General features: G+C 43.0%; 41 protein-coding genes and 1 other annotated feature (1 of these 42 running past the window's edge). Of the genes, 6 read left to right on the top strand and 35 right to left on the bottom strand.

The features are described from left to right. Positions 1 to 218 precede the first annotated feature (218 nt). Genes cas2 through cas6 form a run of 8 tightly spaced genes read right to left on the bottom strand, consistent with a single transcriptional unit; the run spans position 219 to position 8,728 of the window. Positions 219 to 482, bottom strand: coding sequence for a CRISPR-associated endonuclease Cas2 (gene cas2 / locus BUB92_RS01810; protein WP_073089307.1), 264 nt, complete (start codon positions 480 to 482; stop codon positions 219 to 221). A gap of 14 nt (positions 483 to 496) precedes the next feature. Next, the gene (gene cas1b, locus BUB92_RS01805; RefSeq protein ID WP_073089306.1) at positions 497 to 1,489 is read right to left on the bottom strand and encodes a type I-B CRISPR-associated endonuclease Cas1b; all 993 of its coding nucleotides are present in this window, start codon (positions 1,487 to 1,489) and stop codon (positions 497 to 499) included. A gap of 18 nt (positions 1,490 to 1,507) precedes the next feature. Continuing rightward, complete coding sequence (gene cas4, locus BUB92_RS01800) at positions 1,508 to 2,005, bottom strand: CRISPR-associated protein Cas4 (RefSeq protein WP_143156832.1); 498 nt, start codon at positions 2,003 to 2,005, stop codon at positions 1,508 to 1,510. 20 nt (positions 2,006 to 2,025) lie between these two features. Further along, the gene (locus BUB92_RS01795) at positions 2,026 to 4,377 is read right to left on the bottom strand and encodes a CRISPR-associated helicase/endonuclease Cas3 (RefSeq protein WP_073089304.1); all 2,352 of its coding nucleotides are present in this window, start codon (positions 4,375 to 4,377) and stop codon (positions 2,026 to 2,028) included. 18 nt (positions 4,378 to 4,395) lie between these two features. Further along, positions 4,396 to 5,148, bottom strand: coding sequence for a CRISPR-associated protein Cas5 (gene cas5, locus BUB92_RS01790; RefSeq protein ID WP_073089302.1), 753 nt, complete (start codon positions 5,146 to 5,148; stop codon positions 4,396 to 4,398). 19 nt (positions 5,149 to 5,167) lie between these two features. Further along, on the bottom strand, positions 5,168 to 6,043 hold the full coding sequence (gene cas7b / locus BUB92_RS01785; RefSeq protein ID WP_242938974.1) for a type I-B CRISPR-associated protein Cas7/Csh2: 876 nt from the start codon (positions 6,041 to 6,043) through the stop codon (positions 5,168 to 5,170). Continuing rightward, complete coding sequence (locus BUB92_RS01780) at positions 6,030 to 7,979, bottom strand: TIGR02556 family CRISPR-associated protein (protein WP_159432291.1); 1,950 nt, start codon at positions 7,977 to 7,979, stop codon at positions 6,030 to 6,032. Before BUB92_RS01780 ends, cas7b begins: the two co-directional genes overlap by 14 nt. 2 nt (positions 7,980 to 7,981) lie before the next feature. Continuing rightward, on the bottom strand, positions 7,982 to 8,728 hold the full coding sequence (gene cas6, locus BUB92_RS01775) for a CRISPR-associated endoribonuclease Cas6 (protein WP_073089299.1): 747 nt from the start codon (positions 8,726 to 8,728) through the stop codon (positions 7,982 to 7,984). 256 nt (positions 8,729 to 8,984) lie between these two features. On the opposite strand from cas6, the gene BUB92_RS01770 reads away from it, so the two are divergent. Continuing rightward, positions 8,985 to 10,352 carry an MATE family efflux transporter gene (locus BUB92_RS01770; protein ID WP_073089297.1) on the top strand — a complete coding sequence of 456 codons (1,368 nt, stop codon included), beginning with the start codon at positions 8,985 to 8,987 and terminating at the stop codon, positions 10,350 to 10,352. Positions 10,353 to 10,382: 30 nt separating this feature from the next. Here the strand turns inward: BUB92_RS01770 and BUB92_RS01765 are convergent, their stop codons facing one another. From BUB92_RS01765 to BUB92_RS01710, 12 genes are all read right to left on the bottom strand, one after another. Beyond that, positions 10,383 to 11,117 carry a type 1 glutamine amidotransferase gene (locus tag BUB92_RS01765; protein WP_073089295.1) on the bottom strand — a complete coding sequence of 245 codons (735 nt, stop codon included), beginning with the start codon at positions 11,115 to 11,117 and terminating at the stop codon, positions 10,383 to 10,385. A gap of 14 nt (positions 11,118 to 11,131) precedes the next feature. After that, positions 11,132 to 12,511: a Mur ligase family protein gene (locus BUB92_RS01760; protein WP_073089293.1), complete on the bottom strand. Its 1,380-nt coding sequence runs from the start codon at positions 12,509 to 12,511 to the stop codon at positions 11,132 to 11,134. Positions 12,512 to 12,620: 109 nt separating this feature from the next. Further along, positions 12,621 to 13,829, bottom strand: a complete 1,209-nt coding sequence (locus tag BUB92_RS01755; protein ID WP_073089291.1) for a glycosyltransferase family 4 protein — start codon at positions 13,827 to 13,829, stop codon at positions 12,621 to 12,623. Between the two features lie 81 nt (positions 13,830 to 13,910). Next, positions 13,911 to 14,354, bottom strand: coding sequence for a TraR/DksA C4-type zinc finger protein (locus BUB92_RS01750; protein WP_073089289.1), 444 nt, complete (start codon positions 14,352 to 14,354; stop codon positions 13,911 to 13,913). 18 nt (positions 14,355 to 14,372) lie between these two features. After that, positions 14,373 to 14,654 (bottom strand): DUF5665 domain-containing protein, encoded by a 282-nt coding sequence (locus BUB92_RS01745; protein ID WP_073089322.1) that lies wholly within the window; start codon positions 14,652 to 14,654, stop codon positions 14,373 to 14,375. Positions 14,655 to 14,772: 118 nt separating this feature from the next. After that, positions 14,773 to 16,140, bottom strand: a complete 1,368-nt coding sequence (locus BUB92_RS01740; RefSeq protein ID WP_073089287.1) for a PFL family protein — start codon at positions 16,138 to 16,140, stop codon at positions 14,773 to 14,775. 65 nt (positions 16,141 to 16,205) lie between these two features. Then, on the bottom strand, positions 16,206 to 16,487 hold the full coding sequence (locus BUB92_RS01735; RefSeq protein WP_143156831.1) for an ACT domain-containing protein: 282 nt from the start codon (positions 16,485 to 16,487) through the stop codon (positions 16,206 to 16,208). Between the two features lie 18 nt (positions 16,488 to 16,505). Next, the gene (gene ileS / locus BUB92_RS01730; protein ID WP_073089284.1) at positions 16,506 to 19,283 is read right to left on the bottom strand and encodes an isoleucine--tRNA ligase; all 2,778 of its coding nucleotides are present in this window, start codon (positions 19,281 to 19,283) and stop codon (positions 16,506 to 16,508) included. A gap of 57 nt (positions 19,284 to 19,340) precedes the next feature. Further along, positions 19,341 to 19,564 (bottom strand) — a binding site (T-box leader). Between the two features lie 77 nt (positions 19,565 to 19,641). Next, entirely contained in the window at positions 19,642 to 20,268 is a 627-nt protein-coding gene (gene nth, locus BUB92_RS01725; protein WP_200774176.1) for an endonuclease III, read from the bottom strand. A 50-nt stretch (positions 20,269 to 20,318) separates the two neighbouring features. Continuing rightward, on the bottom strand, positions 20,319 to 21,041 hold the full coding sequence (locus tag BUB92_RS01720) for an amino acid ABC transporter ATP-binding protein (RefSeq protein ID WP_073089281.1): 723 nt from the start codon (positions 21,039 to 21,041) through the stop codon (positions 20,319 to 20,321). Beyond that, on the bottom strand, positions 21,041 to 21,730 hold the full coding sequence (locus BUB92_RS01715; RefSeq protein WP_242938973.1) for an amino acid ABC transporter permease: 690 nt from the start codon (positions 21,728 to 21,730) through the stop codon (positions 21,041 to 21,043). The genes BUB92_RS01720 and BUB92_RS01715 overlap by 1 nt, the downstream gene beginning before the upstream one ends. A gap of 84 nt (positions 21,731 to 21,814) precedes the next feature. Continuing rightward, entirely contained in the window at positions 21,815 to 22,600 is a 786-nt protein-coding gene (locus tag BUB92_RS01710) for a basic amino acid ABC transporter substrate-binding protein (protein WP_073089279.1), read from the bottom strand. 248 nt (positions 22,601 to 22,848) lie between these two features. On the opposite strand from BUB92_RS01710, the gene BUB92_RS01705 reads away from it, so the two are divergent. Further along, a complete protein-coding gene (locus tag BUB92_RS01705) occupies positions 22,849 to 23,724 on the top strand; it encodes a DMT family transporter (protein WP_073089277.1) in 876 nt (291 codons plus the stop codon). Between the two features lie 20 nt (positions 23,725 to 23,744). Here BUB92_RS01705 and BUB92_RS01700 read toward each other — a convergent pair whose 3' ends face one another. The 12 genes from BUB92_RS01700 to BUB92_RS01645 form a co-directional block, all read right to left on the bottom strand. Next, positions 23,745 to 24,044: a DUF167 domain-containing protein gene (locus BUB92_RS01700; protein ID WP_073089276.1), complete on the bottom strand. Its 300-nt coding sequence runs from the start codon at positions 24,042 to 24,044 to the stop codon at positions 23,745 to 23,747. Further along, positions 24,022 to 24,543, bottom strand: coding sequence for a DivIVA domain-containing protein (locus BUB92_RS01695; RefSeq protein WP_073089274.1), 522 nt, complete (start codon positions 24,541 to 24,543; stop codon positions 24,022 to 24,024). Before BUB92_RS01695 ends, BUB92_RS01700 begins: the two co-directional genes overlap by 23 nt. Before the next feature lie 21 nt (positions 24,544 to 24,564). Then, entirely contained in the window at positions 24,565 to 26,460 is a 1,896-nt protein-coding gene (locus BUB92_RS01690; protein ID WP_073089272.1) for a peptidase U32 family protein, read from the bottom strand. Positions 26,461 to 26,472: 12 nt separating this feature from the next. Beyond that, positions 26,473 to 26,736, bottom strand: a complete 264-nt coding sequence (locus BUB92_RS01685; protein ID WP_073089270.1) for a YggT family protein — start codon at positions 26,734 to 26,736, stop codon at positions 26,473 to 26,475. Positions 26,737 to 26,756: 20 nt separating this feature from the next. Next, a complete protein-coding gene (proC, locus tag BUB92_RS01680; protein WP_073089269.1) occupies positions 26,757 to 27,563 on the bottom strand; it encodes a pyrroline-5-carboxylate reductase in 807 nt (268 codons plus the stop codon). Then, the gene (locus BUB92_RS01675) at positions 27,564 to 27,986 is read right to left on the bottom strand and encodes a cell division protein SepF (RefSeq protein ID WP_073089267.1); all 423 of its coding nucleotides are present in this window, start codon (positions 27,984 to 27,986) and stop codon (positions 27,564 to 27,566) included. It abuts the gene before it with no gap. A 23-nt stretch (positions 27,987 to 28,009) separates the two neighbouring features. Further along, complete coding sequence (locus tag BUB92_RS01670) at positions 28,010 to 28,693, bottom strand: YggS family pyridoxal phosphate-dependent enzyme (RefSeq protein ID WP_073089265.1); 684 nt, start codon at positions 28,691 to 28,693, stop codon at positions 28,010 to 28,012. Between the two features lie 22 nt (positions 28,694 to 28,715). After that, the gene (gene pnpS / locus BUB92_RS01665) at positions 28,716 to 29,759 is read right to left on the bottom strand and encodes a two-component system histidine kinase PnpS (protein WP_073089263.1); all 1,044 of its coding nucleotides are present in this window, start codon (positions 29,757 to 29,759) and stop codon (positions 28,716 to 28,718) included. A gap of 26 nt (positions 29,760 to 29,785) precedes the next feature. Beyond that, positions 29,786 to 30,499: a response regulator transcription factor gene (locus tag BUB92_RS01660; protein WP_073089318.1), complete on the bottom strand. Its 714-nt coding sequence runs from the start codon at positions 30,497 to 30,499 to the stop codon at positions 29,786 to 29,788. 10 nt (positions 30,500 to 30,509) lie between these two features. Beyond that, complete coding sequence (pgeF, locus tag BUB92_RS01655; RefSeq protein WP_073089262.1) at positions 30,510 to 31,325, bottom strand: peptidoglycan editing factor PgeF; 816 nt, start codon at positions 31,323 to 31,325, stop codon at positions 30,510 to 30,512. A gap of 18 nt (positions 31,326 to 31,343) precedes the next feature. Further along, on the bottom strand, positions 31,344 to 31,796 hold the full coding sequence (nrdR, locus tag BUB92_RS01650) for a transcriptional regulator NrdR (protein ID WP_073089317.1): 453 nt from the start codon (positions 31,794 to 31,796) through the stop codon (positions 31,344 to 31,346). A 71-nt stretch (positions 31,797 to 31,867) separates the two neighbouring features. Beyond that, complete coding sequence (locus tag BUB92_RS01645) at positions 31,868 to 32,158, bottom strand: YlmC/YmxH family sporulation protein (RefSeq protein WP_073089260.1); 291 nt, start codon at positions 32,156 to 32,158, stop codon at positions 31,868 to 31,870. A 248-nt stretch (positions 32,159 to 32,406) separates the two neighbouring features. Between BUB92_RS01645 and flgG the strand changes: the two genes are divergently transcribed. The 3 genes from flgG to BUB92_RS01630 all read left to right on the top strand — a co-directional run bounded on the left by flgG (position 32,407) and on the right by BUB92_RS01630 (position 33,933). Further along, a complete protein-coding gene (gene flgG / locus BUB92_RS01640; protein ID WP_073089258.1) occupies positions 32,407 to 33,192 on the top strand; it encodes a flagellar basal-body rod protein FlgG in 786 nt (261 codons plus the stop codon). Positions 33,193 to 33,213: 21 nt separating this feature from the next. Continuing rightward, positions 33,214 to 33,552: a rod-binding protein gene (locus BUB92_RS01635; RefSeq protein ID WP_073089257.1), complete on the top strand. Its 339-nt coding sequence runs from the start codon at positions 33,214 to 33,216 to the stop codon at positions 33,550 to 33,552. 129 nt (positions 33,553 to 33,681) lie between these two features. Continuing rightward, positions 33,682 to 33,933: a hypothetical protein gene (locus tag BUB92_RS01630; RefSeq protein ID WP_073089255.1), complete on the top strand. Its 252-nt coding sequence runs from the start codon at positions 33,682 to 33,684 to the stop codon at positions 33,931 to 33,933. A gap of 41 nt (positions 33,934 to 33,974) precedes the next feature. Here the strand turns inward: BUB92_RS01630 and tyrS are convergent, their stop codons facing one another. Next, positions 33,975 to 35,189: a tyrosine--tRNA ligase gene (gene tyrS / locus BUB92_RS01625; protein ID WP_073089253.1), complete on the bottom strand. Its 1,215-nt coding sequence runs from the start codon at positions 35,187 to 35,189 to the stop codon at positions 33,975 to 33,977. Between the two features lie 168 nt (positions 35,190 to 35,357). Between tyrS and BUB92_RS01620 the strand changes: the two genes are divergently transcribed. Beyond that, entirely contained in the window at positions 35,358 to 37,748 is a 2,391-nt protein-coding gene (locus BUB92_RS01620; RefSeq protein ID WP_073089251.1) for a transglycosylase domain-containing protein, read from the top strand. Positions 37,749 to 37,775: 27 nt separating this feature from the next. Here BUB92_RS01620 and BUB92_RS01615 read toward each other — a convergent pair whose 3' ends face one another. Together BUB92_RS01615 and BUB92_RS01610 are read right to left on the bottom strand one after the other, a co-directional pair. Continuing rightward, positions 37,776 to 40,118 (bottom strand): endonuclease MutS2, encoded by a 2,343-nt coding sequence (locus BUB92_RS01615; protein WP_073089249.1) that lies wholly within the window; start codon positions 40,116 to 40,118, stop codon positions 37,776 to 37,778. A 2-nt stretch (positions 40,119 to 40,120) separates the two neighbouring features. Then, on the bottom strand, positions 40,121 to 41,044 hold the end of the coding sequence (locus BUB92_RS01610; protein WP_073089248.1) for a U32 family peptidase. Its footprint extends 1,554 nt past the window's final position; the window shows 924 of its 2,478 coding nt (coding positions 1,555-2,478); the start codon falls outside the window, past its right edge; its stop codon occupies positions 40,121 to 40,123.

Here is a 41,044-nt window from a genome sequence, read left to right as displayed (position 1 = left end):
CATGTTTCAATTCCTCATAGGTAGGCTAAAAACAAATTAAAATCACCATAAAATAAGGCTTCTTAAGTAAATCGCATTAACTCATTTTTTCCTAATTTTACTTGCAAAACTTCTTAGTGTCAAGATTTTTCGGCAAATAATAATGTCGTCGACCCCCGGGGGTTTTTACATTACTGGAGGTCGACGACATTTTTGCCTTTGGTTATTTTTGTTTTTTACTAGAGGAAATTATCCTCGCCGCCTTTTTTTATTCCCATTATTTCGCGCTGATAATACCTGGTGGTGCGGAAGGTATAAAATATTATGGAATCATGTTCTTCATCTATTACTCTTTCTAATTCGTATTTCAGTTTGCGCAAGTTGCTCTCGCTTATTTCTCCTTCCAGAACAGAATTTTGCACCCAGTACAGGTATTTGCGGGAGATTTTTAAAACTTTGCCCACTCTTTTTTCCCCTACATCATAAACCATTATGACAAACATCTCTAATCCACTTCCTACCAGCGCGAAACGAAGGGTTCATATTCTTTTTCCCCTATCAGGTGTTTTTCCAGCTTGTAAAGCTCCATTCGGATAAGCCTTCGATAAGAAACTTCTCTGCCCAGTTCTCTATGTTTTATAGTAGTTTTTATTTTTTCTTCCCATTCCTGCAAAAATAGTTTGCGGCCTGTTTCATTAAGCAGAATGCCGTCCAGTTTGCTTTCGAAGTGGGAAGATTTGAGCATATTGCGCCCAAGCAGGCTGAAAATCAGACGATCAACCAGGATAGGCTTAAATATTTCTGCCACATCCAGGTTTAAGGTAAATCTGCGAAAGTTAGTGGTATGCAGATAACCTATGCGCGGGTCCAGATGGGTTTTGTAGATTTCACTTAAAACTGCAGTATAAAGTATGGTATTGCCAAAACTTATAAGGGCATTTATCCGGTCCCTGGGGGGCCTGCGGCTGCGGCCGCTGAAGGTGAAATCAGGCTTGTCGATTATTAAGTTAAAGGCTTCGTAATAAGTTTCTCTTATGTTCCCTTCTATTGCCATCAAGGCTTCGGTTGTGCAGCAGTTATCAATGCTTAAAGTCAGTTCTTTTATGTGTTCGATTACCTTTTCCAGATCTTTGCCCCGGTTATGGTAATACCGCAAAACAGCCAGCATGTTTTGTGCTGCTCCTCTTACAAACTCCCGCGCCAGCTTTATCCTCTTTTCGGCATCCAGATAAAACTCAGCCTGTTTTAAGATCATAAAACCAGAATTCAGGTGTTCGCGGGGATAGTAACTTCCGGTATAGTAGCCGTGATGGTTAAAAAAATGAAGGATTATTTCTTTCTGGGAGATAAACTCCAAAAACCTTTTATTTAAGCTTACTTCGCCGAAAACATAGATCTCTTTCAAGTCTTCTACGGGAAGGTATTTTTTCCCTTCCTCAGTCTCGAAATAGACCGTATTATCTTTACGCTTAAATTCCCCGTCATTGAATACATAAACTGTTTTTTTCATCTTACCACCTGCTTTTGACTAGGCCCAGCAAAACTCGGCATAGGCACACCTGCCGCAATATTTATTCTTAACCGCCGGAGGAGGGAGAGGAGAGAAAACTATCTTTTCTATTTCTTTAATCGCTTTTTTTATTTCTTTTTCACTCTCCTCATCTAAGGTAAACAGGAATTTTTTTCGCTCTTCCGGAATTAAAAGCTCTCCTTTAGCTTCTATGCCCATGGTTTTCAGCTGGTAAAGGTAAAAAAGAAGCTGTTTGCCGGCACTTTCTACAAAACGGGAAGATTTTTTTATCTCCCCCACCACCAGGTTTTCTCCTTCCCTGCGCATTACATCAAATTTACCAGTAGCTATATCTATTTCTTTCTTTTCCCTTTCATAACTGGTTTCTCCAATAAGCCTTCCTATCCTTATATTCTCATCTTCCTGGTCAGCCTCCATACCATGAGCCAGCAGCCAAACCTGCCTTTTACATATATAATAATACCATATAAGGGTTCCTGTTACATAAAAATCCATATACATCCCTTCTTTTTCCATCAGCAGAAGATAGCTTCATCTTCTTTATCCCGCAAGAATCCCACATTTTCATCATAATAATCCCGGCATCCTTCCGGAGGCAGAGAAAAGAAAAAGCCATCTCCTAGAGGTTTTTTCTCAAAATACCCGGCATATTTAACCGGCATAGATATGGTATACCTGCTCAAAATAGAAGATATTCGCAGATATTTTTCCGCTTTTACTCCCCTATCCTTTATTTTTATAACTTCAAAAAATTCCTGATAGGCATTTTCCGCTTCTTCATTTAAGCGGAAAAGAACATCTATATAGCCGGGATTATTTTTTATCAGGGAAAACCTGGCAATGCCGTCTTTTATGGCAAAATCCCTCATATTTTGAATCAAATCATTAGAAGTTTGACTGCTCTTATTCTCTTTCAGTAGAGAATAATATTTCTCAATTATAGTTAGATAATCCCTCTCTTCAATTTTGGCATACCCTTCCAGAATCTCTTTAGTAAGGTTGAGGTTAGTTTTACCGTAAATGCGGTAAGAATAGGAATGGCCATTATCATCTACCAGATCGCATATTAGATAAACTTCTCCCTTTTTCTCCATATACTGCATGCCAGAGCGGTTGCATCTTCCCGCACACTGGATTATAGAATCTAAGGGAGCAAAATCGCGTATGACTATATCAAAATCCAGATCTACTCCGGCTTCTACTACCTGGGTAGATACTAGTATAACTTTTTCCCCTCTCTGCATTCTTTCTTTAATCTCCTCTATCCTTTGCCTTCTGTGTACAGGAACTAGATTAGTCGATAAATAAAACAGAGGCTTATTGATATTTCTTTCTTCCAGCATGGTTTTTATTTCTTTATAAGCCTCCAGAGAAGAATTTATGGTGTTGAGCACTACCAGACAGGATAAATCTTCACTCAATAAGGTGCTGAATTTTTCCACCATTTGCTTTACCGGCATTTTATCCTGAACTATATTTAAAACTGTACGGTTAAAGTATCTATAATAATCCGGATATTCGGGCAGAAGCTCAATTGCCGGCAAGGTTTCATCCCCGGCAAATAGAAAAGGCCTGGTAGCTGTCATGAGTATAACCCGGGCATCATAATACTGGCAGAGCATACTGAGTACATACTCTACCAGTTTATAGTAGGCAAAATCTAAAGCCTGAATTTCATCGATGAGTATAATTGCCTTCTTCAGCCGGTGCAGTTTTTTAAGCATCCGGTTGCGGTGGCTTATAATGCTTTCAAAAAACTGAACAAAGGTAGTAACCACCACTCCCGAAGGCCAGTTTTCCATAATAAGTTTCCAATCGGCCGCACTGTAATCTTCATCTTCGCCTATTATTTCGTCACTGCTCAGGTGGTGATGTTTTAAGAGATAAGAAATATCATCTTTTCTAGAAGTTGCATGCAGCAATTTCTCAATGACATTATAATTCTGGTCAATAATAGAAGTAAAAGGGAGTATGTATATAATCTGCCGTCCTCCACCCAGGAACTGATTTAGCATATTGGCGGCACAAAAACCGGTCAGGGTTTTGCCTGAACCGGTAGGGCTGGTTAAGGTAAAAATTTTTCCCTTACTCCAGTTCTTTTCCATATTCTGCTGCACTTTAGCAAATATTTCATTACGGATATTACTTATATCATTTGCGGAACTGGCAGGCAAAATTTTTGCTCTGGCTTTAAGACATTCCTCATACTCCACAAAAGCCGGTTCTATGCCATAAATACTGGCTGCACTTAATTTATCCGCAGCGATCAGGGAAGAATAAACGAATTGGTGTAAAAAATAGCTTTCCTCTGTTTTCCACTTATTGCGCACCCGGAACTGATGATTTATTTTCAGCAAGGATTTCAGGTAATTATCCGGTGAAAAGCGGAGAACAAAATCATCCAGGATATCTTCTGGTATAATTTCTGCCACATCTTGCTTAACATCATCGAAATGGTTTTTTATATCCTCTATCTGCTGGTAAGCCTGTTTCAGTTTTCGTTTAATATTTTCTCCAAAATCAGATACGGTGTTGGGTAAAATTTCGCCATACGAAGTCAAGTTGCCGTGATGATGGTGAATAGCACTATAAACAACAAGGGGGAAAAAGGAATCATCCCCCCATTTTCTTAAAGCCCAAAAAGCACCGAAAAGTGCAGATATAAAACCATGGTGATGAAGCTGGTCATTCTTCTTCTTTAAAAAAAGATATTCCTGAAAATAGCTGGTAAATTTGCCAAAATCATGACTTAGAGAAGTAACCTCTACTATTTCCTTATATTTTTCCGGACAATACGCAATCGCCCAATCCCTTACTTCACAGAGATGCTGCACCAGTTTCTTATCAGGATGGGAATAAAATTCCATATTTTCACCTTCCCGGTACTAGTAAAACAAAATATGTTCGCATGTTTCCTGCTCTTTATCTTTATAACTAACCTTAAAGCATAAGGCTTCTTCCTTGAGTTTTAACTTTATGCTTCCTCCTTTATCATCATAGAGATAGCTTTTCGTATTTAGCGGATACCTTTCTTGGGTAAAATCAACCGGCATCCTGTCTTTAACCAGCATGGAATCTTTTTGCATCTCCTGCCATACGATTTTGGCAATCAAGTTCACATCTATCGGGGTAAATATATCCTTAACTTCCTGGCTCACATCTTTTTCCAGTTCTCCTTCCCCTATCCATTCCCAGACCCCGCTGAAAGGAGCAGCTCCCAGATAGATAGGGAAAACTGAACGTCCACTTTTTAAGGCGTTTTTTGTTTTTTCATACACTTCCTCATCTTCAGTACGAAAATAAACACGGTACCTTACTTCCGGCTCCCCGCATATTATCTCAAAAGGTATCTGGCTATGTCCTTCGGAAAAATTGGCCAAATGCGAAGGGCTGGTAGCTTTTATATAATTCAATGTCTGCATTATTTTGCGGGTAGGGTTTATCTTGCGCACTGCCAGGCCTACCATTTCCGAATGCATTTTTTCATAATAAGAGTCCCTTTCCCATCCTAAAACAGCAGCAATTATCCCGGCCAGAGTGGTGCGGGGAGGAATAGAATAACTGAGCGAGGAAGAATTGGTATATATCTTGCGAAAGTGAGCCATAGGTCCTTTCAGATCAAAAATAATCACCCTCATAGTTAATCATCCCTTAAATCTATAATTCTTTAACCTGCAGCCCGGCCAGAACATCAAGGATACTGCAGGCTTTTCCATCTACAAGCAGTCTAAGCTCATCATCTTTAAAATAGTAAACTTTAGCAATCAAGTCTTTATTCTGATCAAGGTAAGCTTTAAGCCTTCCGCATTCCAGAGCGCATTCTTCAATAGAGCGCAGGCTCTCTTCTTCTCCTGCCAGCTTTATGTAGCCCCGCAGATCATTGAGCATAGTCTGGTTATCCTTAAATTCTACCCTTAAATAAAGCCGGGGAGTCTGTCCTATCTTGCTGCGGGTAGCCTGCAAAGGAATAGCCTTTTTCATAGCCTCATCCAGCAAGGCAATATCCTCATCGGTCAGCTTGACATACTCCGCCCTTTTGCCGCTTATTACCCCCGAAAAAGCGATAAAAGAATATTTTACCCGATAATCCTTGCCCATAGCCCCTTGTTGATTCTTTTCCTTGCTGGCAAAGGTAGAAGTAATGCTGGCTTCTAAAAGCTCTACTTTGTTCAGAGAATATCCCCAGTTGAACTGTACCGGTCCAATAAAAGATTTATTGTCATTCTTAACCGGAACAGTAGCTCCGAAAAGCCGGATATCGATAAATTTTTTAAATATTTCCTCATCATTAGCATCCTTTAAATCTTTAACCCTTTCTTCGGCGGTAACTGATCTATCTCCTATCTTCTGCACATAAAGCTCATAACCTTTATCCAGCAAATAATCCCTTATATATCTTTTAAGGCGCAAATCGGAAACCAGGTTTATGCTCCTTTCATAATCCATGCGCGGGCGGTTTTCTTCATCAGGGTCTCCATTAGGATTGGTAAGTTTAGCATCATAAAGGTAAAGCATCAAGCTATTGTTTATCACTATTTTCCTCTCCTTTCTTTTTCATCGGTGCCGTGGTAGCATAAGCATAGCCGGATAAGAGATAGAAAAGGTTCTCATCCTTATTGAGCTTCCAGTTGTTTATATTTCGATCCATCAGCTGCACACAGGCAGCATAGATTTTTTCGTTATACTGCAGGATCTTTTCCTGCCTCAGTTTGTTAAGGATTTCGGAACGCAGCCTGATAAGCTTATTTTTATCTATGCCGTTAAAGTTGATCTTATTAAGAACCGGCTTATAAGTACCATCACCTCCGCTTTCGGAATAACGCCGATATTGAGCATTGCCTACTTCCCCTACCAGGTAGCCTAAAAGAAACATAGCCCCCTGCATCTGGTCATATCCCATTTCTTCCATAAAACTGCATAAATTATCAGGCAGGCCTAAACTGCTGTAACTCACCTTCTCACCACCTTTCATACATCCCATTTTTTCTAGAAATTTGGTAAAAAAAATACCATCGAGAATAAAGTAATGCAGATTATCCCGGCTAGTTTTGATATTGTATCCTTCCTGCGCATGAAAGATTATCCGACAGCCTTTAACCAGGTTGGATATTATGTGTTTCTCATCCACCTGTCTCCCTAAAAACAGGGCATCATAAAGGGCCAGTAGATCACGGAAACTGGAATTATCTCCGCTTTTGAATCTTACCGGCGTCAGATAGTAGACACTGTTAAGCCCTCCCCGATAGTTGTAAATACTGATATGTCTGGCTGCCATTTCCTTTAATTCATCTACTGCTTTTTCCAGAAGTTCAAAGAAAGAAGGTTTTACATCTTTTATTAGCCTTAATATTTTGGTAGCTGCATTTGACCTCCGGATAAAAACAAAATCTAAAAGGTAAATAATGTCGTCAAATTCCTTCAACAAATCTAGCTGCTGACGAAAATCCGTTAAGGCATCTATGCTCTTTGACATATTAACAGTATTAATAATCTCCCGCGTTAAATTTTTCATCTCTTCATATTCTACTCCTGAACCATATATCAGATTGGGTATTACCAGTACATCAAATCCGGCAATATTTACTCCCAGATTCTGCTGGACAAATATTTCGCCTGCTTGCAGCTTTTCTATGCAACTACTGCAAAGATTCAGGCTTTTTTCATAACTTTTGAGGCTTCCTTTAAAAATTTCCTGATTGGTAGTAAAATATTTAATTTTCATTTTGTTCAAATCCGAGCTTATATTCTGAAAACTGCCGCATACATTGCACTGTAGATTCTGCTCACTTTTGGAGCTTTTACTTCCTTTTTTCTTCCCCCCAGCAGCCCCCTTGGGCTTTTTAGATTCCAAAACCTTTGCCTGATAATCTTTATCCTCAACAAGTACCAAATCATTTACTATAACAGTGTATAAGCCTATATCATCCTTTTTGCATCCTTTTTTGTCAGCTATCCACTTTTCAAACTCTTTTCCTACCAGATCCAAAAGCTTTTTCCCCGGCTTATTTTCTTTTAAGGCTTCCTGTTTTAAAGCTTCCATAGTTTTTTCACTTATACCTAATTTTTTAATATCAAGCATATAATTGTACTTTCTGTGCCCCAGACTCTCCTCTGATTTCCAGTAAAAGTTAGTTAAGATATCATCTACTATATCCGCAAAAAGACCCTGTTCCTTTAAATTAGGAAAGAGTTCACTTAAAATATAGCTGCTGCCTTTAGAAGTGATATACCATTGAGGAGAATTGGAACCATCAGCTGAACCCACATGCAAATACTTTTTTACCGTGTTCTCATCTATTTCCTCATTGACATCAACATCAAAGATTTTATTTCTGGTATCAAAAATAATCTTACATACATGTTTCTTTTCTCCTTTTCTGCTTTCCAGCGGAACTTCCTGAATAAGGGCATCTAAACCCTCTTTTTGGCTTAAAACTTTTCCTCCCAGTTCAATTATGCTTTCCAGCACCTTTATCTTACCCCCTCTACCTCAAAACACCCAAACCCCTGGGAGTTTTTGGCCCCAAGTCCGGTGTAATAAGCTATTTCCATCAGCTCAGGATCACCTACCAGATAGTAATTTCCCAGGTAGCCTTTGATGATAAAGTTTTTGTACCGTATTATCTTTAAAAATTTATCCTTATGACTATCGCAGGGTACCACCTTTAAATCTCCTTCCGGGTATTTTCCCTTTAAAATCCAGTATTTTTTATTAAGATTGCTTAAAATCAGGCTGTCAAAAGGCACATCCCAGGGCGAAAAGTAAGTAGTCCTTCTTTTGCCATTTATCTCTTCCGTCGTATGGGCAACTACAGGTGACATCATCTTTATGCGCATTTTTTCTTTAAAAACTACCGGTTTATGTACATTTATCGATTTTAATTGCAGGCGGTTGCTGCCCAGATAAAGCTCATCCGATTTCATCAAGGTCTCGGCCAGGTCGGTTATAAAAGGTTCCAGGGGAGAAGCAACGGTTATATCTACAGGTGATTTGAAAGTTATGTAGTTTTTATCCTGGTCCAATTTGAATGTTCCTTGCAGTCGCGAAAAAGTAAAAAGCTTGAATTTTCTTTTTCCACAGCCGAACCCTTCCTGGTGCAAAAACTCCCGGTAATCCCGGTCGGATATGTGGGTATATAAAAATCCCTGCAAAATATGGTGATAATGAACCGGCAGAATTATGTCCCGATCAGAATGCATGGTTATTGTTATCCGCACTTTCCATCATCCTCTCATTTTTTTATCTTCCCATTTTGCCATCATATTTTACCTCAAATGGATTTATTCTGCTAAATTCTGCTTAAATATTCCATTTTCCTGCCTGGTTCTTATAAAAAATATAACTGCAGCTGGTGACATCTCTCTGTCAGTTTGGGCAAAATTTTTTCTCTACTAGCTTTTCCTTCTTTTAAAGGCTATACTTATTAACTGGTAGGCTCAAACTATCAGAAATTGCCTGATTGGGGTAAGGGACATGCTTCTAATCTTGAAGGACAAAACATTAAGCCACAAAATATGGCAGGTTTCCTGGCCGGCGATGGTGGAAATGATTATGTACATGATAATCGGGGTAATAGATGTAGCCATTGTAGGCCGTCTGGGAGCTGCTCCTCTGGCGGCAGTAGGGCTGGGGGCCGAGATATTCTTTTCCCTGGTACTCCTTTTTGAAGCCCTGTCTGTAGGCTCTTCAGTACTGGTAGCCCAGGCTAAAGGGGCCGGTAATTACCGCCGCATTGCCAGCCTTACCCTGCATACCCTGGTTATAGGGCTGGTGATAGGAATAATTGTCGGTGCTGCTGGATTAATAAATGCAGAAAAAATCGTCAGTTTCTTTAACGTAGAAGAAGATGTACATAAGGCTGCCCTTTCCTACCTCTTGATAACCTTTAAAATTACCCCTTTTGCCATTACCCTTTACATGATGCACGCGGTTTTCAGAGGAATGGGAAGAACAGATATCCCTATGCGGATTGCGCTTATAGTAAATGCTTTTAATGCCGCTGCTGATTATGTTCTGGTATATGGAAAGCTGGGCTTTCCTGCCCTGGGGGTAGCCGGTGCTGCCTGGGCAACTTCCCTTGCGCATATTCTAGGCCTGGTTCTGGCTTTTTATTTTCTTTATCAAAATAGAAAAGAGCTTTTCCGCTCCGAAGAGCTTAAAAAAATTCCCCTTAGGCCGCAGGTTTTTCGCGATATATTAAGTCTGGGAAGCCCAAGCCTTCTGGAGCAGTTTTTCTGGGCCGCCAGCAATCTTCTCTCTATTTTCTTGCTCGTATATGCAGGGACTTTAGCTTATGCCTCCCATCAGCTGGCCATAACGGTAGAGTCCATATCATTCATGCCCGGATTCGGCATAGCTATTGCCGCCAGTGTCCTGGTCGGGCAGAGCATAGGGGCTAAAGATTTTAAAATGGCCAAAAGTTATGCCCGGGGCACCCTGGAATTTGCCCTGATAATAATGGGATTTTTCGCCCTTCTTTTTGCCCTTTTTCCTTTTAAGATCGCGGGACTTTTTACCCATGACCCGGATATAATAAATCTGGCCGGAACTTTAATAAGGATAGCTTCTTTAGAACAGCTTACTATTGCTTCCAGCATGGTTTTCGGCGGAATTCTAAGAGGATCTGGCAATACCCGCACCCCTATGCTTATAAGCACGTTTTTTACCTGGGGATTTCGCCTGCCCTTAATCTACCTTTTTATAAGGGTTTTGAAGCTTCCCATAACCTATGTGTGGATGGCTTTCGTTGCCGACTGGGCTCTGCGCACGATCGTCTATTTAAGCATTATCCTGCGCCGGGACTGGCTGAATAAAGCTTTAGACAAAGAAAAAAACTCGTAAAAAAAGCCCGGGCTTTATCTCCCGGGCTTTTTAAGTGCCAAGAAGCATTCTTTTTACCTGTTCATGGGCAAAGTTTTCTATCCTGTCATCTAACTCTCCTTTAAGCTCCAGCCCTTTTCTTTTAAGGATAGCCTGGATGAAGAAATCGGCAATAGCAGGGTTTTTAGGAAGCAGAGGTCCATGCAGATAAGTCCCGATAAGGTTTTTGTAGCTTATCCCTTCCGTTTTATCCTGGCCGTTGTTTCCATATCCCCGCAAAACTTTTCCGAAAGGTTTAAGGGTATCATCATTAAAATAAGTCCTGCCGCCATGATTTTCAAAGCCTACCACCGTCTTTTTTTCTCCTGTTACCTCGGTTTCCAGTATAATATTGCCGATAAGCCTTTTTTCTTCCCCTTCAGTATAAAAATCAAAAAAGCTAAGACCATACATCATCTTGCCATCTATGGATTCGTAATATCTGCCAAGGAGCTGGTAAGAGCCGCATATAGCCAGAAGGGGCATTCCCTCCTCAATCTCTACCCACAGGGCATCAGCCTGGCGGAAAAGGTCGCGGTAAACCAGGTTCTGCTCCCGGTCAGAACCTCCTCCCATAAAAACCATATCCAGGGTAGAGAAATCTATATCCTCTCCCAGCTCTACCGGGATTATATGGCAGGCAAAGCCGTACCAGTTAAGCCTTTTTTGCAAACAGATGAGGTTGCCCCGATCACCGTATAAATTGAGCAGATCGGGATACAGATGAGCAATCTTTATCGTTTCCATATTTTCTTTCCCCTCTAAACTGCTGATAGTGATTTACTTCCTTTTTCCCCGGCTGAGGCGGAAGTTTGTAATTCCTGCAAAATATCACGACACGCAAATAAAGCCGTATAGGTAGATAAAATATAAGCTGTTTCGCCTTCGCTCCTTAGAGCTTCCTCAATCCCTTCCTTAAGCAGAGTGCGGATAATTATACGCTCACTATCCACCCCTGCATATTTCATGCGCACTGCTATATCCCCGCTTCTTTTTCCCGAACAGATGACCATTTTGTAGTTTATGTCATTTATCATCTCTACATCCGCATCCCATATCCAGGAAACATCCCTGCCGTCAGCCGCATTGTCATTTAAGGCGAAAAATACATCCTTGCTCCTTTTATCATATTGCAAGGTATGCAAAGTTTGATTGAGGCCGGTTGGGTTTTTAACCAGAACCAGCACTGCCGGTTTGCCGTTTATAATAAAGGTTTCCATGCGTCCGGAGGGGGGCAGGTATTTTTTTATCGCCTGCTCAATAACCTCATTTTCTATCCCTAACAGCTTGGCTGCAGCTACTGCAGCCAGGATATTATAGGCATTATAAAAACCCTGGTAGGAGCTGGTGATTTTTAGGTCATTTATGCGCAAGCTTATTCCCCCCTGCAAAGAAAGGTCATACCCGGTAAAATGCGGCTCTGGATTATGATAGCCGCACTTAGGGCAGAAAAAGCTTCCCAGCTGAGCATAATGATAACGCCGGTAGCTTATTTCATGTCCGCAAAAAATGCAGTACCTTCCCTCCCGGCTTTCCCTGCTTTCCAGGGAATCATAATCGGTATCCGAAAATCCGTAGTACCAGGCCGTAGCCCCGGTATCCGAGGCTAAATGGGCTACCATAGGATCATCAGCATTTAAAACCAGCTCCAGGCTTTTTCCCTTTATGCTTTCCTTGATAAGCCTTACTGTATGATCAAGCTCTCCATAGCGGTCCAGCTGATCTCGGAAAAAATTGGTGATCAGTATCATTCTTGGCTTTACCTCGTTTAAAAGCAGAGGGACATTAGCCTCATCTGTTTCCAGGATTGCATAATGATGCTTTTTCCTTCCTTTTATATCTGTTTCCTTGATAAAGGCAGTGGTAATGCCGGTAAGCATGTTGGCACCAGCCTGGTTGTGCACAATCCGGTAACCTTTTTCTTTGAGTATCCCGGCCAGCATGTTGGAGGTGGTAGTTTTGCCATTGGTGCCGGTTATAACAATTATTTCTTCACTTATATTGCGGGAAAGCTTTTTTAAAATATCACGATCAATTAAGCGAGCCACCCGGCCTGGAAGTACGGTAGCCTGCCGGCCTAAAATCTTCAATATGAACCAGACTATTTTTCCCAGCATGATCGCTATTATCTTGCGCAGCATACTCGTATTTCCTTTCTTAATTTGGGCTTAAAGAAGCAAAAAGAATTAAAAGGTATGCCAAGCCGTTTTCCGCATACCTTCTTTCATCTCCACCTTGCTTTAAAGCCGTTTAGGAACCTAAACGGTAAAGCAAATCCATAACATAGCTTTTTCTTCGCCTTTTAGGCCTTGTTCGTTCACAGAGGTCCTGATAAACCTTTTCCAGCTTGCGTGCCATACTGGCTGAAGAAAGCATCGCGGCTTTTTTATAGGCCTGGGATTTGAAGGAATTATAAAGCTTTTCGTCAGCCAGCAGTTTTTTTATCGCTCCGGCAAAAGCCTCTTTATCACAAGGGGTCAAAAAGCCGTTTACCCCATCATCTACCATATCGATTACCCCATTAGCCTTTACAGCTACCACCGGCAGTCCAGCCGCCATGGCTTCGATTAACACCAATCCCTGGGTTTCGGTCAGGGAGGCAAATACAAAAATATCAGCTGAATGGTATACGTTTATCAAGGTATCAAAGGGCAAAGCCCCGGTAAACACCACATCCCTCTCTAAAGAGAGATTAAGTTCCTTAACCAGCTTTTTAAGCTCATGTTCGAGAGGCCCCTGGGCAGTTAACACCAGGGTGGTAGCCGGTTCTTCTTTTTTGAGCCGACTGAAAGCCTCGATTAAAAACTCCAGGTTTTTTTCCCTGGTCAAACGGCCTACGAAAAGCAGTATTTTATTCTTCTCCGAAATAGAGGGGTAATGTCTTCTAAGCCAGGTATTATCACCATGCTTGAATTTATGCACGGGAACTCCCGTAGGTATTACCGAAATAGGGGTCTTAACCTTTAAGTCTTTTAATTTTGCCTCTACTTCGGTAGAAGGTACAATCACATGATCACATTGATTGCAAAAATTCGTACTGTACCTTATAGTTATATCCCGGGCTAATTCCTGGGCTACCGGCACATAATGCACATACTGGTCATAAAGGGTATGATAAGTAAAAACAATAGGCAGGTCATATTTTCTTGCATAGTGCAGCCCTACTCTGCCCATTGTAAAAGGAGAGTGGACATGGATTATATCCAGGTCAATCTTTTTAAGAAGCATATTAAGCCCCGGATAAACAGGAATAGCCAGGGTATAGTCAGGGTTGGTGGGAGCAGGAAGGGAATAAAAACGGTAAACCTTATCTTCTTCCTCCTCATAATGAGGATAACTGGGAGCAAATATATATATATCATGACCCATACTGGTAAGTTCCTGTTTAAAGGTAGTGATCGAAGTAACTACTCCACTCGTATACGGCTTATAGCTGTCAGTAAAAACCCCTATTTTCACATATGCTCCCCCTTTTCCGTATCTCACAATAAATATATATTGCTCCTTAAATTCTTGCAAGTACCCGGCATAAATTTTTCTCTATTCTTCATACATTTCATAACCAGCTACCTGGATAGTTTCTCCCTTATCTGCCATACTGCCGGCAGACAAAATATCTTCCTCATAAGGCCGGGTAAATTTATCCCCTCTTTTTACAGCACACTGCGCACAAAGGGTAGTATTGACCATTCTTTTCAGCCTACCTTCTTCGATCGGGCGTCCGCAGTTTTCACATATCCCATAGCAGCCGCTGTTATAGCGATTAATGGCATCATTCAGCTTTTCTAATTCGAATTCCAGCATCTCCAGGAGTCCGGCATCTTTTTCCCTTTCATATAAATCAGAAGCAGTATCAGCTGGATGCTGGTCATAAAGGGAGAGTTCATCTGTAGATTCCTGCTGGGGGATCATTAGCTGCTCTCTTTTCCTCTCTATTATGCTTTCTATCTCTTTTTTTCTCTGCTGTAAAGTCTGGATATCCACTGTTAACACCCCGTTTCATCAATAATATATAAACCCTCCCACTTTAAGCTGGGCCTGCACAATAGCTACGATATCAGCAATAAAACTGCCGATAACCGGAATATTTAATACTATCATCTGCTGTAAAAAATACAGGACTAAAGCTGCCAGCATCGTAAAGCCTATGGCCGTACCAAAACCGCGGGCTAAGCCAATAAGGAAATTCAGCCACAAGAGGCGGCGTGGATTTTCCAGCAATTCCATATATTCTGCCAGTCGCATCTTTTCCATATTTACTGCCAGTTCATCCACTTTATCCATAAGCTTTTTTATGATCTGGCTGCTGTTATCTTCCGGCTTATCAGGATTAAAGCGCAAATAGATCCCCCCTCCAGTCTAATTATTAGTATGCCCGCACAGGATTAAATCATGCCTTACATTAATTGTTAAGAGCCTGGATGGGAGCAGGAATCCTTCCTTTGCGGTTTATAAAATTTTCAGCACTATGAGGATTAACTGGCATGACCGGGGCTCTGCCTAAAAGCCCGCCAAACTCTACCCATTCTCCCGCCTTTTTGCCGGGAGCAGGAATAATTCTAACTGCAGTCGTTTTGCGGTTAATCATGCCGATAGCTGCTTCATCAGCAATAATAGCCGCAATCGTATAAAAAGGAGTATCTCCAGGTACAGCTATCATATCCAGCCCTACTGAACATACCGAAGTCATGGCTTCCAGTTTATCGATAGTCAGGGCTCCCTCTCTGGCCGCTTCTATCATGCCGGCATCTTCACTTACGGGAATAAAAGCTCCGGAAAGCCCTCCGACATAGGAAGAAGCCATAGCCCCACCTTTCTTTACCGCATCATTGAGCATAGCCAGGGCTGCCGTGCTGCCATGACTTCCCACCTTTTCCAGGCCCATGGCTTCCAGAATATTGGCCACACTATCCCCCAGAGCCGGGGTGGGAGCCAGGGAAAGATCAACAATGCCAAAAGGAACATTAAGCTTACGGGAAGCTACCCTGCCCACCAATTCCCCCATACGGGTAATCTTGAAAGCAGTATTTTTAATTATATTGGCCAGGGTTCCCAGGTCGGCATCAGGATGTTTCCGTACCACATTCAAAACTACTCCCGGACCGCTTATCCCTATATTTATCGTGCATTCCGGCTCTCCTGTCCCATGAAAAGCGCCGGCCATAAAAGGATTATCCTCCACAGCATTGCAAAAAACTACCAGTTTGGCACATCCTATGCCGTCTCTATCCCGGGTCAGGTGAGCCGTTTCTTTTATCGTTTTTCCCATCTGGTAAACGGCATCCATATTTATGCCTGATCTGGTCGTCCCTACATTTACGGAAGCGCAAACCCTTTCGGTAAGGGCCAGGGTTTCGGGAATAGCATCAATAAGAGCCAGATCGCCTCTGGTAAAACCTTTGTGTACCAGAGCCGAAAATCCGCCTAAAAAGTTTACCCCTATCTCTTCGGCGGCTTTATCCAGATACTGTCCAATCCTTAGAAAATCTTCCCGGCCTAGACCTTCCCCTACCAGAGCTACCGGACTTACTGCCACTCGCTTATTTACGATGCGGATACCGTACTCTTTTTCAATCTCCTCTCCTACCTTAACCAGGTTTTTCGCATAATGTGTAATCTTGTCATATATCTTTCTTCCCGTCTTATCCCCGTCACTATCCCGGCATTCCATTATATTTATGCCCATAGTTATAGTTCTTATATCCAGATTTTCCACATTAAGCATCGACACCGTTTCCAGTATTTCTTCTATGCTGAACCTGGTAGACATCCTTTAAACCCCCTCAAGCAAAGATAAGATTTAAGGGAAAGGATGACCCTTTCCCTTCGTTTACCTCATATGCGGTGCATAAACTTGAATATATCCTCATGCTGTACCGTTATTTCCAGGCCTAATTCCCGCCCTTTTTCATGCAGCCTTCTTCGAAGTTCCCCTATATCCAGCCTGCTCTGGGAACTGTCCACTACCATGACCATAGCAAAAAATCCCTGTAAAATAGTCTGGTTGATATCCAGGATATTGATATTAGCTTCGGCCAGGATTGAAGATATGCCGGCAATTATCCCCACCCGGTCATGGCCTAAAACCGTTATGATAAGCCTCTTTCCCTCTTCCAAATTCACCCCCGCCTTTCCCTACTTCATCCGGTTTACTACTTCGGCACAGCGCGCGCAGAGTGTAGGATAATCTTTATTTTCTCCCACTGAAGGTGAAATTACCCAGCAGCGTTCACATTTTTCCCCTTCGGCCTTTCTGACTTCTACCCATATTCCTTCTATATCAGGCAGGGAAACGGCAGTTTCGTTCTTTTCCGCCGCCTCTCTTACATCAACCCGGGAAGCTATAAAAATCTTATCAAGATCAGCCATTTCCTTTAATACCGGCTGCCACTCTTCACCAGCATAAATCGTCACCCAGGCCGCCAGGGAATGGCCTATAACCTTCTTATTGCGGGCTTCTTCCATAGCCTTGGTCACTACTTCCCGCACTTTAAGGATTTTTTCCATCCTGGCCTCGATTTCTTCATTTACATATCCTTTCACCTGAGGCCAATCCAGAAGCTGTACGCTAAGCGGCTGATCCTCACGGCGCAGATAGCTCCAGATCTCCTCCGTAGTAAAGGCCAGAATCGGAGTCAAAAGGACTACCAGGGTATTTATCAGCTCATAAAGAACTGTCTGCACACCCCTGCGGGCTATATCATCAGGGTGAGAGCAGTACAGTATGTCCTTGCAGATGTCAAAATAGATATTGCTCAAATCTACCGTACAGAAATTATGGATAGAATGGAATACAACATGGAATTCATAATTTTCATAAGCCCGGGTAACCCGCGCAACCAGCTTATCCAGCTTGCTCAATACCCACTGGTCAAGCGGGGACAGCCGGTTATATTCTACCCGGTGTTTTACAGGATCATAATCATAAATATTACCCAGAATAAAGCGGCAGGTATTCCGTATCTTCCGATAAGCCTCAGCACTCTGCCTTATGATATTTTCCGATACTGCTACATCTGAACGATAATCGGCCGAAGCTACCCAGAGCCTTAAAATATCAGCTCCCATCTCCTCAATCATCTTCAAGGGATCAACTACATTCCCCAGCGATTTGGACATCTTGCGTCCCTGCTCGTCTACGACAAAACCGTGGGTTAAAACACTGCGATAAGGTGCCTTCCCTCTTACCGCCACCGCTGTCGAAAGCGAAGAATTGAACCACCCGCGATGCTGGTCACTGCCTTCCAGATAAAGATCAGCCGGCCAGCTTAACTCGGGATAAGTTTCCAGCACCGCCATATGGCTGGAGCCGGAATCAAACCATACATCCATGATATCCGTTTCTTTGCGGAAGTTTTTCCCTCCGCACTTTTCACACTCATAACCAGGCGGCAGCAGATAAGAAGCCTCTTTTTCAAACCAGATATCAGAGCCATATTCCGCAAAAAGCTCGCTCACATGATTTATAACTTCATCTTTGATTACCGTTTCGCCACAGCTTTCACAGTAGAATATGGGAATCGGTACCCCCCAGGTGCGCTGTCTTGATATACACCAGTCACCGCGGTCTCTTACCATATTGTAGATGCGGTCCCGTCCCCAGGCTGGAATCCAGGTTACCTCATCGATAGCCTTTAAAGCCTGGGCGCGGAAACCTTCGATCGAGGCAAACCATTGTTCCGTAGCCCGATAGATGATAGGCTGCTTGCATCGCCAGCAGTAAGGATACTGGTGTTCTATTTTGCCCGCCTTAAGCAGCATGCCTAAACGGTCAAGTTCGGCAATAATCTCCTTATTGGCATCATGTACGAGCATACCCTTGAACTTTCCGGCTTCTTCCGTAAAACGACCGCTGTTGTCTACCGGAGATATTACCGGAAGGCCGTATTCCCTGCCTACATAGAAGTCATCTTCCCCGTGGCCCGGAGCAGTATGGACACAGCCCGTACCTGCCTCCAGGGTTACATGAGTACCCAGAACTACCAGAGAATCACGGTCAAACAGGGGATGTTTACATACCATCTTTTCTAACTCTTTACCCTTGTATTCATTTAATACAATATAAGCATCCCAGCCTATTTCTTCAGCTACTTTTTCCAGAAGCCCCTTGGCTATCAGGTATTTTTCCCGGTTCACCTCTACCAGAGCATAGTCAAAATCAGGATGCAGCGCTATGCCGGTATTAGCCGGGATAGTCCAGGGAGTAGTAGTCCATATGACTATATAAGCATCTTCCGGCAGAACCCCCCGTCCATCTTTTACCGGGAATTTAACATAGATCGAAGGAGAAACCTTGCTGCTGTATTCAATTTCGGCCTCGGCCAGGGCAGTTTCACAATCAGCACACCAGTAAACCGGCTTTAAACCTTTATAGATATAGCCTTTTTTGGCCATTTCGCCAAAAACCTTTATCTGCACCGCTTCAAAATAAGGTTCCAGGGTGAGATAAGGACGCTTCCAGTCTCCCCTTACTCCCAGCCTTTTAAACTGCTCGCGCTGGATGTTTACATAATTGAGGGCATACTCCTTGCACTGCCGGCGGAATTCCACCACATTAGTCTTATGCCGGTCAATGCCCAGTTTTTTTATCGCCTGCTGTTCGATAGGCAGACCATGGGTATCCCAGCCCGGTACATAAGGAGCATCAAATCCACTCATAGAACGATATTTTACGATAATGTCTTTCAAGACTTTATTCAGGGTATGTCCCAGATGAATATTGCCATTGGCATAAGGAGGCCCATCATGGAGTATAAATTTAGGTTTGCCGGCATTTTTCTCCTGTACTTTGTGGTATATGTCATTTTCTTCCCAGAATTTTAAAAACTCAGGTTCACGGGTAGGCAGATTTGCCTTCATAGGAAATTCGGTCTGGGGCAAATTCAAAGTGCTGTCATACTTCCCTTTAGCCATGCTTCTCTTACCACCTCACCAGATTATTTGTATATATGGACAAAAAACCTTTCATCCCCAAGGGACGAAAGGTTTGCTTCCGCGGTACCACCCTCATAGTGTTTTGCTAAAACACCACTCTAAGCCTTATAACGTAAGGCACCCGTTCAAACCTACTTGCCTGGGCTTTCGGTTTGAAAGCTCCCGGGTGATCTTCACCTGGCAACAAGCTGCCCGGCTTTCACCCTCCCGGACTCGCTTTAAGCTTGTTATCCGGCTACTGTCCCGATCATCACTGCCCATATGATATTATTTACCGGAAAATCGTATTTATTGTAGCACATACCATCTTACAAAACAACTATCCCTGAAATAGCAATTAAAAAATTTTCAAGCATAAATCCTCAATCAGGCAGTTTGTACAATAAGGCCTGCGCGCCTTACATACCCGGCGGCCGTGAAAAATAAAAAGATGATGCGCTTTTCCCCACCAGGAAACAGCAATAAGTTCTTTAAGCTGTTTTTCCGTATCCTTAGGATTTTTAGCCTTAACCAGCCCCAAACGGTTAGCAACCCGGTGTACATGTGTATCTACGCCTAATCCCGGCTTATTAAAGCCTACAGATAATACTACATTGGCAGTTTTCCTCCCTACCCCGGGAAGCGCAAGCAGTTCTTCCATATTATCCGGAACTTCTCCATTATACCTGGCAATTAGCATTTCCGCCATCTTTTTAAGATTTCTGGCTTTGCTCTTATAAAGTCCTACCTTCTTTATTATCTCCTCTAATTCTTCTAAGGAGGCTTCAGCCAGCGCATAAGGGGTAGGATATCTCGCAAAAAGCCTATCCGTTACCCGGTTAACCTGCTCATCTGTGCTCTGAGCTGATAGAATAACTGCTACCAGGAGTTCAAAAAGGTTGCGGTACTTAAGCAGAGTAGAGGCATCAGGATATTCGCCTTCCAGCCTGTCCAGTATGATACGGCATCTTTCCCGGTTATCCACAGCCAATCCTCCTAAATTTAAGGCTTTCCTTTTAAGCCAGGCCGGGAAAATTACAAAACCTTGCTTAAAAAAGACTGGGTGCGGCTATTTTTCGGATTGTTAAAAATCTCTTCCGGAGTCCCTTCTTCCACTATCTGGCCTTCATCCATGAATATCACCCGATCTCCCACTTCCCGGGCAAAACCCATTTCATGGGTTACTACCACCATCGTCATGCCTTCCAGAGCTAGATCTTTCATTACCGCCAGCACCTCTCCTACCATCTCCGGATCCAGTGCAGAAGTAGGCTCATCAAAAAGCATTACCTTAGGCTGCATGGCTAATGCCCTGGCAATAGCCACCCTCTGTTTCTGCCCCCCGGAAAGATTGGCCGGGTATACATGGGCTTTATCTTCCAATCCTACCTTGCGCAAAAGGCTCATGGCCATCTCAATAGCTTCTTCCTTAGGTACCCCTTTGATCTTTATCGGGGCCAGGGTTATATTTTCCAGGGTGGTTTTATGGGGAAAAAGATTAAAATGCTGGAAAACCATCCCCATCTTCTGCCGTACCCGGTTGATATCCGTTTTCGGGTCGGTAACCTCTTCACCATCTACATAAATATGTCCTTTTTCCACCTTTTCCAGCTGATTTATGCATCTTAAAAGCGTACTCTTGCCTGAACCCGAAGGGCCTATGACACATACTACCTCCTGCTGGTCAATATGCAGATTTATCCCCTTCAAAACTTCCAGTTTGCCAAAGCTTTTATAAACATCGACTATGTCTATCATTATTCGGTTTTAAGCCTCCTTTCCACATAATCGCCAAAGAGACCCAGACTCTTGGTTATGATGAAGTAGATTACCGCCACAGCTCCCCATACCCAGGCTGCCTGATAAGTATTGGCATAAACCAGATTTCCGCGGTAGGTAAGCTCGGCTACGGCAATCGTAGATACCAGAGAAGTATCTTTAAGCAGAGCTATAAACTCGTTTATGAGAGGAGGGATAACGATTTTATAAGCCTGGGGAAGTATTACATAGGTCATAGCCTGTCTTTCATTCATGCCCAGCGACCTGGCTGCTTCCATTTGTCCTTTATCTACAGCCTGAATACCTGCTCTTACAATCTCCCCTATATAAGCTCCGCTGTTTAAACCACAGGCAATAATAGCCGAAGTAAACGCTTCATTAATCCCAAAATAAGGTAAAATCCCAAAATGTAAAAGCAGTATTTGCACAAATAGCGGAGTCCCGCGAAAAAAATCGATATAGGCAATGGCTACTGAGCGCAGTAATACACGGTGGGAAAGCCTGAACAGGCCGGCAAATAATCCCAAAACCATCCCCATAGCTACGGACAGAGCAGTAACTTCAATAGTTATAAGGGCTCCTTCCAAAAAATAAGGAAGGTTTTCCCATACCACCTGAAATCCCCTTATCTCTGATAAACCGCCTATTATTCCCCAAAGTTCTGCCAAAAGTATTCCTCCTATCCAAACAAATTTAAAGCGCGAGCCTATTCTCGCGCTTTAGTATTATGCCTTATGCCTCGCGGTTAATCATTATTGCTGAAAATATTTCTGATAAATTTTATCATAAGTTCCATTTTCTTTAATCTTCTTCAGGCCTTCGTTTATCATGTTCAGGAGCTCAGTATTACCTTTCTTTACGGCTATACCGTATTTATCATCAGCGGAAAAGACTTCGCCCACCATTTTTATATTCGCATCTTCGGTAGTAAGTATATAGTTCAAGGTAACCGGATAATCATTAATTACCGCATCTACTCCGCCTTTTTTAAGTTCCATAAATGCTTCCCCAATATCTTTGAAATGTTTTACTACTGTGGATGGATCCTGTTCTTTTACTCTATCACAGTAGGCTGCTCCTATGGTACCTGTCTGAGCTGCCAGTTTTTTGCCGCGCAAATCATCGGTGCTGTTTATGGTAGTATTATCATTTCGTACCGCAATAATAAGTCCGGCATTAAAATAAGGATCACTAAAATCTACCACCTTCTGCCTTTCCTCGGTTATCGACATGCCAGAAATAGCGGCATCGATTTTACCCTGCTGCACGGCAGGAATTAAAGCTTCAAATCCCATGTGTTTTATCTCTACTTCATATCCCTGCACTTCACAGATAGCTCTGATCAAGTCAATATCAAATCCCACCAGTTCACCTTTCTCCTGAGATTCAAAAGGCGGGAAGGTAGCATTAGTACCCACAATAATTTTTTTCGGTTTTTCCGCTGCCTTGTCAGCTCCTTTACCACCACAACCAGCCAGCATAAAAAGCAAACCTACCATCAATAAACTGCTTACCAGTAAACGCCATTTGCCTTTCATCTTAACCACTCCTGCCTTGCATTATTAACAATTATAATTATACATTCGTCTGTATTAATCGACAATACTCTTGCACAAAAATTAACTACTAATTTAAAAAATTCCTTTATTAGCCAATGTATATTTTTGCACCACCTGCAGCTTATTTATTTCCTAAATAAAAATTTTTATCTACCTTTTTTGTCAATTCATGCTATTATATTTATTTAGTTAACTGCATAACTACAAGGGAAATGAGGTAGAAAACCATGCACCTTTTTCTTAACAGCAAACAGCTTAAGGCCGAAGCAAGCATGTTGCTGGTAGCTTTTATCTGGGGTACCACTTTTGTCATAGTTAAGAACGCACTGGCCGATATAGGTCCCTTCTGGTTCCTGGCCCTGCGCTTTATACTGGCTTTTCTGGTTCTAGCCCTGCTGGCCTTTAAAAACATGCAAAAAATCGATTTTCCTACGGTTATATACGGCTCGGTCATAGGTTTATTCCTTTTCATAGGCTATACTTTCCAGACTATAGGCCTTAAATATACTACGGCTTCCAATGCCGGATTTATTACCGGCCTCAGTGTAGTGCTGGTGCCAGTCATATACTCCCTTATGTATCGGAAAAAACCAGAAACTAAAACGTTTCTGGCATCCCTGACAGCTTTAGCCGGGCTTTTCCTGCTCTCTTTCCCTACCAGCAGCTGCCGGTTAAATTATGGCGACTTGCTGGTTTTTATATGTGCAATCGGTTTTGCCCTGCACATAATCCTGGTAGATAGGTACTCATATAAACATGACCCGGTAGCTATAACCGGAGTACAGATTTTATTTGTCGGTATTCTTTCTCTCCTTATTGCTGTGCCGGCCGAGCCTTTTCCACCCTCACTAACCTGTAATGCGGTATATGCTATATTAATAACCTCTATCCTGGCTACGGCTCTGGCTTTTTTGCTGCAAAACGGCATGCAAAAATACAGCACTCCCACCCGCTTTGCTATCATACTTACCATGGAACCGGTATTTGCTGCTTTGGCCGGCTACCTGTGGGCAGGGGAAATGTTCTCCTCCAGGGGCCTTATCGGAGCTGGACTTATACTGCTGTCTATGTTGATTGCCGTACTGACCCCCAGAATAAACTAAACAAGCTGAAAAAGATAGTATCAGCCTGTTATCTTTTGACCTATTATCTGCCGGCAGGTTAAGGCATCGATCCCTCTTATTTCTACCACTTTATGCCGTGCCGTTTCTCCTTTTACAATGACCACATCTTTTTTGGGCACACCCAGCATATCGGCCAGAAAAGCTGTTAAGGCTTTATTAGCTTCTCCGTCTACCGGAGGCGCGTTAAGCTTTACCTTCAAGGTTTCCCCTTCCTCACCCGCTATTCCGTTGCGGGACGAACGAGGTAAAACCTTGACATTTAAGCGAATTCTCCCATCAACTTCCGTTATCCTGACCATGCTCATCTTCCTTTAAGGTTATTTTTTCCAGTTTCTCCATAATCTCTTTTACATCCTTGCTGTAGAAAAAATCAGCCATCTCATCAATCTTGCTCTGGTTTTTTTCCAAAAGCTCCAGTTCGCTTCTGAGCTGGGCTTTCATTTCTGCATTAAAAATATTAAGCCTTTTTATAATTTCCTGATATACAAAAAGCATTTCCGCAATTCTGCGCTTGGCATTTTCCAGTATAAACTCCGCTTCCTTCCTGGCATTAGCCTTATATTCTTCAGCTGCCTGCTGAGCCAGAATAAGGCTGTTGTTCATAGTATCCTCTAGTTTACGGTATCTGGCCAGTTCATATTCTAAACGCTGAATCTGTTCTTTTAGCCGGGCATTTTCGCTGTAAAGAGCTTCATAATTCTGGGCAACATAATACAAAAAATTTTTCACCTCTTCTTCTTTCAATCCCCGCATACCCCGGCTGAACTGCTGGTTTCTTATCTCCATCGGTGTTAGCATATTCTCTGCCTCCTCTCCGGTCTAAAACTTGTTAAAAAGGGGATGGGAAGTCAAAGTGCCTGGAAACATCGCGTATATCTCTTCTCCTTCCTCCTTTACATCATAATTGCCGCCTTTAATCTTGCTTACCGCCTGCCGGTAAATTTTAAGGATTCCTGTAAGCTTTGCTTCTTCATAAAACTGACCATCTATCCTTATATATTTAAGTCCTGCCCCGGCCAAAAAAGGAAGGTAAGGAAGCAAACAAAGCTCATGGGGATAAAAAATATAATTGCGGCAGTTGTAGTCAGTAGCCAGGACATAACGGTTCCCCAGCTCATCCTGCAAGGCATAGCTCTGACCACTACACCGCCCGCAGTCTAAACTTTTTCCCTCCTCGCTCCCCGGAAGGCAAAAATCAGTAATAATTCCGGTAAGGGGACCCTGTACCATGATTTCAATCTCTTCATACCCTGCCAGCAGCTGGCTTAAAGAAGCATAACTTAATTCCTGAGACGGATACACCCTTTTAATTCCTTCCCGGTTAAGTAATTTAATAGCTTCCAGATTGCTCAGGTTAAGCCCCCAGCCTCCTCTTATCTCTTTGCCTGTGTCTTTGAGCACATAAAGGCTTCCCAGGTCGTGAACGATAAATCCAGCCAGATAAGATATATGCTTAAGGTTCTTAACCTGGTCATATAAGTCTTTATCCCTATCCAGCATAATACGCGGAAATTCCAGCCAAACCCGGCTGGAGCCAGAGGAAGCTAGTTTTAAAGCTTCATCAATATCTTTCTCTTTCCATACCACATGAGGTGAACGCCATTTTTCCAGCCCAATTATTATATTTTCTATTCCCTGCTCTAAGGCTATCCTGAAACCTGATAAACTGCCTACTTTAACCGTTATCTCCTGAATACACCCTCGGGCATCTGTTATATCATCTTCAATCCTATCCAGCCCAGGTAAAATACGGGGAGAAGTAGGGAAAAAAGGTTCTCTCTCCCCGGTTATACCTATGTCATCCCGATCGATTTTTTTAAAAAGGCTGCCGCTGGTAAAATCCCTTATCCTTGCCGTATAGAGCTTTTCATAATCCTTTCTTTCCTCATCATAGTCAGCTCTATCTGCCTGCAGACGATCCAGCGCCCGGCGGTAGATACTGACCAGATGGGCCAAATAGTTATGATCCCTCATCCTTCCTTCAATTTTGAATGAAACTATTCCCGCTTCGAGCAGCTCTTTTAAATAGGGATAAAGGCACAAATCATTATGTGCCAGATAATAATATTTCTCTCCCTTGATTTTACCATTTTCCTCTAAATAATAAGGCCAGCGGCAAGGCTTTATACATTTTCCCCGGTTCCCGCTTGCGCCGGCAATAAAGCTGCTCATATAACACTGTCCAGTATGGGATATGCACATATCGCCATGGACAAAAAACTCCATGCCCAGAGATGTAGTGCTGCTTATATCCCTTATCTCTTCTAAAGCAAGGTTTTTGGAAAGTATAACCCGGCTAAAGCCTAAATTCTCAAGCATTTTAACCGCTGCTCTATTATTTATCCCCATCTGCACACTGGCATGTAAAGGAAGGTCAATCCCCGTCTCCCGCAACAGAGAAACCAGGCCCAGATCCTGAATGATCAGGGCATCGGCTCCTATTTCCTGCAAATAAAAAAGATAATCTTTCACCGCTTCTATTTCATCCTGATAATACAGGTTATTAACGGTAACATAAAGTTTCTTTCCCTGATCATGCAGATAATCGGCTACCTTTTTAAGCTCTTCATCTGTGAAGTTAAAATCTTCGCGCAAAAGCCGCATATTAAAGCGCTTGCCGCCTGCATATACGGCATCAGCCCCTGCTTCAGCTACCGCTTTTACAGCCTCCCACCTGCCGGCAGGGGCTAAAAGTTCTAGCTTTTCCTGTTTCATGTCCCTACTCTCCTATAAAAACATGTAGTATATTTTCCACAGCAGTCCCTGTACCAGATAAATAGCCAGAATAACCAGAATAGGGGAAAAGTCAATTCCTCCTACCACCGGAACCAGGTTGCGAAAAGGCCTCATTACCGGTTCGGTTACATCATAAACAAATTTAATAACCGGCTGATAAGGATCATGCCTTACAAAAGAGAGAATACAGCGGATAATGACCAGCCAGGATAGAATATAAAGAGCGGTATCTAGAAGTTCAAAAATCAATCGCACCTCTTTAATCCTCCCTGTTTTTAATCCTTCCCCAATTCACGCGCCCGCTTATACGCACTTTCCACCGCTTCAAAAAATGCCCGGCGCATGCCGTTTTCCTCCAGTTTGCGCACAGCAGCTATCGTAGTCCCTCCCGGTGAACAAACAGCTTCCCGCAAAAGGGCAGGGTGTTCGCCCGTCTCTTCCAGCATGGCAGCACTTCCTTTTAAAGTATTTACCACCAGAAAACGTGCTGTCTCCCAGTCCAGGCCTATCTCTACCCCGGCATTTATCATCGCTTCCGCCGCCAGGTAAAAATAAGCCGGTCCACTTCCCGATACGGCCGTAACCGCATCCATCATCTTTTCCTCTACCACACGGGTTACTCCCAAAACCGCAAAAATCTTACCGGCTATATCCAGATGTTCAGGTAAAGCAAAACTTCCCCGGCATAAAACCGCAACTCCTTTGCCTACCAGAGCAGGAGTATTAGGCATAACCCTTATTACCGGCACCGGAATCCCGCATACCTTTTCTATAAATGAGGTTTTTATGCTGGCCGCTACCGATATTATAAGCTTATCTTCCTGCCAGAAACCTCGTCCCTTTTCCAGGACTTCTCCTATTTGCCCCGGCTTTACAGCTAAAATAATTACCTCACTTTCGGCAATAAGGGAAGCTAAATCGGCTATCTTAGCTCCTAATTCGCGGTGAAATTTTTCCTCCTTCTCCTTATCTATATCATGGACGATTAATTCCCCCTGATAAAAAGAAGAAGCGGAAAAAAGACCTTTAGCTATGGCATAAGCCATTTTCCCGCAACCTATTATCCCTATCTTTTTATCCACCTACTTGCTTCCTCCCCAGGAACTGCCCAGTCCATGACGGCGAATTACCGCTCGGTGGTCAGTGGCAATCTCTACATTGCTGGGTGTAAATATAAAGATATGGGGACCTATTCTCTGGCTGTGTCCATCCAGGGAATAAGTAGTTCCACTTAAGAAATCAATTATCCTCTGGGCAATATCAGGATCAGTATGTTCGAAATTAAGTATAACCTGTTTCCTGTTTTTCAGGTGATCAGCCAGGGTTTGAGCTTCATCAAAGCTTTCCGGCTCACATACCACCACTTTCATCGTCTTGCTGCCCGGCAGGCTTACTATGTTTCTGCCGCTCTTTGCCGTTTCTTCCTTCGGTTCGGGAAGTGCCAGCCTCTCTTCCGTTTCGTCCTGTACCCCCAGCCATCTCCAGAATCTGTCTGCAAGCCCCATATTTCAACCTCCCAAAATATTATTTACTCGCCATGAAAAATTGCACTGCCAATACGGACAATATCAGCTCCCTCTTCAATCGCTATCTCAAAATCCTGCGACATACCCATGGAAAGGTATTTAAGCTCAACATTAGGATAACTCTTTTGCCTGAACTTTTGCCTGAGCTGAGCAAGTTCCCGGAAAACAGGCCGCGCCTCTTCCGGATTATCGAGCAGGGGAGCCATAGTCATAAAGCCGGTAATGCGAATATGGTCAAGTTGACTTACCGATTCTAGAAAATATTCTACATCATCCGGCGCAATTCCTGCCTTTTGTTCTTCTCCCGCAATATTAATTTGCAGAAGTGTCGAAACATTCATATGCAAAGCTCTAGCCCTTTTATTTATCTCTTCCGCCAGATTCCAGCGATCCAGGGAATGAATAAGCACCACTTTGCCGACTATATCTTTCACCTTGTTGGTCTGCAAACGCCCTATCATATGCCAGTTGGCCTGCGGCAAAAGAGGGATCTTTTGTTTAAGCTCCTGCACCCGGTTTTCTCCAAAATGAGTTATGCCCAGTTCATAAGCCTTCTTTATCGTATCTATATCGACTGTTTTGCTGACTGCCACCAGCATAATATCAGCTGGATTTCGTCCTGCCTTAAGACAGGCTTTTTCTATCCTTTCTCTTACCTGTTTTAAATTGTTTTCCAGACCAGACAATTTTACCACCTGCCTGCTTCATTTATACAGCTAAAAAACTTACCCCAAAAGTAGAACCTTTACCTATTTCACTGTCGACAAAGACCTCTCCCCCGTGGGATTCAACTATATGTTTTACGATCGCCAGCCCCAGACCGGTCCCACCCCGGTTACGGCTGCGCGCTTTATCTACCCGGTAGAATCTTTCAAATACCCGGGGAATGCTCTCCTGGGGAATTCCCATACCGGTATCAGTAACCGTAATAACTACCCGGCTGTCCCGCTGCCGGCATCTTATAGTTATAGTTCCCCCTTTCGGGGTATATTTTATCGCATTATCCAGGAGATTTATCATAACCTGTCCGAAAAGATCCTCATCCGCATAGATGCGGGGAAGATTGTGGGCACATATGAGTTCCACACATAATTTTTTTTCCGTAATCTGCGGTCCTAATATATTCATAACCCCCCGTATAGCATGCTGCACACATACCGGTTTGGGCCTTATTATCCTCTCCTTGGATTCAATTGCCGACAGGTTAAGCAGATCATCGATAAGCCTTGTCAACCTCTGGGTTTCGGCCTCGATTATGGTAAGAAAGCGGCGACAGGTATCGCTGTTCTCCATGGCTCCATCCAGCAAAGTTTCTACAAATCCTTTTATGGAAGTTAAAGGCGTCCGCAGTTCATGGGAAACATTGCCCACAAACTCCGACCGCATCTGGTCAAAGTTCCTCGCATCCGTAACATCATGAAAAACAGCCACCGCCGCTTCAATCTTTTCTTCATCATCTTTTATAGGCACCACATGCACACGATATATATAAGTCCCGGGAACAATCTCGGTTTCGGTAAACACCTCTTTGCCGGTCCTTATTACCTGTCCTATCATACAGGATATTTTCTCATTTTCCGTTATGTCTTTTAATTTTTTCCCTAAAAGTCCCCCCTCTTTTACTAAAAACAGGCTTTCCGCGGCTTTATTGGCCATGATTATGCTCTCATCCAGATCAAAGATTATAACCGCATCAATCATACTATCAATAATCGTCTGTATTTTGCGGCTGCTGCTCATAAGATTAAGCATAAACCCTTCCCCCACATTTAATAATATTAGCCTTCATTGTCCACAAATTTATAGCCTACACCTCTTACGGTTTCAATATACTGCGGATAGCTGGAATCATCCTTCAGTTTTTGCCGCAAATGCCTTATATGGACATCAACCGTGCGCGTATCGCCGGAAAATTCATATCCCCACACCTTTTCCAGCAGAGCTTCACGGGTAAAAACCTTGCCCCGGTTCGAAGCCATTAAGCTTAAAAGCTCGAATTCCTTCGGAGTCAAATCCAGCTTTTCTTCCCCCAGAAACGCTTCATACCGGTCAGGGACTACGGTTAAATCCTTAAAAACATAAGCTTTTTTCCCCATAGCCTTTTCGGCCTGCAATATCTTCAGGGCCCTGAGCCTGGCCTTTACACGGGCTACCATCTCCCGGGGACTAAAAGGTTTCTTTATATAGTCATCAGCCCCCATTTCTAAACCTAAAACGGTGTCAATTTCCTCTCCCTTCGCCGTAAGCATTATGATAGGTATGGCACAATATTCCGGCATCTGTTTCAGGGTGCGGCAAACCTCCAGCCCATCCATGCCGGGAAGCATGATATCAAGTATAATAAGATCAGGCACATGTTTTTGCACCATTTCTACAGCTGTCAAACCATCATAAGCTTCCAAAACCTTAAATCCTTCTTTTTCCAGATTGAATTTAACCAGCTCCACAATATGGGTTTCATCATCAACTACCAGGATCTTATTATTAAACAACCTTATCACCTCACTTGCGCATCCCGATAACCGCTGCCATTCTTCCTGTTAACCCCTTATCCCGCCGGTAAGAAAAGAAATATTCACTGCAGCAGGCTGTACACAAATCACAGACAATTATGTTTTCCGGTTTTATGCCGCTTTCTATGAGCAGCCTGCGGTTAGTTTCCTTTAAATCCCAGTAAAAAGCATTATCTCTTTCCTCCAGCAAATCACCTAAATGTCCAAGTTCCCTTTCCACCCTAACTGCCAGGTCAGGACTTATCTCAAAACAGCATTTGCCAATACCTGGTCCTATAAAAACTTCCAGATGAGAAGGTGAGCTTTTAAAAGCTTCCTGCATTTTGCGGATGGTCTCTGCGGCAATCCCGCTTATAGTTCCTTTCCAGCCACTGTGGGCAAGGCCGATGGCCTTTCTTACCGGATCATAAAAATAGAGGCTGATACAGTCAGCATAAAAAGTTATAAGATAAAGATCAGGTTCAGCCGTAACCATAGCGTCGCAGCCGGCAATGGCAGTGGCATAATCAAAGACTCCCCTTCCCCTGTGTTCTCTACCTACCAGGGCCACCTCATTTCCATGTACCTGCTCACAGCAAACCGCCTGGTCAGGGCTTGTCCCCAGCAAAGCCAAAACCCGCCTTCGGTTTTCCTCTACCCTGTCTTTCTCATCACCTACATGCAGCCCTAGATTAAGGGAAGAAAAAGGTCCCAGGCTTACTCCCCCCTTACGGGAGGAAAAAAGCATATTAACTCCCCTCTCCTGCCAGGAAGGCACCGTAATATAAGCTATATCCTGTTTATTATGCCATATCCATTTTTGCATAAAGGCATCCTTTCCTTCTTATTTTTCTTTCATCTGTTCTATCGTCTTGATAAAACTGTCTAAATCAGCAAATTTGCGATAAACAGAAGCAAAGCGCACATAAGCTACTTCATCCACCTTCTTTAGCCTGTCCATCACCATTTCACCAATAACCTTGCTGCTTACCTCACGGTCATAGTTGTCCCTTAACTCCCTTTCAATATCAGCCACCATATTTTCAATTTCTTCCATACTGACTGATCTTTTTTCACAGGCCCGGGTAATACCGTTTAATATCTTTTCCCGGTTAAACTGCTCCCGGTTGCCATCATTTTTTATCACCAGAAGCGGCCTTTCCTCAATTCTCTCATAAGTAGTAAACCGTTTCCGGCAGGAGTTGCACTCCCGCCTTCTTCTTATACAGGTTCCGTCATCACTGGATCGGGAATCAACCACCCGGCTCTCATATTCACCGCAGTAAGGGCAGCGCATGTCTCCCACCCCTAAAATATTGTTCTTTAGCTTATTATGCCGGAATAAAATGCTTAGTTCAACTGCTCCCATCAAAAATCATCTTCATCTAAAAGATAACTCCTCCTGCGCCCTTCTATTTCGGTTACGGTCGGAACTTCAACCAGCACAACATCTCGTCCTATGCGAATAATCTTTTCCCAGGGAATTACCAGCTCTTCCCTCCGGGTAAAAATTCCCAGGCCCCGGCTTCTTCCCGGCAATATTAAAGCCGTTACCCTGCCGTTTTCTAAATCTAAATCTATATCAATTATATTGCCTAATTTTCTACCATCTAAAATATTTACCACATCACGGGTTTTCAAATCAGAAATTTTTATCACCGCCATCTTCTCCTTTCCTTGCCTGATAAAGGTTTATTTTTAATATATGAAAAATAAAAACAAAAGTTTCCCTTTTATAAAAGAGATAAAAACAGCCTAAAATTTTGCTAAACCAAATTCCTTTTTTTACGATAATATACTATGATATATACTGGTAACCCGGGCTGGACTCGAAAAGAGGGGCCCGTGCAGTGCCGACCGACTGAGGCACTGATCTTAACAATTCCTTAAAGGAGGAAAAATTTCTTATGATGAGGGCTCTCTATACAGCAAGTACAGGCATGTACGCTCAGCAGCTCAATGTAGATACTATTGCGCACAATATGTCTAATGTCAACACTATTGGTTTTAAAAAACAGCGGGTAGAATTTCAGGACCTCCTTTATCAAACGATAAAAAGGCCGGCTGCTAATGAAGACATTAACCAGCCGGTGGGCATGCAGGTTGGTCTGGGGGTAAAACCAGCCGCTATAACCACCCTGTTTTCCCAGGGCAATCTGCAGGCTACTGATAACCCGCTGGATGTAGCTATTGTAGGTTCCGGCTTTTTCAAGGTAGAAGTTCCGGGCCGCGATGAACCTCTTTATACCCGCAATGGAGCATTTAAACTTGATGCCGAAGGCAACCTGGTAACTTCAGACGGTTATAAAGTAGTAGGAGTAGAAGCAATAGAACAGGGTGCTTATGATATAGTAATCGAAAAAAACGGCCGGGTAACCTATATGCTGCCCGACAGTGATGAGCCGATTGAAGCAGGCCAGATTGAGCTGGCCAAATTCACCAATCCCGCCGGCCTGCAAAAAATTGGTTCCAGCCTTTTTGCCCCTACAGCTAATTCCGGGGAACCAGAAGACTGGGATCCCGAAGAAGACAATACCATTTATTTAGAAGCCGGTTATCTGGAAATGTCCAATGTCCAGATTGTAGAAGAAATGGTTAATCTGATTACTGCCCAGAGAGCATATGAAATAAATTCCAAGGTAATTCAATCCTCAGATGAAATGCTGCAAACCGCCAGCAATCTGAGAAGATAATTTTAAGGCAGGGAGAAAAAAATGAAAATAAATACCTCATCTATAGCTAATTCCCCTTCTTATCTTAAAACTATTTCTTCTTCTCCTCAGGATAAAAGCTTTGAACAGAAACTAAAGGCAGCTCTAGGGGAAAAAGATGATGCCAGATTATATGCAGCGTGCCAGGAAATGGAGAGCGTTTTTTTAAGCAAGGTTTTGCAGGCTATGCGTAGCACTATCCCGCGCAGCGGGCTTATTGATTACAGTTTGGCTCTTGATACCTTTGAAGGCATGCTATTTGATGAATATGCTAAAAAAATAAGCCAGAGCAAATCTACCGGCCTGGCCGACCTCCTGTATGAACAGCTTAAAAAACGCTAAAAAATAGATTAAAACGTAAAACGCCTTTTCCCGTTTTACGTTTTAATTTTTGGCTTTTTACATATAATGTTTAAACACAGCCCCTTAATAAAGGGGCACTATCCTTTTAAATGACAGTGAGGTGAAAATATGCGCACTTTAGTAGCCACTGCTCTATACAATTCCAAAGGAAGGGAAATCTACTGCATAACCCCCAAAGTTACCGCCGATCAGCTTAAAACCCTGCGCAGCCTGAGTCGGGAACAACTGGAAGATGCAGGATTCACCTTCATAAATATCATATCTCCGGAATTTCACAACATAAAAGGGCATGCTATCTTTTTTGAAGGACATCTGGACGAAATGGGCAAAGTGTTAAAATCATTAAAAAGAGGAGTTTAAAAGTAAGCGTCGGGACTTAAATCTTGCCCGACGCTCTTATTCTATTTTATAATGCGTATAAATTTTCTCCTACCTACCTGGACTACCATAGAGCGGTCTAGCAGCAGGGTTTCGCTTTGGTGTTTATTTCCATCTACTTTTACCGCTCCTTGGCTTATCATGCGCTTACCTTCACTGGTAGAAGGCACCATACCGTTTTCATATAGAAATTTGGGAAGCCATATCTCATCCTCTTCTACCTTTATTTCCGGTATATCATCTGGTATATCCCGCTTAGAAAATACCAGTTTAAATCTTTCTTCTGCCTTTCTGGCTTCTTCAGCATTGTGATACATGGTGATAATCTCACAGGCCAGCTTCATCTTAACATCACGCGGGTTAAGCTCTCCTTTTTCCATCCCTATCCGGTAATCATTGATAACTTCCATAGGTACGCGGGTTAAGAGCTCAAAATACCGGATAATAAGCTCATCGGGGATAGACATAAGCTTGCCGAACATCTCATACGGTTCTTCATATATGCCTACATAATTCCCCAGGCTCTTACTCATTTTCTGGACCCCATCTGTACCTTCCAGGATAGGCATCATAAGAGCTACCTGAGGTTCAAAACCATATTCTTTTTGTAAGTGTCTTCCTACCAGCAGGTTGAACTTCTGGTCCGTACCCCCTAACTCCACATCTGCCTTCAGGACTACCGAATCATATCCCTGCATCAGAGGGTACATAAACTCGTGAATAGATATGGGAAGATTGGAAGTATATCTTTTATGGAAATCATCCCGCTCCAGCATACGGGCTACGGTATATTTACTGGCTAAAGCCAAAACATCAGCCAATTTTAAAGGCATAAGCCATTCACTGTTATAATGCACAATCGTTTTCGCCGGATCCAAAACTTTAAAAATCTGTTCCTGATAGGTAGCTGCATTAGCCCTTACCTGTTCTTCCGTAAGCTGCTTTCTGGTCTCTGATTTTCCGGAAGGGTCGCCAATGCGGGCCGTAAAATCCCCGATAATCAGATGAACTTCATGTCCTAGATCCTGAAACTGGCGTAATTTATTCAAAACCACGGTATGGCCTAAATGTATATCAGGTGCCGTCGGATCAAGCCCTAATTTTACCTTAAGAGGACGGTTTTCTTTTATCGACTTATAAAGCTTGGCTCGCAATTCTTCTTCCGGTACAATTTCTGCCACTCCGCGTGATATGAGCTGCATTTGTTCTTCTACCTGTTTTTTTATACTCTCTTCCATAAACTTACCTCCTTACTAAAAAAAAATGATAGCACAATAAATGTGAAATATGCAATAATTAGAAAGATGAGGTTTTTCTCTACTCTTAATTATTTAATATTTACCAGCCATAAAAACTTGCGCAACCATTTTTAAATAAAATTCTGGTGCAGGAGGCTTAAGTATAGAATGGCCAAAAAAAATGCAAAACCAAGGAAAATTTTACGCAGCTTAATATTTATAGGTCTTATAGGACTTGGTATACTGGCTGGCGCTTTTATCTACACTGCGCAAAATCTGCCGGTATTTGATCCCCATCAGCTTGCAGGCGCAGAATCTACCCTTATATATGACGACAAAGGAAACCTGGTAGCTACACTGCACGCAGCGGAAAACCGAACCGAAGTAACGCTGGATAAGATTCCCCCCCATTTGATAAATGCGTTCATAGCTACAGAAGATAGGGATTTTTACGAACACCATGGAGTAAATTTCAAAGGCATCATGCGCGCGGTAATAGTAAACATTACTTCCGGCAACCCTACCGGCCAGGGAGCAAGTACCATCACTCAGCAGCTAGCGCGCAATGCTTTTCTCTCTTTTGAAAAAAGCTGGGAGAGGAAGCTCAAGGAAATCCTTCTGGCTTTCAAAATCGAGTCCAAATACAGCAAAGATGAAATACTGTGCATGTATTTAAATAAAATATATTTCGGCTCCGGAGCCTATGGGGTACAGGCAGCATCTAATACTTATTTTGGCAAGGACGTAAGCGAACTTAATCTGGCTGAAGCCGCACTTTTAGCCGGTCTTCCTCAGAGTCCCAACTACTATAATCCATTTCAAAACCTGGAAGCCGCCAAGGCTCGTCAGAAGATTGTCCTTAATAACATGGTAAAATGCGGCTATATTGATGAAGAGACAGCCGAAGAAGCTTATGCAGAACCTCTGGTCTTCAAATCATCTTTTAATAATGAAGCTTTTAAATACGGCTACTTTATTGATGCGGTGACTGATGAAGCTATCAAAATACTGAGCAGTCTTAAAATATATGACAATCCCCATGATGCCATTTATAAAGCAGGGCTTAAAATATATACCACCATGGACAGTGAATTACAAAGCTATGCAGAACAGGTTTATGCCAACCCGGCTAACTTCCCCAATCAGAGTGCCAAGGGGGAACAGATACAATCAGCTATGGCCGTTATCGACCACCATAATGGAGAAGTAAAAGCGATAATAGGGGGCAGAAAATATGAACAGAGACGGGGATTCAACCGGGCAACTTCTGCCTACCGGCAACCTGGTTCTTCTATTAAGCCGCTTACGGTATATTCTCCTGCTCTGGAAGCTGGCTATATGCCTTTTTATGTGCTGGATGATTCGCCTATTTCCTTTAAAACCGCCAGCGGCATATGGTCACCCAGAAACTATGATGGCAAATACCGCGGTCTTATAACTATGCGTACCGCTGTGCAGTGGTCGATAAACACCTATGCCGTACAACTATTAGATAAAATCGGAGTAAGAACCGGCTTTGATTTTGGCAGGGCCCTGGGCCTTCCTCTTATAGACAGTCCGGGAGCTAACGACCTGGGATTGGCCCAGCTTGCTTTAGGCGGGCTTACCAAAGGGGTAACTCCTCTGCAAATGGCAGCAGCCTATGGGGCTATTGCCAACGGGGGGATCTATTATCCTCCGCATTTCATAACTAAAATAGTCGATGAACACGGAGTAGAAATATACACTTATAAACCATCAGCTAAAAGGGTTATGTCTCCTCAGACCTCCTGGCTGATGACTAATATGCTGGAAACAGTTGTAAACTCCGGTACCGGCACCCGAGCCAAGGTACCGGGGATTATGACGGCAGGCAAAACCGGAACTTCGGAAGAATACAAAGATTCCTGGTTCTGCGGGTTTACTCCCGGCTATGCCTGTGCAGTCTGGATGGGATATGACAAAGATCACACTATGAACCGGGTATATGGCGGAAGCTATCCTGCCGGCATATTCCGGCAGGTGCTTACCAAAGCCCATGAAGGATACCATCCCAAGCCTAAAGCTATACCGCCTGATATAGTAAAAGTATCCATATGCCTTAAGTCAGGAAAACTGGCCTCGGAAATATGCCCGGAAGGTCAGGTAGTAAGCGAATATGCGCGCAAAGATGCGGTTCCAGCTGAAGTATGCGATATCCATGAAGCTGTCTATATATGCCCTGAATCCGGCAAACTAGCTGGCAAATACTGTCCTAATCCTCAGGTCAAAGTGATGGTAAGAGCAGCGGAAGGCAGCAGTGATCCGGATAAAATGCCTGCTGAAAAATGCGATATCCATACGGAACCAAATCTATCAGGAATATTCAAAAGTGAAGTGGCGATCTGTACCGATCCCCGGCATGAGGGTAAGCTTTACCGGGCCAATATCCCAGGCCCCCTGCAGGAAGGAGGCTGTCCTCAGGAATATATACAAAAAATCGTACTTTCTCCCGGCCAGGATCTACCTTACTGTCCCTTTCCTGACCATCAGGTTAAAAAGCGCAAAGTAAAAGAGGTAATTGAAGACTTAACCAGATAAAAAAAGAGGGGCTCCATCCCTCTTTTTTTATCTCAGTTCAACTACGGTAACCCCAAAACCGCCTTCATTGAGCATGCCGTCCCGAAAACTCTTTACATAGCGGTGATTTTTCAGATATTCCCTTACTGCCTTGCGTAAAGCTCCTGTTCCTTTGCCGTGGATTATCCTCACCGGACTTAATCCTACCAGATTAGCATCTTCCAGATATTTTTCAATTTCCATTAAAGCTTCCTCGGCCAGCTTGCCTCTTACATCGATTTCATTTGATATGTGCTGGGCTTTCTTTAAGAAAGTTTCCGCCTTCCATTTTATCTCTTTTTCTTCCGGAGCTTCGGCAACAATTATATCTTTTTCCTTAACCGTAAGTTTCATAATACCTGCCTGTACCACCACTTCCCCCAGCTTGTTCGGAGGTTCCAGCACATATCCCTTCTGGGACAGGCTTTTAATAAAAACATAATCTCCTGCCTTTATCTCCCGATCTGGCTTTAACTCCAGCTCCTCCTCTGCTTCCATCCGGTTCAGGCTAATTCTTTTCAGTTTTTGCCGTCCTTTTTCAATTTCATGCCATTTAGGCGGTTCTTCCTTCTTTTTAAGCAGTTCTTTCCATTCCTGCAAGGCCTCATCCGCTTCCCGCCTTATTTGCCGCACATAAGCTTCGGCTTCCCGCCTCGCCCGGGACAAGATCTCATCTTTTTCCTGATTAAACTTTGCTTTTTCCTTTAAAAGGATTTCTCTTTCCTCTTTTAACTTCTTTTTTTCCTCTTCCAGTTCTCGGAGTAAATTATCATAGTAATTCTTGGCTTCCTTCATTCTTTTTATCATATTGCTTATTTCCGCTTCACTTTCCGGGACCATCATGCGGGCCCTTTCCACTAAATAATGAGGAAGCCCCAACCGGGATGCAATTTCAAAAGCATTGCTTTGCCCCGGCATGCCAATAGTCAGCTCATAAGTAGGTTTTAAAGTAACCGGGTCAAACTCTACACAGGCATTTTCTACCCTTTCCTGCTGATAAGCAAAATTCTTAAGTTCACTTTGATGGGTAGATACAATTGCCTTGGCTCCCTTGCGTAAAATCTCTTCCAGGATTACCCTGGCAAGAGCTGCCCCTTCTACTGGATCAGTCCCGGCTCCCAGTTCATCAAGCAAAACCAGAGAATTTTCATCCATATTTTCCAGTATAGATATAATATTAGTCATATGAGAAGAAAAAGTGCTCAAAGACTGCTCAATACTCTGCTCATCCCCTATATCAACATATATGTTTTTAAACAGGGCAATCTTGCTCTTTTCCCGGGCAGGAATAAAAAGGCCGCACATGGCCATAAGGGTAAGCAAGCCCACGGTTTTCAGGGTTACGGTTTTGCCTCCGGTATTGGGCCCGGTTATAACCAGGATATCAAACTCTCGTCCCAGGTGGATGTTAAGAGGAACTGCCTTCTTACCTAAAAGGGGATGCCTTCCTTTTTCGATCTCGATAACCCCCTGGGTATTTATAAGCGGCCGGTAAGAATCAGTTTTATAAGCCATGTAGGCACGGGCAAAGATAAAATCCAGCCGGCTTAAAATTTGCAGGTTTCTTTTAAGTTCTTCGGCACAGGAAGCTGCTTTATCGCTTAATTCCCTCAATATCCTTTCTACTTCCCTTTTCTCCTCCAAAAGCAGCATTCTTATCTTGTTATTCTGCTCTACTACCGCTAAAGGCTCAATAAAAACTGTCGCTCCGCTTGCTGACTCATCATGTACTATCCCTTTGACTTCATGCCGGTATTCCTGTTTTACCGGTACTACATACCTGCCATCCCGCTCAGTAATTATAGCCTCCTGCAAAAACCTTTGATTCTGCTCTGACCTTACAAAATTCTGTAAATATTCTCTTATGCGTATGCGGGCTACATTAACCTGACTTCTTATATTTTTTAAAGCTGCGGAAGCATCATCTTTTATCTTGCCTTCTTCACTTATGGCCTTGGCAATGGCTTTTTCCAGAAAATAAAGCTCTTCTATGCCCAAAACTAAACGGCTAAGGCGGGGATATTTTTCATGGGTTAAATATTTTTTGGCATTATGCGCCCCTTTTAATAATAGATAGATGTTGTAAAGCTCCTCGGGAGTAAGAAGAGCCTTGATACGGGCTTTATTAATTTCTTTATCCACCATTTTTAAACCCTTTAAAAACAAAGGCTCCTGCAAACGGAGAAACTCCATAGCTTCCTCCGTCTCATCCAGCCACCGGTTTACCAGTTCATAATCGGAAGCAGGCTTTATATTTTCTACTTCCTGTCTTCCTCCTTCAAAATGCGTATATCCCTTAAGCATATCCTGTATTTTGTTAAATTCCAAACGCATAAGTGTTTTTCCATCCATTTTCACATAACCCCACGATAATAATGACATTTAGTAAAATCCGAACGGCTAACTCTGCGCAATTTTTCTCTATACTGCGCACTGTCAAAACTTTCCTCTTCTGCTATTATATCTAAAGCCTGCCGGTATATCCTGACAGTTGCGCTTACTTCCTCGGGCTTAAGCCTTCTCCCCTCAATGCGCACCCCTTCTACCCCTAATTTTGTAATTTTAGGCAGGTCGTCAATAAGGCAAAGGGTGCGGGAATTAAAAACATAGTAACGGCAAAAAGCATCCGTAGTTACAGGAAACTCATAACCTTTCTCATCCTTTATATAATACTCGCCGCGCTGACAAAAGCGCGGGCACTTATCTCTTTCCCCTTCTAAAAGATAAGGAAAAGGGCAGTATTCAGAAACCATCAGGATAAGCTCACCATGTACCAGAAGTTCCGCCCTGCTCAAGTCAGTAAAAGAAGCAAGTTCCTTAAAGCTGAGCTCCGGAGACAGGGCAACCCCTTTTACCCCTTTGTCTAGAAGATATTCCAGGGCATACTGGTTAAAAACATTCAGGGTATAATCAGCCCTGGTCCTTATCCCTTTATCCAGGCACCATTTCATACTCCCCAGATTGCCAGTTAAAACTTCTTCTACGCCTTCTAAAATCTCCGGCCTGAACTCTCCCGGCTTTTGAATACGAGGCAGGCAGGGAATTATTCCTCCATATTCCAGGTTAAGATCAACCAGGCTCCTGTTTACCGCATGTACATCAAAAGGAGCCCTCGGTTTTATAAGCTTTTCCAAAGCTATATATACCCGGTCGGCCCCTGCCTTTCTGGCCGCTACCGCTTCTTCTATCCCGCTTACCGTTATACAAAGCCGGGGTATCCGCTTCCCTGACTTTCGCACTTTTTCCCTTTTTTCCAGATAGGATTTTTTGCTTATTAT

Source organism: Thermosyntropha lipolytica DSM 11003 (genome assembly GCF_900129805.1).
Lineage (GTDB): Bacteria > Bacillota > Syntrophomonadia > Syntrophomonadales > Syntrophomonadaceae > Thermosyntropha > Thermosyntropha lipolytica.
This window is presented reverse-complemented; position numbering and strand designations above follow the sequence as displayed.

Coding starts and splice junctions, on each gene's coding strand:
- cas2 (WP_073089307.1), bottom strand. CDS start 482: ATGTTTGTCATAATGGTTTATGATGTAGGGGAAAAAAGAGTGGGCAAA.
- cas1b (WP_073089306.1), bottom strand. CDS start 1,489: ATGAAAAAAACAGTTTATGTATTCAATGACGGGGAATTTAAGCGTAAA.
- cas4 (WP_143156832.1), bottom strand. CDS start 2,005: ATGGATTTTTATGTAACAGGAACCCTTATATGGTATTATTATATATGT.
- BUB92_RS01795 (WP_073089304.1), bottom strand. CDS start 4,377: ATGGAATTTTATTCCCATCCTGATAAGAAACTGGTGCAGCATCTCTGT.
- cas5 (WP_073089302.1), bottom strand. CDS start 5,148: ATGAGGGTGATTATTTTTGATCTGAAAGGACCTATGGCTCACTTTCGC.
- BUB92_RS01770 (WP_073089297.1), top strand. CDS start 8,985: ATGCTTCTAATCTTGAAGGACAAAACATTAAGCCACAAAATATGGCAG.
- BUB92_RS01765 (WP_073089295.1), bottom strand. CDS start 11,117: ATGGAAACGATAAAGATTGCTCATCTGTATCCCGATCTGCTCAATTTA.
- BUB92_RS01760 (WP_073089293.1), bottom strand. CDS start 12,511: ATGCTGCGCAAGATAATAGCGATCATGCTGGGAAAAATAGTCTGGTTC.
- BUB92_RS01745 (WP_073089322.1), bottom strand. CDS start 14,654: ATGGATAAAGTGGATGAACTGGCAGTAAATATGGAAAAGATGCGACTG.
- BUB92_RS01740 (WP_073089287.1), bottom strand. CDS start 16,140: ATGTCTACCAGGTTCAGCATAGAAGAAATACTGGAAACGGTGTCGATG.
- ileS (WP_073089284.1), bottom strand. CDS start 19,283: ATGGCTAAAGGGAAGTATGACAGCACTTTGAATTTGCCCCAGACCGAA.
- BUB92_RS01720 (WP_073089281.1), bottom strand. CDS start 21,041: ATGATAGACATAGTCGATGTTTATAAAAGCTTTGGCAAACTGGAAGTT.
- BUB92_RS01710 (WP_073089279.1), bottom strand. CDS start 22,600: ATGAAAGGCAAATGGCGTTTACTGGTAAGCAGTTTATTGATGGTAGGT.
- BUB92_RS01705 (WP_073089277.1), top strand. CDS start 22,849: ATGCACCTTTTTCTTAACAGCAAACAGCTTAAGGCCGAAGCAAGCATG.
- BUB92_RS01700 (WP_073089276.1), bottom strand. CDS start 24,044: ATGGTCAGGATAACGGAAGTTGATGGGAGAATTCGCTTAAATGTCAAG.
- BUB92_RS01695 (WP_073089274.1), bottom strand. CDS start 24,543: ATGCTAACACCGATGGAGATAAGAAACCAGCAGTTCAGCCGGGGTATG.
- BUB92_RS01690 (WP_073089272.1), bottom strand. CDS start 26,460: ATGAAACAGGAAAAGCTAGAACTTTTAGCCCCTGCCGGCAGGTGGGAG.
- BUB92_RS01675 (WP_073089267.1), bottom strand. CDS start 27,986: ATGGGGCTTGCAGACAGATTCTGGAGATGGCTGGGGGTACAGGACGAA.
- pnpS (WP_073089263.1), bottom strand. CDS start 29,759: ATGCTTAATCTTATGAGCAGCAGCCGCAAAATACAGACGATTATTGAT.
- pgeF (WP_073089262.1), bottom strand. CDS start 31,325: ATGCAAAAATGGATATGGCATAATAAACAGGATATAGCTTATATTACG.
- nrdR (WP_073089317.1), bottom strand. CDS start 31,796: ATGCGCTGCCCTTACTGCGGTGAATATGAGAGCCGGGTGGTTGATTCC.
- flgG (WP_073089258.1), top strand. CDS start 32,407: ATGATGAGGGCTCTCTATACAGCAAGTACAGGCATGTACGCTCAGCAG.
- BUB92_RS01635 (WP_073089257.1), top strand. CDS start 33,214: ATGAAAATAAATACCTCATCTATAGCTAATTCCCCTTCTTATCTTAAA.
- BUB92_RS01630 (WP_073089255.1), top strand. CDS start 33,682: ATGCGCACTTTAGTAGCCACTGCTCTATACAATTCCAAAGGAAGGGAA.
- tyrS (WP_073089253.1), bottom strand. CDS start 35,189: ATGGAAGAGAGTATAAAAAAACAGGTAGAAGAACAAATGCAGCTCATA.
- BUB92_RS01620 (WP_073089251.1), top strand. CDS start 35,358: ATGGCCAAAAAAAATGCAAAACCAAGGAAAATTTTACGCAGCTTAATA.
- BUB92_RS01615 (WP_073089249.1), bottom strand. CDS start 40,118: ATGGATGGAAAAACACTTATGCGTTTGGAATTTAACAAAATACAGGAT.